Raw genomic sequence first — 57,671 nt, 5'->3', positions numbered from 1 at the left:
CGCCGATACCCACAATAAATCTGCGGCAGCCTTTTTCGATGGCGTCCTTGATCACCTCACCGACACCGTAGGTTGTGGTATAAAGAGGATTTCTTTTTTCGTCCGGCACCTGCGTGATCCCTGCTGCACCAGCCATTTCGATCACTGCGGTCTTTGTGCTTTCGATGATGCCATACTCACAGATCACCGGCTCGCCAAGAGGCCCCGTAACCTTTACGTGCTCTGTTTTTCCGTTCATTCCTGCGACAAGGGCTTCCACGGTTCCCTCTCCACCGTCTGCCAGTGGTCTTACCTGAACTTCTGCGTCCGCATCCACACGATGGATACCTTCAGCAGCTGCAAAACCTGCCTCCATGGATGTCATACTGCCCTTAAAAGAATCGATCGCTGTTACTACCTTCATTTTATTTTCCTCCTGTATGATTTTTATGTAAAGCTGATATCCGTACTCTCCGTTCTATCATTCCGTGTACCGGAAACGTGAAATGTTCATTTACGTGTCAGGCGGATATTTTCTGCGCAGCTCTGCAGCCAAATAACTGTTCTGCTGTTTGGTTATCAGCTGTCCCCGGATGAAAAGAACCTTCTGTGAACTTATTTTTCCCTGGAAATGTCTCTGGCTGATGCCGCAGAGAAGCTTTTTCTCCACAAAAATACTCTTCAATATAAATTAAACCACATTTATAAAAAATGTGGTCTCAATCCCCGAAAATTCCGGGACGCTGTTCTGTTGTATCTGGCACTGGAGCTGGAATGAACCGGCTATTTCACTATTCTCTCACATGAAAGCCAAACTCCTCCTCCAGTGGGATTTCCCTTGCTTCAATCCCCTCGATCTCCACAAAGCTCTGCTGAGAAAGGCGTTCTACCATCTCCCGGATTTCTTCTCTGGTTCCCTGTACTTCCATTTCCACACGATCATCCCAGAGATTCCGTACCCAGCCGGTCAGTCCCATGGACTGTGCAATATAATAGGAGCGGTAACGAAAGCCTACTCCCTGTACTCTTCCTGAAAAATAAAAATGTTTCCGAATCTTTTCCATCTGGCACCTCATATTTTCTGTCTTAACTATTCTGTCTCTGTATCTCCACCCGAAATTCTCCCGCATCCGCCGCAGGAATATCATAACCAGATTATATAATATTTCTTTATAAATTGTAAAGTTATATCCTTCTATCTATTGGAAACTATAATCATCTGCGTTATAATGGTTTTTATCAGAATAAAAAGAAATTTACTTTCTTTTGCAGAAAATATTTTCAACAAAATTTAACATCAGGAGGTAATGATCATGAATGAAAGCATCAAAAACCTGTTAGAACGCAGAAGCATCCGCGCCTACAAAAAAGAGCTTGTTCCGAAAGAAACTCTGGATACGATCCTGGAGGCGGGAGAATATTCCCCCAGCGGCATGGGACAGCAGAGCACTCTTATGGTAGTGACACAGGATCCGGAGCTGGTTGCAAGGCTTTCCAAAATGAACGCAGCTGTTATGGGCAGCACCTCAGATCCGTTCTACGGCGCCCCAACTGTGATCATTGTCTTTTCCGACAGCAAAATGGGCACCTGTGTGGAAAACGGAAGTCTTGTGATGGGAAATCTCATGAATGCCGCACATGCTCTCGGCGTGGACTCCTGCTGGATTCACCGTGCAAGAGAAGTTTTTGACTCCGAGGAAGGAAAAGAGCTGAAGAAGCAGTGGGGTGTTCCGGAGGAATATATCGGCGTGGGCCACTGTGTTCTTGGATACCGTGACTGTGAGTATCCAACAGCCAAACCGCGTAAAGATGGTTTTGTGATCCGTGTGTGATCGGCTTGCAGAATAAAATTTCCACTGCCAAAAACTTTTAATGTAAATAAAGATCTGACAGATTCCTGCATGATACGCATCGCTACGTATCTGAGAATACACAGGGAAACAACCCTCCGGTATCATAAATACCAGAAGCTTTTCCCGTCTTCTCCGGCAGTGATCTGTCAGATTTTATTTTCTCTTATTTCAGTGCTTTATCCTTATATCTAGAAATCTCCTCCAGATATTTTTTCCCAAGGGCACTGATGTTAACACCCTTTCTGGCAACATAACCGATTGTCATGATCTCATCGGAATCCAGCTTCACAGCACAGTAATCGGAACCATTAAGATCCTCACAGATAATACCGGAGCATAAGGTATATCCATTCAGTCCTACCATCAGGTTCAGCATAGTAGCCCTGTCATCGGCTTTGATCAGCCGTTTGTATTCATAGGTGCTCAAAACCTCCTCAGCAAAATAAAAAGAGTTATTTCCTCCCTGTTCAAAGGACAGACACGGATATTCCTTCAGTTCTTCCAGCGTGATCTTCTCACGCTTCGCCAGAGGATGCCCCTTCCACATATAAACGTAGATCCGACAGTTGAGAAGTTCGTGAAACTCCAGACCATACTCGTGAAACATTTTTGTAAGTACCTTACGGTTAAAATCATTTACGTAGAGGATCCCGATCTCACTCTTGAAATTACGGACATCCTCGATGACCTGATGCGTCTTGGTCTCGTGGACCGCAAATTCGTACTCATCCATGCCGAATTGCTTTACCAGCTCCACAAAGGCATTAACTGCAAAGGTATAATGCTGCATGGAAACACTGAATTTTTTGCGTGACTGTTCCTTGGAAATATATTTGGCTTCCATCAGTTCGTACTGTTCCACCACCTGCCTTGCATACCCCAGAAATTCTTCGCCTGCAGGCGTTACGGCGATTCCTCGGTTCGTTCTTCGGAAGATCTCAACACCGGTTTCTGCTTCCAGCTCCCGGATTGCCGTGGAAAGACTGGGCTGAGAAATATAAAGGCTTTTTGCTGCCTCGTTCATAGATCCGGCTTTTGCAATTGCTATGGTATATCTGAGCTGTGCCAGAGTCATCTTTCTGCCTCCCCGTTTCTTGTTCCGGCTTTCTGTTCCTCTTCAGGCAGATCCGGCAACAAGCATCCTTTATCTTTTTATTTAAGGTAGTTCTTATCTACATATCCTTCTTTTCCAAGCTTCGGAACATATACATACCAGTAAGTACTGTCTTTCTTCTCAATGACTTCTACCGTATCTCCGTTATTCAGCTGGGCGATCTCATTGTCCTTGTCATACGCCTTTGTACTGCGCAGAGCCAGATAGCCGCTTTCCACTTTAACAGTCATGGATGGAGTTGTCGTACCTGAGCCTCCGGTAAGATAGTTCCTGTCAACATAACCGGTCTTATCCAGCTGCGGAACATATACATACCAGTACTGATCGTTGCTGGTGTCCTTCACCTGAACCGTGTCACCGGTATTCAGCTGTCCGATCTCATTGCTTTCATTATAGGCTGCCTTATTGCGAAGGGCAAGATAACCAGTTTCTACTTTAACTGTCCACAGACCACTGTTGTAAATATACCGGTTATCCACATATCCGGATTTATCAAGCCCCGGAGCATATACGTACCAGTAAGTAGAATCACTGCTGTCCTTTACAAGAACGACATCTCCGGTATTCAGACGTCCGATCTCGTTACTGTCATTGTAAGCTGCGGTACTTCGAAGAGCCAGATAGCCTTTTTTACCTTTACTGTCCAGGAATCGTTGGAAGCTGTGGCGTTCTCTACTATCTGGATATAGTTTTTGTCCAGATATCCGGATTTATCCAGTCTTGGCACGTATGCATACCAGTAGGTAGCGTCCTTCCGATTTGTAACTTCCACAAGATCTCCTGTATTCAGCTGTCCGATCTCATTGCCTTTGTCAAAAGCCTTCTCACTCCGGAGAGCCAGGTATCCATCTGTGACTTTGACTTTAAAAGTGGTTCCTGCTGCTGCCTTTGCCTCCCGGATCGTCGCCGGAAAAGCTGCTGCCAGTATAAGTGTCAGAAGTACCAGCCTTTTTACTGCCTTTATATGGGACAGAAGAGTTCTTTTTCTCATATTATACGCCTCCTTTTCTTTTTTGGATCTTTCTCTGATCTGCGGCTCTCTCTGTTTTTTATTTACTGAGCAGACCGCACCGGAATTTATGGTAGTATTATATCATATTTTCAGCTGATAGCTGTAAGAATCACATCTCTTATTGCAGTCCAAAATGTTCTTTTCCACAATGCAGGTATTGACACTTTTAATTAGTAGTGTTATATTACATGTAGAACAAGATAAAAGTAATGCCCCCGGGATTTTTCCCGGGGAATTTTATACGCATACGTTCAATATATGACAGTCCGGGAGATCTGTCCTCTGAGAGGACAGATCAATCATCCGGGACGCTGCAGACTATAATATAAGGGAAGGTGAATACCATGGCAGTAAAAAGAGATTATTACGATGTTCTGGGCATTGACCGGAACGCAGATGAAAAAACAATAAAAAAGCCTATCGTAAACTGGCCAAAAAATATCATCCGGATACAAACGCCGGTAATGCAGATGCCGCAGATAAATTTAAAGAAGTAAACGAAGCCTACGATGTCTTAAGTGATCCAAAGAAGAAAAAATGTATGATCAGTTTGGTCATGCCGCATTTGAAGCAGGAGCTGATCCTGGAGCCGGCGCAGGTGCCGGTGGATTCGGCGGATTCCAGGGTGGCGGCAATGGCAGCTATCAGGAATTTCATTTTAACGGTGAAAATATGGACGATATTTTTGGTGATATCTTCGGAAATATGTTCCACGGCAGTCACGGCGAAAGCCGCGGTTTCGGCAGCAATGGCACATATGAGCATTTCACCGGTAACGGTGGCGGCTTTCACAGTGGATTTGGCGGAAGTGGCTTTCACAGTGGCAACGGCTTCGGCGGATTCCATCAACAGGATTTTCCGCAAAAAGGCTCTGATGTGAAGGCCAGCATCAACGTTACCTTTGATGAGGCAGCTTTTGGTGCAGATAAAAGGATCTCTCTGTCCGGTCCGGACGGAAGCTCCGGTGCACCGCAGACACTTCAGATTCATATTCCGGCAGGTATTGATACCGGCAAGAGTATCCGTCTGAAAGGAAAAGGCATGCCCGGAACCGGCGGCGGTGAGCCTGGTGACCTTCTTCTGAAGGTTACCGTAGGAACACGTCCTGGCTATGAACGAAAGGGATCGGATGTTTATACCACCATTTCTATTCCTTACACAACCGCTGTTTTCGGCGGTGAAGCCACCGTTCCCACCCTTTACGGAAATGTTATCTGTAAGATCAGGGAAGGTATGCAGTCCGGTTCCAAGATCCGCCTGAGAGGAAAAGGCATTGTTTCCATGAAGAACCCTTCCGTCCGCGGTGATCAGTATGTAACCATTCAGATCCAAGTTCCTCAGAATCTGAATTATTCCGCAAAAGAGAAACTCCATGAATATGCAAAGGCCTGTGGACTGGAACGGAGTAATGCCACCGGATCACATGTAGCATAAAAGTTAAAATAAAAGAGTATCACAAAGCTCATCACTATCAATGAGTTCCTGTGATACTCTTTTTTGATTTTAAAGTAAGATCTGATATAGCTTATGACAGCGTCATATCTCCATCTTTCACCCATCCGAGCTTACGTACAAACATATTGATCAACGGGCAGAGAACTGCCGGGAGAATAAAAGAGATCAGGAAAAGTCCTGCCCAGTCCATAGCTGTAACAGCTGTCTTGGTTCCTTCTGCAATATCATTCATCCATCCTGTATACACACCGATCTGACCTACAAAACCGCAAGTACCCATTCCTGAGGATACAGCAGTTCCGTTCATCTGAAGCCTGAACAAGCAGGTTGCAATAGGTCCTGTGATAGCAGATGTTACGATCGGAGCGATCCAGATCCTTGGATTTCTGACAATATTCCCCATCTGGAGCATGGAAGTTCCAATTCCCTGAGAGACAAGACCACCCCATTTGTTTTCCCTGAAGGACATGACCGCAAAACCTACCATCTGCGCACAGCAGCCCGCTACTGCAGCGCCGCCTGCCAGTCCGGTAAGTCCCAGAGCCGCGCAGATCGCAGCAGAAGAGATCGGCAGCGTTAGTGCGATTCCAACAAATACAGAAACCAAGATTCCCATAAAGAATGGCTGCAGATCTGTTGCCCACATGATCACGCTTCCTACCTTCATGGCAGCTTTTCCAAGAGCCGGTGCCCACCATGCGGAAAGACCTACGCCCACACCGATGGTTACAAGAGGCGTTACAAGGATATCGATCTTTGTTTCCTTTGAAACTGCCTTACCGATCTCAGCTGCAACAATGGCAACAAACAGTACAGCCAGAGGACCGCCTGCTCCGCCAAGTGCGTTGGAGGCAAATCCAACGGTGATCAGCGAAAACAATACCAGCGGCGGGCAATGCAAGGCGTAACCGATGGCTACTGCCATGGCAGGGCCGCTCATGGCAGATGCCAGAGAACCTACTGTATACTGGGTATCATTGACTGTGGCAACTGCCATAGTCAGAAACGGAATGTGAAACTGTGTGCCAATGGTGTTGATGATCGTACCGATCAGCAGGGAACAGAAAAGTCCCTGTGCCATAGCTCCCAGTGCATCGATACCATATCTCTTCAGAGAGATCTCGATATCCTTCCGTTTTAGAAATGCTTTGAATTTTTCCATTTTTAAACTCTCTCCTTACCCTGATCCGCTTCCTGCCGGATCAGTTCCTTTATTTGCAAAAAGCCTCGCTTACTTTCTCAAGTTCCTCGCGGATGGAAATATGCTGCGGACATACTTCCTCACACTGTCCGCATTTTATACATTCATCTGCACGCTTTCTGCCATGACTGGCTACCAGCCAGTCTTCCTGATGCGCTGCGGCGGCTTTATTTCCGTACAATGTCAGATAATTCATTGCTGTAAAAGAACCGGAAATTCCAATTTCCATCGGACAGACCTTTGCACAGTAGTTACAGGTTGTACATGGGATCAGAGGAATTTTGCTCATAGCCTCTCTTGCCTTATCAAGAGTCTCCTTCTCACTGTCAGTAAGGCCATTGAAATCCTTCATAAAGGAAAGGTTATCCTCCATCTGTGCAACATTGCTCATTCCGGAAAGTACGGTGATCACGCCTTCCAGATTTGCCGCAAAACGGATCGCCCAGGATGCTGTGGATGCTTCCGGCTCTGCTTCCTTCAGAAGCTTTTCCACTGCTTCCGGCGGAGTTGCAAGCATGCCGCCTTTTACAGGTTCCATGATAATGACCGGTTTTCCATGTTTTCTGGCTACCTCGTAGCAGGCTCTTGACTGGATCACCGGATTTTCCCAGTCTGCGTAATTGATCTGCAGCTGTACAAATTCCATTTCCGGATGTGCAGTGAGAAGTGCATCCAGCTCCTCCGGTGTGGAGTGGAACGAAAATCCTGCATGTCTGATCAGACCGGCTTCCTTCTGTTCATGGATCCAGTCCCATAAACCGTACTCATCAAAATATTTTGTTCTGTGCTCTCCAAGATTGTGGAGAAGATAAAAGTCGAAATATCCTGCCTTTGTTCTCTCCAGAGATGTTTTAAACTGTGCAAGAGCTTCATCTCTTGTCTTGCAGTTGATCCAGGCTGCCATCTTGGTGGCTAACTGATATTTTTCTTCTCGGATAACGCTCTACCAGCGCTTCGCGGATAGCATCTTCGCTTCCTGCATAAGCCCATGCTGTATCAAAATATGTAAATCCGGCTTCCATAAATTTGTCCACCATGACTTTGGTCTGCTCCACATCGATCACACCTTCTGATTTCTGCGGAAGTCTCATAAGGCCAAAACCAAGTTTTTTGATCTCTTCACCTAAATATGCCATATCTTTCTCCCTTCTTATTACATACCGGAAAATTCCTCATATCATCTGATATATCACCGGATAAGCAATATTTCTGACACAGATATCTCCCGGACCGTTATATTTTTGCCGCAGAGAAACTGCGTTTCTCCTATTATAACGATATTTTTCCTGGTGGTAAACCTTTTTCTTTTACAAGTGTCAAGACAATGCCTGCATTACGTCTGAATTTTTGCAGAAAACAGAAAAACAGCTGCCACACGTTTATCGCACGGCAACTGTCTTTTGTCCTATCAGTTCATCTTTGTTCTTTACACCTCAGATCAAATATTTTAAACTGATATTATCTATAATCATGCATCGAAAGGAGGAAACTCCCATAGAAAACAAACAGGTTCTGAACCGCCAGACCTCATCAAAAGAACTTCATCTTATTTCCTGCGGCTGGGAAAAATGTACACCGGAACAGTCCTACGGCCCTGGTGTCCGGCGATATTACACCATCCATTTTGTGCTGAGCGGACAGGGATATTTCTATATGAACAACCGGAAATATACCTTGAAAGCCGGACAGTGCTTTTTCATTCCTCCTGTGACCAGCTCTCTCTACAAAGCAGAGCCTTCTGATCCCTGGACTTATATCTGGATCTGTTTCAATGGAGAAAATGCTCCCATACTTTGTGAACACTGTCATCTTACTGAAGAAACTCCGGTCCAGCAGCTAAATTCGGTTCTTCCCTATCAGGAAACCATTCTTGAAATGATGGCTCACCCGCAGCTGACGCCCTCCAGTGAAGCCTATATCCAGAGTGGTCTTTACCGGATCATCGCCATGCTGGAGGAAGAATTTCATGCTTCCTACACGACCATGGAATCCAATGAGAATTTTTACATCACACAGGCTGTTGATTACATCAAAAAAAGTCCGCTGCAGAATATCACTGTGACAGATGTTGCTGACTATCTCCATATCAGCCGCAGCCACCTTTACGGACTTTTTAAAAAACATCTTGGAACCACACCCCAAGCATTCCTGACTTCAGCCAAGATCATCAACGCCCGGGAGCTTCTGACCATCACGGATATCCCTGTCTCCAGCGTGGCGTTCTCCTGCGGATATCAAAATCCATTTGCCTTTTCCCGTGCCTTCAAAAAAGAAACCGGCATGACGCCACGGGAATACCGGGAAAAATATCATCATGCCGAGGATCTTCTGGATTGCTGAACCACTTTTCCTGATTTACGGAACAACTACCTTGGCATTATAGTATTCCACCGTAGCATCCATGGTCGGACCTTCGTTGTCAAACCAGTCATAAGTGATAGTTTCGCCGTTTTCTCCCCATACCTCCGGGCAGTCGATTTCTTCCCAGTCAAGCGGAACAAAATGCTCTTCCTGTTCTGATGCACGCAGCATGATCTGATGCAGCTCCTCAAATTCCTCCGGATTCAAAACTCCAGGTTTTGCGGATACAAACAGTGGTGTACCGCTCTTTGCAAGAACGTCTGCCCACTGACGATTTTTCTCCCATGGGATCATTCCGAAAATACCGACACAGTCTGCATCAATATGGTAAAACGTATTGTGCTGCGGAAGACGGAATGCCAGCGTATTTACGCCCATTCGTCTGGTACGCTCCCAGATACGTCCGCTGGTATCGTCACCGGTCCGATTCAGATGCATCAGGCCTGCGCCGAGATGTCCGATGGTATTGCAGCCGATGATCACTGCGTTGTTGCTCCGGGAAGCATCATAAATCTCCTGATAAAGCATTTTTACGATTTCTGCGCTGGTTTTGGTCTGATCATAAAAATGCCATTTCTCCATGGAATTGTCTCTTAAATTCGCCTCAAATCCCCATTTTCCAAAGAGATCAAAGGTAGAAAAATCATGCTTGATCAGCGTGTATCCCCAATCACAGATTCTCTCGATATCTTTACGGATATATTCCAGTGCATCCGGGTGGGACGGATCGAGACAGTCATTATAGGAAATTCTCCACTCATCCGGGATATTCTCATCTTCATTAAGAAGCAGACGGACCCAGATACCCGGGCGGACACCTTTTTTCTCCAGCTTGTCTGCAAGACCTTTCATATCCGGAAATCTGGCATTGCCTTTTGTCCAGGGTCCACCGTTGTATTCATCCAGGCGGTGATGCTCCTGCCAGCAGTCATCAATGACCATGAACGGAGGATTTTTTACACCTTCGGTCAGTTTCAGGATATAATCGGTATCACTTAAGATCTCCTCTTCGGAGCTGTCACCGTAAGCATAATACCAGTTATTGCTTCCATATACCGGAAACTCTGGGAAGATCGGATCTGTACACATTTTTTCACAGAATTTCTGTGCAGTTTCAAAAGTATCTGCTCCTTCTGCTTCCATGCAGACGATCTGTGCGGCACACAGCTTTCTTCCTTTCAGCTGTACTCCTGTATTTCCGCAGCGAACATCCAGAAACAAAGTAATTCCTTTGGTATCCACCTGCCAGCAGCACATAGCAGAAGGACGGACCTTTACGCCAAAGCAGAGAACCTTCTCAGAAAGCTTCGCCAGAAAATACCATGGCAGATAACGGTTTCCGCTCATTCCATGCCATTCCGCATCACCATAGGTACGTTCCCAGGCATCTCCCAGAAATCTGGCTGATTTCGGGATCTTATAGTTCCATCTCAGCTTCACACATCTCACTGCATCCTCGGATGTGACAAATATATCCTCATGTTCACCTGCGTCCTGAAATTCCACAGTAGTTGCACCGGCAGCTACTGTCGTCTGCCCTCCCTGGCACACAAGTCTCTCCTCTTCTGTTTCCACTGTTACATAATCCGGTACCCCAAGCTTAAAATCTGCATATTTTTTCTGCATCATTCTCTCCTCCTGTACTTTTTCATTTACATTTTGCTTTACCTGCATACTCATGAATACTGTCTTTCTATCGTCTGTTCAACTCAGAAGAATGTACGTAAAAATTTTTTTAATATATTTTGTCTATATGCCTTATTATATTGAATTTTTTGGTTTTTTCTATGCTTTAAAGTTATTATAACATTGCAGAATGTTCAATCTGCATAAGCTTTTCAGTCCTTGTCCGATTCGCTTTTTAACGTAAGAACATAAAGGGCTAAAGATGGAAATTAGTTTTTCATTTTACGGGACACAAATTCTTCACAATTTTTTAGCACTCGCCTCTTGACTTTGCTAACAACAAGTGTTATATTACATATAGAACAAAGGAGAAGATAAAAAAGAACTTCCAGATGTTCAGAATAAAACCAAACGATCACCACTGCGGAATAACCCGAAGTGGTAACTATATACCGGCAACAGTTGGATTTCTTGATCCACCGGAACGGCTTTTCAATTTGAAAGGAGAAATGACTTATGATGTTCCCGAGTGTATTTGGAGAAAACTTATTTGATGACTGGATGGATGATTTTGGATTCAGAGATAATTTCTTTAGCGGAAAGAACCCTCTTTATGGCAAACATGCAAAAAATATCATGAAAACTGATGTACGTGAAACAGATAAAGGCTATGAGCTGGATGTAGATCTTCCAGGATTTAAGAAAGATGAAGTACAGGTACAGCTGAAGGATGGTTATCTTACCATCTCTGCTGCCAAGGGTCTTGACAAAGACGAGGAAGACAAGAAAGGCAATTATATCCGCCGTGAACGTTATGCCGGCAGCACAAGCAGAAGCTTCTATGTTGGTAATGGTGTAAAAAACGAAGATGTCCATGCAAAATTTGAGAACGGTGTTCTGAGACTTTCTATTCCGAAAAAAGCAGCTGAAGAGATTGAAGCTGATAAATATGTATCTATTGAAGGCTGACATCGACTCACTCTCACAGGAGGAGAATCCATAAGGATTCTCCTCCTCTTTTTTATACGCAATAATACATATGACACTCTCTTTCCAATTTACTACGTACTCACAAGTACTTTCACTCTATAGTAATGATCCTATTGTCAAAGTTTTCATGATATTGGATATTTTTTAACAAATACGCTTGATTTTTTGAATATTTTTTATATATTTTGCATTATATTATTTCATTTTTTTGAAATTAATGGTATAATATGCACAGCTAATCGGATATTTGCAATCCGCATTCGGTTAAATAAATCTGTTTCGTAATCCTTCAGGATAATTCTCCTGAACAACCACGTAAAACACGATCACGACAGGAGGTTTTTATTATGGATCAGGACAACATCATAAAAATTTATGCACGCACTGACAACCGCATACAGCTTAAAATGATTCCGGGACACTTCGTAACATCCCAATCCCATATCACACACTACCTGGATCTCACTACTATGAAATCCAGATGCGCTGAAGCACAGCGTATTGCATCCGCTCTCGCAGCAAATTACGAAGCATCCATTCCGGTAGACACCATCGTCTGCATGGACGGACTTGAAGTGATCGGTGCTTATCTCGCCGAAGAACTGACCAAAGCCGGCGTCCTTTCCATGAACGCACACCAGACCATCTACGTCATCACCCCTGAGTTCAACAGCACCGGGCAGATGATCTTCCGCGACAACTATGAACCAATGATCAATGGAAAAAACATCCTCATCCTAAATGGCTCCATCACCACCGGATCCACATTGAACCGAGCTATCGAAAGCGTTCTGTACTATGGCGGTAAGATCCGCGGCGTGGCAGCCATCTACAGCAGTGTAGACAGTGTAGCCACACTCCCTGTCCACTCTATCTTTCAGGCCAGAGACATCCCGGACTATCACTCCTACCGCTCTGACAACTGCCCACTGTGCAAAAACCGCCAGAAGATCGATGCTATTGTCAGCAGTTACGGATATTCTGTATTATAAGATTCAGATCAATCAACGAATCCCCCATGGATAGCAAAACCAGTGGGGGATTCTCTTTATCTTTTCTTATTATAATTGATATTCTCTATACATGGCTTCACGCATTTCTTTATCTGTAACAACCTTCTGAATCTCATTACCACGATTATCAAGTATAAGCCTGTTGATCAGAACACTAAGTCGTTCTTCCCCCTGGGCCATTCCCTGAGCTATTCCCTGAGCCATTCCCTGGGCCATTCCCTGAGCCATTCCCTGAGCCATTCCCTGTTCTCGCCCCAGTGCTTCAGCCTGTTCCTTAGCTTCCGCCATCAGTCTTGCCCTTTTCTCAGATTCCAGTTCCAGAACATGTCCACCCATAATCTCACCTATTCCTTTCCGGACTTTCTCCTCATTTCTGAAAATATGATCAGATATCCGAGTTATCAGTCCAATCAGATCACTGAACAGTTCAGACCTTCCAGATTCAGTGATCTCTACCTCCAGTTTACTCCGGATCACTTCATATTCATTCAGTAATTCCTGAAAAAGTTGTGGATTCTCACTCATCTCATGCCCTCTTTTTTCATATCGCATGATATAAAAAGGAAGCAGCATAAGAAGACTCTTTTCAAATATCTTATCTTTTGTATAATTCTCTACTTTAATGGCAGGCACTCTGTACAAATGACATCCCCCATCCGGAAAAACCACATCCACTTCCAGAAAATCCGGCGTATTCCTACTATTCCTCAGATACAACACACAAGAACGTGGAAACTCCATCCGATACCTCCGTCCCTGCTTTCTGGCAAACTCAACAGCAGTTGCAAAATCATACTCTATCATCCGTACAGCCATTGTCGTGTCATCCGTACTCTGACATTCTATATGATAAATCCTGTTTCCGATCAACAGTCGCGAATCCGTAATAATCTCACCATCCACCCGCTGATACTCATTACGCAGTTGCACAATCTCCACATCAGCCGGGTATGATGTATGAAAAACATCATTGATCAAAGGCACGACCAGAAACGTCATTTTCTCCATCATAGTACGAAAAACATCATCAAAAATCGTATTATCTCTCAAACAATACTCCTTCTGGTATATACAATTATACCATCAACCAAACACTTCAGAAACCCTGTATACAGTTTTTATAAATATTTTTGAAAAAACGCTTCAGACATTGAAGCAAAAAGAAACCAAATAAATGGATAGATCTTATAAGATATACAAATCATACCACACATCCCACCACAACACCACAAAAACCCATCTCCAAATTTCGACACCACCTTCCAGCGTCCAGCAACGCACCGACGCTCACAACCTCCCTAACAAACACATAGAATCTCAAGCGTCCAAACTACAAGCGTCCAGCAACGCACCGACATTCACAACCTCCCTCCAAACCACAAGGAATCTCAAGCTTCCAAACTACAAGCGTCCAGCAACGCGCCGACGCTCACAACCTCCCCGGCAAACCACAAGGAAACTCAGCCTTTCCTCCCAGCCATCCAGCGCAGCGCTGATGGCTCATCCAACTCCCGTCAGACCACTCTATCCCTCCCACCATGACCGCACAGTGTGAGGTTTGCAGCAGAAGTCCGGGTGCTTTGGAGTGAGCCTTGGTCCATACTTAGCGTCTGAGGTGGTTCACGGAGAGGTACCCGGCGGCCACAAGCCGCAGGGTAAGGCCCATCTGTCTGAGCCAGGTACGCATCAGCGTACATGGCGAGTTATGGGCCGGCCGCTCCGTGAGACACCTCAGACGCTTAGTATGACCAGGCGAAACGACGGCACCCGGACTTCTGCTGCAAATCTCACACGTCCGTCCGCGTCATCTTGCCCCCACCAAACACCTGTGCTATAATCAAACTAATTAAAAAACCGAGGTAAACCACACATGAACAAAAAGAAATCGCAGAAATAAAAAACAATTCACCCCTGACCGCTGCTCCATCACCCGCATCTGCGGCTGCTACGTAGACGGTGAAAAAACAAAAAACCGAACTCAAAGAAGCCTTCTTATCCTTATCAGAGGAAGAAACCTTCAAATACTTCGACATCTTCCGAAAAACCCTCACCGGCACCATCGGAAAAAACCTCATCAACATGGAATTTCCTCTGGATCAGGAAACCGAAGGCGGAACCCAAAACTTCCTCATGAAACTCCGCAAAAGCAAACTCACCGACGACACCCTCACCGAAGCCTTCTACGACAGAATCATAGAAAACTACGACTACGGTGAAAACTACTACATCATCCTCATCCACGCAGTCTACGACATCCCCGGCAAATCCTCCGACGGTGCCGAAATGTTCGACGCTTCCGATGAGATCTACGATCACATCCTCTGCAGTATCTGCCCGGTCAAGCTCTCCAAAGCAGGCCTGCATTACAATGCAGAGACAAACAATATTGAAGACCGTATCCGGGACTGGCTGGTAGAAATGCCTGACTGGGGCTTCCTTTTCCCACAGTTCAACGACCGCAGTACCGATATCCACGGACTTCTCTACTACACCAAAAACGCCGAAAATCTCCGCTCCACCATGATGGAAGAAGTCTTCGGCTGCACCACACCACTATCTGCCGGAACCCAGCGTGACTCCTTCAATGCTCTGGTGGAAGAAACCCTTGGTGATGACTGTGCCTACGACACAGTCCTTGAGATCCACGAAAAGCTCAACGATCTCATCGAATCCCAGAAGGACGAACCGGAACCTGTTGTCCTCACCAAATCCGAAGTCAAACGTCTCTTCGAAGAATGCGGCGTAGAAGACGAAAAGCTCCAGAACTTCGATGAACAGTATGAGCTTGCCGCAGGAGAAAAATCAGCTCTGGTAGCATCCAACATCACCAACACCCGGAAATTCGAGATCAAAACCCCTGACGTGGTGATCCATGTAGCACCGGACCGGGCAGAACTGGTAGAAACCCGCATCATCGATGGTCGAAAATGCCTTGTGATCCCCATGGAAAGTGAAATAGAACTCAACGGCATCCGTGTCAGCACACTGAACTCTGTTGAAGATACATCCGCAGAACCGCTTCCTGTTAATGATATTACTGACATTGATAACAGTAACACCGAAGAAGAAATCCCATTTTAAAGGAGACCTTATGAACGATAAAAAAATCCTGTTCTTCGACATAGACGGCACACTGCTTACGCCTCACCCCTTCAAGGTTCCGGAGAGCACCAGCCGCGCCCTCACAAAAGCCCATGAAAACGGTCATCTTCTTTTCATCAACACCGGCCGCACCAAAGTAATGATGCCCTCTGCACTCTCAGAGCTTCATTTCGATGGCTATATATACGGCTGTGGAACCCACATTTACATGGACAACAAATTGCTTTTTTTCCGCACAGTCCCAAATCTTCTGTGCAAGGAAACCGTAGACCTTCTCCGCAAATGCAAGATCGAGGCAATTTTTGAATCCAACACTGAGATCCTGTATGATGGCATATCTCCGGCCCAGTCCGAATTCGGAGTCAAAATGCGAAAAGAAATTCCAATGGTCGACATCACAAAATTCAATCGGGAGGATGCCTGCACTTACTCCTATGACAAATTCCTGGTACATATGCTGCCGGATTCCGATGTCGAAAAATTCCGCAGCTTCTGTAATGATCATTACACCTATTTTGATCACGGAGACGGAATCTGGGAAGTCACACAAAAGGGTACCAGCAAAGCCACAGGCATGGAATTTCTCCTGGACCGCCTTTCCATCCCCAAGGAAAACTGCTATGCATTCGGAGACAGTCCCAACGACCTTCCCATGCTGAAAGCTGCCGGAGTCAGCGTTGCTATGGGAAATGCTTACGGAGGCATCGAAAAACACTGCACATACCAGACAGACTCAGTGGACAAGGACGGGATCCTTCACGCACTAGAGCATCTCGATCTGATCTGATGATCCGTAAAGCAGGCATGAGCATTACAAAAAACGAGCCGTGTACGATAAATCCGTACACGGCTCGTTGTCTTTTCTCTTATCATTCCATTGTAAACATGGTATCTTATTTCTCAGCTTCCAGTGTAGCAGCTGCCTCAGATTCTGTACTATCTGCAGTCTCCTCATCAGCCTTTGCAGAATCTCCCTCTGTCTCCGGTGTCTCGGTCACATCGGTCTGCTCCTCAGCTGCCGGTGTCTCGGTTGCCTCAGCCTCTGCAGAATCTGCTATCGGTGTCTCAGTTACATCCGGGTCCGGTGTCGGAGTTGGAGTCTGGATCGTAAAGCTGTGATTATCTGTGATCTTGATCTTCTTGATCAATTTTTTCTCTTCTTTGATATCAGCTTTCTTCTTCCAGCCATCTGTTGTATCATTATAGAAATCATCCTTCTTGGTGTTTGTCAGAGACTCTTTCTTACTCTCCGTTGCAGTTTTATCATTCTTGGAATCCAGTCTCACAACATACCATACGGAATCTGTCTTTATGATCTCCTCGTTCAGTGCACCCTCGTCCAGCTTTCTTAAAGCGGTACGAACCTCATCCGGATAAGTAGTTCCGTTGGCAGCACTGTCATCACCTTCCTCATAGGTAGGGCATGTTCCGGTTGTTGCGGTCATATCCTCGGAGATCTTATCTCCAAGAGTATTGAAATCTGCAGCCGGATCCTCTTTAACCTTGTCATAGAACTTCTGAAGATTCTCTTTATTCTTCTTGATATCATCATCGGAAAGATCATCTCCGCTGACCTTTGCACTTGCATAGCTGAAGGACATCTGCTGATATTCTTTCTCATCCAGTTTCACGTCCGCTTTGGCTTCAATGGCATCCTTCATCTTCACATCGTATGTTTCAAGCTCGAGGAAAGTCTTCACCATATCTTCATCAACCGCAAGCTCTGCAATTGTCTCATCGGAATTGGCAGCCATAAAGTTCTTGGCAGCTTCCTCAAGAGCCTTCTGCTCATCATCTGTGATTTCAACATCATACTCGGAAGCGTGTTCTTTCTCCAGACACATCTTTTCAACAGTTTCAACAGAAGTTGTTACCGCATTTTCACCGTAAGTCTCATCGGAATCATCATCCATTTTGGTACTCCAGATAGACATATCGCTTCCACCGCCAAGATACATCTTGTACATTGCCTCAGCCTGTGCCTGCTGCATACGTGCTGCCAAACTTACAACGCCAAACGGGATTTCCTGCTTATTGACTGTCACTGCGATCTTTGTACCATCGAGTTTTTTATTTCCGCAGCCTGCCATCATTCCTGCCGCTGTAACGCAGACAAGAGCAGTAACTGCCGCTTTCTTTACTGAATTTCTCATTTCATCCTCCATCTATCCGTCCATAAGAATCACGGTCCGGCTCTTATTCCATAATACTTGATTATAAACGTTTTCACCTTTAAGAGCAAGGAATTTCACGAACTTACACGACATTTCACAAATTATCCACAAGTCTTTCCGGGAAAATATCCGGTATCCACAAACCGGATGTTTTTTCCCGTGGATAACCCTAAGCTTAGCTGATTCTTCCCTTTACTCCAGCGGCTCTGCCAGTTTTGCCAGCTCCCCCGCAAACTTCATCAGCTCTTCGATCAGCCTTCCCTGTGGTGTCAGGATAAATTTCGGCTCATGATCAGCCTTAAACTGCAAACCTCTCCGGTACTGCGCCATAATAGCCGGGATACCTGCGGGATCCAGCTTGGCCTTTTCATAGAGCGTGATCCGGACATCTTTTCCAAGCTGCTTGATCTCCGTCACATATCCCTGATGGGCAAGAGCCTTCAGTCTTGCAATGGCAAGAAGATTCAGCACAGCTTTTGTCGGCTCGCCAAAACGGTCGATCAGCTCCTCCAGCATATCGTCATATTCCTGCTGGCTTTCAATACCGGCAATACGCTTATAAATATCCAGCTTCTGGAACTCGTTGCCGATATAGGAATCCGGGATAAATGCATCAATATTGAGATCAATGGTCGTCTCAAAATCATCCATAGTCCGGATTCCCTTTGCCTCCTTGACAGCCTCACTGAGCATCTTGCAGTAAAGGTCATAACCAACTGCGTTCATATGCCCGTGCTGCTGAGCACCGAGAAGATTTCCTGCTCCACGAAGCTCCAGATCCTTCATAGCTATCTTAAAACCGCTTCCAAGGTCTGAATACTCCCGCATGGCGCTGAGCCGTTTCTCCGCGGTCTCCTGGAGCATCTTGTTTTTGGTATACATCAGGAATGCATAAGCAGTCCTGTTGGAACGTCCTACACGCCCACGGAGCTGATAAAGCTGGGAAAGGCCATATCTGTCCGAATCATGGATGATCATAGTGTTTACGTTGGAAATATCCAGTCCTGTCTCAATAATAGTGGTGGAAACCAGTACATCCACATCTCCATTGATAAAATCATACATTACCTGCTCCAGTTCCCTCTGACTCATCTGTCCATGTGCAAAATCCACTCTGGCCTCCGGCACAAGTCTGGATATCCGAAGGGCTACTTCGGCAATGTCATTGACTCGATTATATACGTAATACACCTGTCCCCCCCGGCGAAGCTCCCTGCGGATGGCTTCCCGAACAGTCTCCTCATCGTACTCCATAACGTATGTCTGGATCGGCACACGATCCATCGGCGGCTCTTCCAGAACGCTCATATCACGGATACCGATGAGACTCATATGAAGAGTTCTCGGAATCGGCGTTGCCGTCAGCGTCAGTACATCCACATCTTTTTTCATCTGCTTGATCTTCTCCTTGTGAGTAACACCAAAGCGCTGCTCCTCATCAATGATCAGAAGTCCAAGATTTTTAAATTCCACATCTTTTGAAAGAACTCTGTGGGTGCCGATCACAATATCTACCTGCCCCTTTTTGATCCCTTCGATGGTCTTTTTCTGCTGGGCAGATGTCCGGAAACGGCAGAGAAGCTCCACCTTCACCGGAAATTCTTTCATACGCTGTACAAAGGTATTGTAATGCTGCTGGGCAAGAATGGTAGTAGGGACCAGATAAACCACCTGCCGGCTTTCCTGTACTGCCTTAAACGCAGCTCTTAAAGCCACCTCCGTCTTTCCGTAACCAACGTCACCACACACAAGACGGTCCATGATCCTAGTGCTTTCCATATCTCTCTTGGTATCCTCAATGGCTGCCAGCTGATCCTCTGTCTCCTCATAGGGAAACATCTCCTCAAATTCCTTCTGCCATACGGTATCCGGTCCGCAGACATACCCCTCTTTCTCCTGGCGGACTGCATAAAGCTCTACCAGCTCTTTTGCGATATTTTTTACCGCACCCTTAACACGGCTCTTGGTCTTATTCCACTCCTGACCGCCAAGCTTGTTCAGCTTAGGCGTTTTTGCATTTTCGGAGGATCCTGAATATTTCTGCAAAGCATCCAGCTGGGTTGCCAGGATATAGAGATTACTGCCGCCCCGGTATTCGATCTTGATGTAATCCTTCACAACACGGTCAACCTCTACCTTTTCGATTCCACGGTAAATACCCAGTCCGTGCTTTTCATGAACAACAAGATCACCAATGGAAAGCTCTGCAAAATCCTGGATCCTGTTTCCGCTGTACTTTTTCTTTTTTTACGCTTTTTCTGCTCTTTGCCGAAAATATCGGTTTCCGTCATCACTGCAAATTTGATTAGCGGATACTGGAAGCCACGTCTTGCGTGACCATAGACAACCATGATCTCCCCGGGACTGATGATACGATCCATGTCCTGGCTGTAAAAAGCATTCAGTCCTTCCTCTGAAAGATCCTTTGCCAGACGCTCCGCCCTGGTCCTGGAACCGGAGAGCAATGCGATCCGGTATCCCTGACTCTTATACTGAAGGAGATCCTTTACCAGAAGTTCAAAGCTGCTGTTATAAGAATCTACAGACTTCACCGTAAGATCAAATTCCTCATTGATCTTCCATCCGGAACGTCTGGGAGAAAGTGCGGATACAGCCACACAATTCCGTCTGTTCAGCTTCTTCTGCAGTTCCTGAAAGCCACATAGCCACTGCTCCGGAAGATTTGCCTCGCCTTTTTCCTCTCTGTGCATACGACTCTGACGGTACTCTTCCTCCACACCCTCGCCGTTTTCTGCCAGGTGGTTCAGTTCATCCAGAAACACCAGTGTTTTTTCTTCCGGAAAATAATCCAGAAAGGATACCATATCTTCTCCGTCCATCTTTTCTGCGGCCGGATAAATCGTAATTTCATCTACATTTTCCAGAGATCTCTGACTTTCCGCATCAAAGCTCCGGATAGAATCCACCTCATCATCCCACAGTTCGATACGCCAAGGATTATCCTCTGTCAGCGGATAGATATCAATGATTCCTCCACGCACAGAAAACTGCCCCGGAAGCTCTACCTGACCGGTGCGTTCATACCCCAGCTCTACCAGCTCTTCCTTCAACTGATCCAGATCGATCACACTGTCACTTTTAAAATGAAGAAGTCTGCTTCTAATCTTTTCCAGCGGCATCAGGAAATCCATACATCCGTCAATGCTGGTAACAACGGTCACTTCTTCCTGTTCCAGAAGTGCCCGGATCACACGCATCCGCTGCCGGATCAGAAGATTTCCGTGTATATCTGCCTGAAAAAACAGAAGATCCTTTGCCGGATAAAAATATACATTTTTGTCATAGAATCGGTAATCCTCATAGATTTCCTTTGCGTTGCGCTCATCATCCGCAAGGATCAGATGATATGGAAAAAGCCCGGAAAGTCCATACATCAGATGGACCTTCTGGGACTCCATGCATCCGGAAACATTAAGAATTCCGCAGTTTGCGCCACAGCGCTTTTTTATTTCCTCAAACTCTGCAAGACCCTGCAGAGGATGCAAAAATGCTTCCATACAAACCTCAATTCTTAGGCTTTTTCCTGTTATATTTATTCATCGCCGCATCTACGCCCTCGGACAGGATCATCTCCACAGCCTCTGCCGCATCATTGATCCCTTCATCCACAAGCTTGCGGTCACTGTCCGAAAAATGACCCAGCACAAAATCTGCCAGATCCCAGTCTTTCGGTTTCGCACCGACACCAACACGGATACGGATAAATTTTTCAGTTCCAAGGCGGCGGATGATATCCTTGATCCCGTTATGTCCGCCCGCACTGCCCTTTTTGCGGATACGAAGCTGCCCAGGCTCCAGATCGATATCATCGTAGATCACGATCAGCTCTGTCTCCGGATCGATCTTGAAATAGCCGGACATCTCCTGGATCGGACCGCCGCTTAAATTCATATAGGAAAGCGGTTTCATCAGAATAGCTTTTTCACCGCCGATGATACCTTTTCCATACATGGCATTAAATTTTACGCCGCCCTGCGGGATATTATGCTTCTCCACAAGACAGTCAACGGTGTCAAAGCCCATATTGTGGCGTGTAGCCTCATACTGCTTTCCCGGATTTCCCAAACCTGCAATTAAATACATAAAAACTCCTCAGCTGTAATTCACCTGTTTCAATGTCAGCCTTCTTATGCCTTAAGGCATACAAATGCTCTGATCGTATCAGTTGAAATATACCATCTCATCAGCAAGTGGCTCACAAACTTCTACATGCTCTGCGTAAAGTACGATTCCCTCTCCCTGATATTCCATTCTCTTCTCAAACGCAACCTTCGCAGTAACATCCACCCACTGGCCTTCTGCGATCTTCGGAGCAAAAGCGCTCTTGCAGATGTAACCAAGGAATGTGGTATCATCTGCACAGCATGTCATGGCTGTTCTTCCGGGAACAAAGAATTTGCTTCCCATTCCACGCGGCTTCAGGGCACGTGCTTTAAAGTGAACGGTTTTTCCGACATAACAGTCCGGATGATCCATGGAATCCACAAACCAGATACCATAATCCTCCGGAAGGATATCGATCACCGGCGCATCAATATCAAATGGCATCTCATCCTCAAAAAGATCACCAAGCTCGCCCTCTTCATCCTCAAAGATAATCTCCGCACGCTGGTTCACCACCTTGATGCTTCTTCTGTAAGAAGGAAGCGGGTCGTTCTCCTGGCAGCGGTTAAAGATAACCATATCCGCATTGCGGACCATGTCCATAAAAAGGGACTTCATATTCGCCATATAGACTTGGAATGTGCTTGCATCCACACAGGTGATATGTTGCTCCACGCCCCAGCCTTCCGGTTTTTCCATTTCTTCGAATTTACTTACCAGCCACATGCCATTATACTCAATGATCACCCGCTCCGGCTGATGCAAGATCTCCATTGCCGCAAGTCGTTCCGGTGTAAGCTCTTCCTCGCTGTCAATGCTCTCCACAACGGTATTGCACTGTTTCAGTGCTTCCTCATCATATTCTTCCTCACCCTCTTCGCAAAGGATCAGCAGTGTTTTTCCATCGATCTGAAAGTAATCCTGCTGCAGGGTAAAGCTCAGGAAAGAGGTCTTGCCGCTTTCCAGAAAACCTGTGATCAGATAAACGGGTACTCTGGTCTCTTCCATAAATCCATCCTATCAGATACTGTACAATTTAATGTACAGTATCTGTTTCCTTTCTGTAACAATCTATATCTGTATTCCGCTTTGGCTTTGCGTCAAAACGAACATTTATTTTATCATATGCTTTATGCGATCCCGAAAAGCTCCTCCAGTGCATGCTCGTCAAGCTTAGAACCGATCACGCACAGACGGCCTGTATATTCCGGTGCACCCTCACGGATCTCAGTTTCTTCCGGAACCATATCAAAATAGATCCATGTTCCGTCTTCTGCTGGAAGCATTCCCTTTGCACGGAGGATGATACCGTATTTATCAGACTCGGAAAGTGCCTCAAGGATCTTCTCAAGTCCCTCACGTGTATATTTTTTAATAGTCTCACGGCCCCAGCTTGTGAAGACCTCATCTGCATGATGATGGTGGTGGTCATGTCCACAGCCACACTCTCCGTCGTGGTGATGGTGATGCTCATGCTCTTCATGATCATGGCCGCAGCCGCACTCTCCGTCATGGTGATGGTGATGCTCATGCTCTTCATGATCATGGCCACAGCCGCACTCTCCGTCGTGGTGATGGTGATGCTCATGCTCTTCATGATCATGGCCGCAGCCACACTCTCCGTCGTGGTGATGATGATGCTCATGCTCCTCCTCAAGCATCTCCTGCTCCAGGGATACCGGATGCTCCATAACCTCTACCAGCTTCTTACCGTCAAGATTCTCGATCGGAGTTGTAATGATAGCAGCATCCTTATTCAGGCTGCGGAGAAGCTCCAGGGACTCCTGAACCTTTTTCTCACTTGCAATATCAGTACGGCTCATGATGATAGCACCTGCATACTGGATCTGATTATCAAAGAACTCACCGAAGTTCTTCATATACATTTTGCATTTTTTTGCATCAACAACAGTTGTATAGCTGTTCAGTTTAATGTCAACCTCGTCCTGAACACCCTGTACAGCCTTGATAACGTCAGAAAGCTTACCAACTCCTGATGGCTCGATCAGGATCCTGTCCGGATCATATTTGGTAACAACCTCTTTCAGAGAGGTTCCGAAATCTCCTACCAGAGAGCAGCAGATACATCCGGAGTTCATCTCACGGATCTGGATCCCTGCCTCTTTCAGGAAGCCGCCGTCAATACCGATCTCACCGAACTCGTTCTCGATCAGCACTACCTGCTCACCCTGAAATCCATCCTTCAGAAGCTTTTTGATCAGAGTTGTTTTTCCGGCGCCAAGGAAACCGGAGATAATATCAATTTTAACCATTTTGTATACACTCCTTTTAACGTAGTTTGACCAGGAAGTATTATACCCCCTGGTTGTATCCTGTTATGCTCATGATGACAGAGAAAAAAATACCTGTTTCTGTATCTGCTGTCATTATATCCATTTTACAAAACAGACATTCCTATTCTGCTTTATATTCAGATTAATAGAGGGATGTGAAAAGCTCACATCCCTGAAAATCGTTCTTCCTATCAGCCGTTGATCATAAAGTTCATAAGCTTGTCGATATCCTCTTTCTCTGCTGCAACGATCTCAAGCTCCGGGATCTCACCAGCGGAAAAGATGTTTGCAAGAGATACATACTGGGAAAGTTTGGATTTCAGGTTCAATCTGTCTCCCTCTCCTGTTACAAGCTCTACTCTACCCTTGCAGCTGTCAATTACCTCAAAAAATTTATCAATATCTGTAATATGTGTTACTTTCATTTTAAAAATCTCCTTTCTTATTAAAGGGCTGTTCTTAACTCTTTCCGTTAGATTATACCCCAGTGTTTTTAAAAAAGCAATCCCTGCCGGGCAAAAACACTTCACAGATATTCTCTACGGATCTATATATATTTCGTCATATTTCTTCAATTTCAACGGTACAGTCTTTTCTTCCTTTGTTCCATTTCATGAGATAAACCTTAAATCCCAGAGAATCTCTGGCAATGGTAAACGGTTCTTCCCTGAGTACTTCGGATCCCATACCCTGCTCGTTCAGCTCTGCCTGCTTTGTCCTGGCTTTTTCTGTAAGAACTCTAAGTTCTTCATCGGCTTCTTTTCCAAAAGAACGATTCCCATATCCGGATGAAGCTTCCCGCAGCTTTTCAGAAAGGCACATCGTTACCTGGATGTGTTTTGTACGGTGAAGCATTCCTGCCAGTTTCCGTGCTACCCATTTAAACCGAAGTTTCCGGTAAATTTCAAGCCACCTGACAAAGGTACGGTCTCCTGCCTGCCTTGCGATCTCTCCCATTACCTCAAATGCCTTTTCCGAGGGAATCCACGGATTTTCCCTGGGAACAATATACTTTTCCGGAACAGCCGGATAACAGCAGTAATTCAATGGCGGAAATTCCACCAGTGCAGAAAGCTTCTCCTCCAGAGCGTTGCAGCTGTCCCCGCCTATATAATCATATTTGTCGCGGAGGATCGCCAGCCGATATTCCAGCTGCCGTAAGTATTCATACCCTTCTACCCAGAAATGACCGATCCGGCTGTAATCGTAGAGATGTTTTTCCAGAGACAGGGTTTCAAAAAACAAAGTCACCACCGAATCATCCTGGTGAACCACAAGGATGTATTCTCTGCCCTGCCGGCTTAAATCTGCCAGGATCTCGCCCTCGTAATCCGGTTTGTATACACCTGTCATACGGGCATTTCCAAAAACAAGAAAGCTTTCTACCGCATCATTCATAAGATACACAAGACGGATTTCGCCGTTTTTTACATAAGAATCCACTCTGTACATATTGTCATCGGACTTTTCCGCAATTGCTTCCGAAAAAGCACTTTCTGAAGCTGCTTTCTGATCCTGCGGATCTTTCTCATCATTCACTGCCACCAGTTCAAACTGATCTTCTCCAAGCAGCTCTGCTAGCTTCTGAAAGGTATCTGGCAGCTCTTCAAAGGCCTTCTCTGAGACATATCTCTCCGGTGCTGTTTTTCCTGCAGTATTATTTCCAGTATCCATCAATTACCTCTTTATTCAGTTTCTCCCCAATAACGATCATGATCTCCTGTCCCAGCTTTGCCGGCCGGATGCAGATCTCATGGCGGGTAGCATTCAGCTCCAGCCATTGTCCATCTTCTTTTCTGAGAAAACCTTTTACGCGAAAAACATCTCCGCAAGATGGATCATTCAGGATCCTTTCTGCAGTTTCATGAAGTTCCTCCTCGCTTTTATGAACGTTCATAAAAAACAGAGAATCAAATCCGCCGCCTTCCGCATAGGATTCCTTCACGTAATCCTCTGCCACATACCCGCAATCCAGGATCTTTTCCAGGTCTGTGTCTGTGAGATCATCCCAGTTTCCGGTGAGAATCTCACTGTCCAGACGGCGCCTGCACTGAATCTGGCCAAGTGCACGGTTGAGATGCTCTTTTGTGCTGCTGATCTCTTCCACCGTGGCTTCCTGGCTCCTGCTCAGTAATACATAGCCTGCATCTGCCACCTCGGAAGCCAGCAGATAATCCGCTTCCGCAGAAAGATCCTCTGCCAGCTTCGCATCCACAATGGCGATCACATTTCCGATCTCATACCATTTATCCAACGGTTCCTCATGGAGGGCGTCAAAGAACTCATCCACATCAAAGATTCCGGATGGTTCTACGATGACACGGTCGTAACCGCACATTCCCATGGCGATCAGCTTTGTCTTAAATCGCCGTCTGTGACAGTCCGCATCACAGCCCCCGGAAACCATCTCCAGCTCACAATTGTCTCCCATTAGATCCTGAAGCAGCATCATATCCACATTCACTGCCCCGAAATCATTTTCCAGGATCCCGATGTTCATGCCTTTTTTCAGAAGATAGGAGGCATATTTTTTTATAAATGTTGTCTTTCCGGATCCGAGAAATCCAGTTATCAGATCGATCTTTATCATATTTCTTCCTTTACCTTATCAACTCTCCGGAGCATACAGTAAAATAAATGCGAATATATGCTTTACTTATGTTCCGGTCATATTTCAATAATCTCCTGCCCGACAAATGTCGGACTGCTATCAGTATATAATCTTTTTTCCGCAAAGAAAAGAGGCGGTCCCGAAAAATCCTCTCAGAACTGCCTCTTTCCGGCTATTTTATCTTTTTATAAACATATATGAAGATTACTTTGTAAACAGATCTACCAGATCCTGACCATCATTATAGCCCTGTTTTTTCAGTTCCTGAACAAACCAGTCATCTACACCGTCTACTGCTTTCTTAAAGGAATCGATATCCATGTCCTTTTTCTCTGTGAAGGTCACACCGTTTTTGTCTGCCCAGCGTGCTTTGATCTCATCATCACTGGAACGGTTGATGTAACGCTCATACTCAACAGCTTTCTGACCACACTCGTCAACAACAGCCTGCTGCTCCGGTGTCAGCGCATCATAAATATCCTGGTTGATGCAGAAGAACAGGCAGTCATAGATTGCATCCCACATGGAGCAATATGGCTGTACCTCCTGTACACTGGCTGCATCGATGGCGGGCAACGGATTCTCCTCGCCCTCTACCGTATTCTGCTGAAGTGCTGTGTAGGTCTCGGACCAGTTCATATTTGTAGCATCTGCCCCCCATCTCTTATAACACTCCATAAGGAGATTAGAGCCGGCTACACGAACCTTCAGATTCTTCATATCATCTACAGATTTTACCTCATGCTTGCTGTTTGTCAACTCACGGAATCCGTTCTCTGCAATACCCATGCAGTGAAGTCCGTAGCCGTTAAGGATCTCCTTCAGCTTGTCTCCGGCCTCTCCGTCAAACTTCGCATCTGCATCATCATAGGAATCATAGATGAACGGCAGGGATACCACATTGAAGCGTGGATCAAATGCAGAATAGATCAGATTGGAATGCATGGAGATCTGTACCGGGTCTCCGTTCATCAATGCCTGGATTCCCTCGGACTGATTTCCGTTTGTCAGCTGATCCGCTGCGTAAATGTTAACCTTGACCTTTCCTCCGGTAGCCTTTTCCATGAGTTCACCGAACTTACGTCCTCCATCAGCCCAGGTACTTGTCTCCGTTGTGGAGCATGCAAAGTTCCAGGTTGTCTCAGGCCAGTTCAGATCACTGTAATCCTCCACGGTATCTACCGAATCCTCTGTAAACAGATCTACAAGATCCTGTGCATCGTCATAGCCTTCACTCTTAAGCTCCTTTACAAACCAGTCGTCGATTCCGTCTACTGCTTTCTTGAAGGAATCGATATCCATATCCTCTTTCTTTGTAAAGGTCACACCGTTGCTCTTCTCCCAGCGGCTCATGATCTCCTCGTCGCCGGAACGGTTGATATAACGCTCATACTCAACAGCCTTCTGGCCTGCCTCATCAACAACCTGCTGCTGTTCCGGTGTCAGGCTGTCATAGATATCCTGGTTGATACAGAAGAACAGACAATCATAGATTGCATCCCACATGGAGCAGTACGGCTGTACCTCCTGTACACTGGCTGCGTCGATCGCAGGCAACGGGTTCTCCTCACCCTCTACCGTATTCTGCTGAAGTGCTGTGTATGTCTCAGACCAGTTCATATTTGTGGCATCTGCCCCCCATCTCTTATAGCATTCCATAAGAAGGTTGGAACCGGCCACACGAACCTTCAGGTTCTTCATGTCGTCTACTGTTTTTACTTCATGCTTGCTGTTTGTCAGCTCACGGAAACCATTCTCTGCGATTCCCATACAATGAAGTCCGTACTCACCAAGGATCTCTTTCAGCTTTTCTCCGGCCTCACCGTCAAATTTTGCATCCGCGTCATCGTAGGAATCATAGATAAACGGCAGGGATACTACATTGAATCTCGGGTCAAATGCAGAATAGATCAGATTGGAATGCATGGAGATCTGTACCGGATCTCCGTTCATCAGTGCCTGGATTCCCTCGGACTGATTTCCGTTTGTCAGCTGATCTGCTGCGTAAATATTAACCTTGACTTTTCCGCCGGTTGCTTTTTCCATAAGCTCACCAAACTTACGTCCTCCGTCAGCCCAGGTACTTGTTTCAGTTGTAGAGCATGCAAAGTTCCATGTCATCTCCGGCCAGTCAAGATCACTGTAATCCGCGATGGTATTAAAGGAATCACTTCCGTCTCCGGAATCCTTGGAACTCTGGCTTTCTGTGTCAGAAGACTGGTCTCCTGTATAGGAACCCTCTTTTGCAAGAGCCTTCGGAAGAGCTGTGGAAACAGCCGGAATATAAGTGATGATCAGAAGAACTGCAACGGATGCAGCGATCATCGGCATAACTGCTCTGGAGATCTGCTGAAGAGTAACCTCCAGACCTTTTTTGATCTTGATACTGATGGCAACGAAAAGATTTACACCTACCGGAGGTGTTACCTGTCCGATCGCAAGGTTAACTGTTGCCATAACACCGAATGCTACCACATCATAGCCCAGAGCCTTACATACCGGAAGCATGATCGGTATAAAAATGTACATCGCAGAGTTTGCATCAATGAAGCATCCTGCGATCAGGAAAATGATGTTTACGATCAGAAGGAAGGTAAACTGATTATGTGCAATGCCGGCAAGAAGCTCAGATGCCGCATTTGCAATACCAAACTTGGTACATACAAAAGAGAACAGGGAAGCACTCGCTACGATCAGCATGATTCCACCGGTTGTCTTTGCAGAATCCACAAGAATGTCAAACAGATCTTTGAGCTTAACCTCACGGTAGATCACCATACCAACAAACAGACCGTAAACAACAGATACGGCTGCAGCCTCAGTTGGTGTAAAGATACCACCGTAAATTCCCCCGAGGATGATAACCGGCATCAGGAATCCCCAGAATGCATCTTTAAATGTATCCCAGCGCTCTTTTGCGGAAGCTTTTTCACGGGATGGCTGAATGTTATGTTTCTTTGCCTCGATCATAACGATGATCACAAGAGCAACACCCATCAGAAGTCCCGGAACGATACCAGCCATAAACATATCTGCAATAGATACACCTGTAATAGAAGCGTATACAACGAATGCGATACTCGGCGGTATGACAATGGCGATGGAACTGGAGGTTGCCATCAATGCCGTGGAAAACGGTGCGGAGAAACCTCCCTGCTCAACCATAGCCGGGATCAGAACTGCTCCAAGTGCCGCAACCGTTGCAGGACCGGAACCGGAGATCGCTCCGAAGAAGCAGGCTACGATAACACATACAATGGCGATACCGCCCTTTTTATGTCCTACGCAGGTATCTACGAAGTTGATCAGTCGTTTGGAAATACCGGCTTTTGCCATAATGTTTCCAGACAGAACAAAGAACGGGATAGCAAGAAGCAGGAATTTACTGATTCCGGAGTACATATTTGTAGCTACGATCGTCAGAGATGTACCGGAATAAAGGATGGCACATACAGATGACAGACCTAAGCAGATCGCAATGGGAAGTCCCAGGATCAGGAAAACAAAGAAGGAGATAAATAAGATTGCACTGATCATTTATTTGTCCTCCTTTTCATCATCTTTTTTCAGGCAGAAGTCGAGGCAGTACTCAATAAAATGAAGGATCATACAGCCTGCTCCGATCGGCACGAAGGACCAGAAGATCCACTCCGGCCAGTTCAATACGAAAGTTCTCTTGCCGTTTGCCAGCTGTGTAAGAACTTTGTCCATTCCATATTTAAATAAAATTGCGGAAAAAACAATGCTCAGGACCGTGATCAGGATCACAGATGGTTTTTCCAGTTTTTTCGGAAGACGGTCCGTAACCAGTGTCAGACTTACCAGTCCTCCTTTTTCACGGCAGGCAAGTGCTGCTGCCAGAAGTGTGATGAGAACAAACACCGCTACAACAAGCTCTTCTGTAAAAGACCATGAGCGATGGATGACCTTACGGGAAAATACATTTCCCACAGTCAGCACAAGGATCAGCAGTGTGGAAATGACCAGTACGATTTTTTCTACTGCTGCAAGTGCGTTCATGAGTTTTTTGTACACTTTCATACTCTTTCCCCTTTTGTATATTTTTCCGGTTTCAGATCCTTACCGCGTGGTTTAAAATGTTTTGGATAAAAAAAATCCGTCCCCTTTCAGGGACGGATATAAAATTCCGCAACCACCCTGTTTCTCCATTGAAACAAGCACGATTCTGCAACGTACCGGCATACGCGACTTCTGTAACGGGAAGCACCCGTGAAAACCTACTTACTTGTCTGAAACTTTCGGCTTTCCTTCTCAGGGATGATATTCAAGGCAGTTCCGACGCTGTATCACACCAGTCACAGCTCTCTGAAGACGGTTCCTCTGTCTTTACTGATTCCCTTCATGGAATTTACTTCTGTTATGTGTTAACTCTTTAATGAGTTAAACCAATTCTAACTCTGTTTGTTTTGATAGTCAAGTTTTTTTCAAAAACTCCTTCAGGCGTTCTTTCCTTCTCCGGCGAAGTACTCCTTCACAAGCTTTACAACCACACCGGAAAGCAGGAATACTGCGATCAGGTTAGGGATCGCCATCAGACCGTTGAAGGTCTCTGCGATACTCCAGAGAAGTCCAAGGTCAACAGTTGCGCCGATGATCGCTACCAGAGAGTACAGTACCATAAAAGGTCTGATAGCTTTTTCCTTAAAAAGGAACTCCGCACATCTGGCTCCGTAAAGTCCCCATCCAATGATAGTGGAAAATGCGAAGCAGCACATGGCAACTGCTGTAAAGATGGAAACCCAGTTTCCGTATGTACTGGTAAAACCGCTGATGGTAAGCTCCGCTCCTGCTGCTGCGCCATAACCAACCGGCACCCCGCTGCAGAGGATGACAAGCGCTGTCAGCGTACAGATCACAATCGTGTCCGTGAATACCTCAAAGATCCCGAAAAATCCCTGTTTTACAGGTTTTCTGGTGTCTGCACAGGCATGTGCGATGGAACCGGTACCAAGACCTGCCTCATTGGAAAAAATACCTCTGGAAACACCTTTTTTCATACTCATGAAAAAGCTTCCTACTACGCCACCTGTCACAGATGCCGGATTAAATGCTCCTCTGATGATAGCGCTGAAAACACCCGGAACATTTTTCCAGTTGATGATAACTACACCGACGGCAAGAATAATATAAAACAATGCCATAAACGGTACCAGCTTTTCTGTAACCTGGCCGATCCTTTTGATTCCGCCAAGTAGGATCATTGCCACAAGGATCGCAAGGATGATCCCCATAACAAGGTTTACCGTAGAAGTATTATCTGCAGCGATCACATTGTAATTGATCAGTGCAGAATCAATAGCTGTTGTAATGGTATTAACCTGGGTTGCATTTCCGGTTCCGAAAACAGTAAGCACACCAAAAGCGGAAAACAGATATGCCAGCCAGTGCCAGTGTTTTTTTAGACCATTCTTAATGTAATACATTGGTCCTCCAACCAGATCTCCGTTGGCATTGGTTTCGCGGAAATGTACCGCAAGTGTTACTTCTGAAAACTTTGTACACATTCCAAGAAGTGCGGAAATCCACATCCAGAATACGGCTCCCGGTCCTCCGATGGCAATAGCACCTGCCACACCTGCAATATTTCCCGTTCCCACGGTAGCAGCTAACGCCGTACAAACAGCCTGAAACGGTGTCAGACTTCCATCGGAAGCTTCTCTTTTCCGAAGCATACGTCCGATAGTGACCCTGATGGCATAGGGAAATTTCCGAATCTGGAGAAAATTCGTGCGGATACTTAAATAAAGACCTACACCAATAATACAGATCATCGCAGGAACGCCCCAGATAAAATTGTTTACGGCAGCATTCACTGATTCAATAACAGATAACATTCTATAATCCTTCCCTTATTTAATTTTGTCTTTTTGGATTGTACGTTTGTCTGTACAAAAAGACGATTCGTTAGATTATATCACATTTTTTGTCGAATGTATAAGAGAAAAGCTTTATAATTTTACTATGATAAAGAAAGGAAGTGAATAAAAGCTACCAATCCTGTTGTTAAATATGTGATACACATGTAGTAAAAATACTTATCTGTGATCAATATCATTTTCCGTATCGTCCAGGAATGTAAATATATATCCCCAGTATTTCTCCAGGATCTTACCTCTGCTTCCATAGATCTCATGCTTTGTTCCGATCATATGGATATAATCACAGCTTGTTTTTCCCTGGCGATTGATCTTTCCGGCAAAATTTTTCAGGGCACGGACAGACACCAGATCTTCAGTCTGGGCCTGAATGAGCAGCATTGGTGCCGTATATTTTTTCCATCCGTAGAGACGCAGATACCAGCTCATTTCCGCAGAAGCCCAGAGCCAGCCGTAGGATGGAGACCAGGTCTGGAGCTCCTTATGTTCTGCACGGAGATTTTTGTATCGCTCGTATCTTGGTTTTGATGTTGCGGAGCTTGTCTCAAAAGAACCGCTGCCATCGTAAGGCTTTCGGCCAGCTACATATTCCTCATCTTTTCCGAAAATGCATTTCTCCAGAGCTATGCCGGTGGCTGCCGGCCACGGAACATTATCTGTAAGAGGACGGATCATCGGAGAAGAAAGGATCACCTTGTGAAACCAGTCCGGCTCCCAAGCTGCAGCAATACCACCGATGGCACCACCCATGGAATGTGCATACAAGTTAAGTGACAGATCCGGATGTGCTTTCTTTATGTAGCGGCATGCTTTCAGAAAATCGCGGATATATCTTCTCCATGTATCGATGTGGACCAGAGACGGGTCTGCGGTAAGACGATAGCTGCGGCCATGACCGCAATGCTCCGGAATATATACATGATAGCCTTCCTTAAGAAAATAATAGGCCACTTCATCATATTTTACTGCTGATTCTGTGAATCCGTGGCTGATGACTACCACACCTTTAGGCATATCAATATCAGACAGATACTGCAGCATATGGATCTTACCTGTGATCCGTTTGCTTTCGTTACGAAACGGATAATCCGCACCCGGTACATAAAGTTCCCTTCTGTGAGACAGAAGATATGGCGTTACGATATTTTTCATGGTTTCTTCGTATTCATTTTCATGTATGATCTGCATATTGGTTAAAAACCTCCCTTGCTTTTACTGTATTGCTTTTTTGCTTCTCCCAAACTCTGCTTTTCAAAACCCTTCCATGTTGTCACAGCTGTTTTCTTACAGGATAACAGAATTCACTCCTCCAGGCAATCCTTTTCAGACCATTTTGCTCTTTAATTTCCATTAAAAAATGCCCGAACATTTTGATATGTACCGGGCATTTCTTCTATTATTTAATAAAATCTCACAATATCTTCCACATCTTTACGTTTCGGTCTTGCAGGCTCTTCGGCTGCTTTTCCGATGGCGATCACTGCCATTACCGTTTCTGTTTCCGGAATGGAAAGGATCTCACGGAGCTTGTCTCCGGCACGAAGTCCCATGATCAGGGTTCCATATCCAAGCTCCTTTGCCTTCAGGATCAGATTCTCGTTCTGAAGTCCCAGATCATAGCAGCCCCAGCCGTTTCCAAGCTCATTATCCGGTGTTCCGTCTTTCTGAAATCCGGCATGGTTATGTACAAAGGTTGTAACGATCAGGGAGGCATTCTCTGCTTTTGCCTGGTTCATTTCCGGCAGACATTCTCTGCTGACCTTCTCCACCATCTCTTCGGACATTACACAGTAATATCTTCCGGTCTGGGAGTTTTTCCAGCTGGGTGCTTCCTGAGCGGCCCGGATCACTGCAAGAAGATCTTCTTTTGTGATCCTGCTCTCCGGGCTGTATTTACGGATGGTCCTTCTCTCTTCGATCAGTTTCTGAAATTCCATATTTTTCCTCCTTACTGTCCGGTGCAGGATCTGCTTCCGGATCCTGCAGTTATTCCGGCATGGATTTTTATGTTCACACTTTTTATGGAGCTATTTTAACACAATGCCGTATTGAAATCAATTTCAAAACTCCGGCATCGTTACTGTTCATTCTGCGACCGTTACTGTTCACTCCGTTCTCAGCAACACGTTTCAAAAAATATTGCCTGGGAACAATAACTGCAATACCACTTATGAAGATTTTTTTGATTTACCACATAAATTCCCACACAGACAAGAAACAGTGCGATGAGACTTCCCATATTAAATGCCTGACGTACCTCTCCCAGAACCAGTGCAGACAGGATCACACTGAACAAAGGATTTACAAAGCCAAAGATCGCTACCCTGGATACATCATTCCAGGCAAGCAGCACTGACCACAGTGTATAGGCCACTGCAGACACCATTGCCAGATAAAAGATGATCCCAATACCGGCGGCATTTACCACTCCGAAATGTCCTCCCATCCCTTTTCCGATCAGGAACAGAATGATCCCGCCCATGGTAAACTGCGTTCCGCTGAGTACCACCGGAGATACCTTTCTGGAAAAAATATTGATCAGCACCGTGGACATTCCGTAAGAAAACTGCGCGATCAGAATAAATCCTTCTCCTGTGAGCCTAAAACCTGCATCCAGAGAATTTCCCATGAGATTGATCACGACCACGCCGGCAAAACCGAGGATACAGCCGAGCATCTTTCGCCCGGTCATTTTTTCCTTGTGAAAAACAAGGCAGGACAGCAGGATCGCAATAAAATTCCCAAGACCTGTGATAATAGCGCCTTTTACACCGGAGGTATGTGCCACACCTATATAAAAGAAGAAATACTGACATACCGTCTGAGCCATACATACCGGCACCGCATATTTCAGAACAGTTCGATCCGGAAGCAGAACCTTGCGCTCACGCAAAGATGCAAAGATCAGTACAAGGATTCCTGCCAGTGCAAAACGCACACCTGCAAAAACGATCTGACTTGCCGTATCTGCAGAATCCATCTGCATCAGACGGTATCCTGTCTTGATCAGCGGGATCGCACTCCCCCAGAGAAGACAGCAGACGCAGGCAAGCGCTGCCACCACCCAGGTTTTTTTAATATTGTTTTTGTTTGTTCCATTTGTTTATTCTCTCTTTCTCAAAACTTCTTCCATCTGACTGATCACAGCTTTTATTTCATTTATTGCACTGATACTTACGTCCCGGAAATCAAGCTTTTTCCCCTTTCCGTATAATTCCGCCTCATAAGCGCTGGCTTTCTCTTCATCTTTATCCTTGTATCGGGCTTTTCCGATCAGCCAGGCACTGGAATCCGCACAGTCCGGATATTCCGTATTTCCCCGGATCAGAAAATCCTCTGAAGCTTCCGTCAATGCTGTTTTCAGTTTTTCTGCTTTATCCAGAAATTCTTCCGTTGTCTGCGGATAATGTTCTTTTATATAGAGGAGATTTTTATGAATACAGGTGGCACTTTTTTCCATTAGTTTCCGTTCTTCCGGATCTTTGAAATTATCATATTCCCCAGGCCGGACTTCCCATCCGCGGATGGATTTGCTTAATTCCATCAGCCAGTATACATGACGGGAAACATCGTCCGGAAACATAAAATACGTAGAAAATTCATGATCGATCATAGGTGCAAGACTTATGATCCCGCCATCTTTATCACAGAGAAATGCTACATTTTCATAATGATAATTCTGGTCTCCCTTCAGGACAGAGATCAGTACCTGCATGGCAAGCTGTTCCGCCATTTCCTGATGCTCCTGCAAAAAATCAGCTTCAAAAATGTCTCTATAATCATAAAACATCTGGCAATAGTTTACATAATTATCTATATCTACCTTTTCATCCGGATATTTCCTGAAAAACTCCAGGAGATTCAAAAGGTATTCCCCTTCTTTATAGGCCATGGGTACTGCCGTTCCGTAGTCAAGATATTTTTCATTTACTGCCTCATACCCTTCACAGATGGCCAGTTCATACCTGGGCGCAGGCATAAAATATTCATTAATGATCGTTGACCAGAACACCTCTGCATAAGCATACAGTGGCGTGGAAAATGGTTTGGATTTCGTCAGTGGCTTGAAAATCATATTTCCAGGAAATATGGGGAAATGTTTTTCCCCGCTTACCACGCCTACAGCTTCAGCCTTAAGATTTCCGATTCGATTTTTGTATTGATAGTGTCTGACTTTATAATACATAGCAGTCATATCGTATTGCCTTCCCCTTCAATGTATAAGACGGCTCCCGGCCGGCAAGACATTCACTTTTCAGCGGACGCTTGACGATGATCTTATCCGGATTTGCTCTGATAGCTGCATCAAAAAGATCCTTTTCCCCGGAACACGGTGGTTCCAGCTTCTGGATCAATTGAAGTTTCTTGTTGATCAGGCTGGATTTCTGTCTTGCCGGAAACATGGGATCCAGATAAATCACGTCTACAGGATCAAGAAGCTTTGACATACCTTCTACACTGTTTCCCTCGATCACCTTCATACGACCGGCAATATCTTTCAGATTCATATTTTTCTTGGCACGGCGAATGGCATCTTTAAGAAGGGCTGCGATCACCGGATTCTGCTCGTACAGCGTCACCTCATAGCCCTGGGCTGCCAGAAGAAAGGCATCCTCACCCATTCCTGCCGTAGCATCGATGGCCTTCCTTCCCTCCTTATCTGACTTCACCGCCTTCACCAGCATCTCATGCTGAAGTCTGCCTCTGGTAACTCTGTGAAGCATCGTCTCCACAAAATCCCCCTGATAGGTCAGCCCGAAACCGGACAGCGAAACGCCCCTGGAATCAAACCGCACCGTCAGAAAATCTCCCGGCTTATCCTGAAGCTGCGCTCCGGTCCTCCTGCAAAAGGCTTCCGCCATATCTCTCTGTCCGCCTTTTCCAAGACAGACTGCGATTTTATCATTCATTTCCTGATTCTCTCTTTCATGACTCTTTTTCATAAGCTCTTTCATTCTACAATTTTACAAAAAAATTGCAATTCATCTCAAAAAAAGATGTCCGCAGACGTACCAAAATACGCTGCGGACATCCAATGTCTGATCCATAGTCAGGCGGTTACTTAATGCTTGCTGTCCTAAAACAGAAGATGAAGTCCCATTGCAATGATCCACATATATGCACAGGTCTTTGGGATCATCAGTAATCCGACCTTGGGCTTTGTTTTGCTGAATAAGGTTACCGGAAGATAGCATCCAAAGGAAATGATGATCGCAGCAACCATTCTTGTCATGTGATACCCATTCGCATTTCCGGAGATCGCATACAGAATGATCACACCGATACCGGTAACTGCAAAAACTGCATTTCTCAGGATGGATAATTTCATATTTCCATCATCTGTACACCAGTTATTCTGAGGAAGGAAGCATACCACGATCCTGATGATCGCAGAGATCCAGATCATTGCTTCCACTGCTGCCGGTGCATTCAGCTCCGGGAAGGTAAGCTTCCATACATACAGTAAAATAATATAAAATACAGTCATCGTGATCGAGGATACCTGTAATCCGATTCCCAGCTGTTTCCTGATCCTCTCGCTGCTTCCATGGACAGCTCTGATGATCCTTGGCACCAGATGGAAAGCATCTCCGCCACAAAGTGTCAATGTCAGTACTCCGTAAAGGATAAACAAAGGATTACCCTTCGAAAATACAAAGAAAAGAATTCCTGCGATCAGATCGAATATCAAATATCCTGCGTCAAATATTGCCTCCATTATGTCCGGCATGTTTTTCTTACTATTTTCTCTCATGCTTCCTGCTCCTTTACGATCAATTGTTTATAACAAAAATAATTTCTGGTAAATACCACCCCCGCCAGGGCCAGTGCACAGCCGAGACCGGAATAGAAAAAAGCAACGAAGATATCAGGGAATATTCCCGCTGCCCTGAAACCAATTCCTCCGCTCATCATACATGTCATGATCAGATATGCTTTCAGATCAAAAAAATGCCAGAACGGACGGTGGCTCTCATATCCCAGGATCCTTTTTGTATGCTTTTTGCTCATCTTATAAAACATCATGCCAAACATAAAAAATACAACGACCGAAAACAGATACAGATACCACTTCCGATCGATCACCCGGTATGATAATATCCCAAGTCTGGCAACATTAAATCCGGTAATCAGCCATACAATACCCGCGATCAGCAAAAGAGTCCTTTTCTTTACATGAAATCTCTTTTTCATCATCTCACCTCATATATTTATCCGCATTTTCGCAGATCTTATGAAACACCTCTTTACAAATACGCTTCTCTTCCACTGTCAGGCCGTCCAAAGCGATTTTTGCAAATTCCTTCTGTGCTTTTATTCCATCTTCAATAATCCGGTCTGCCTTATTTAATAAAACGATCTCGATATGCTTCTTATTGTCCGCACTCTGGATCCTTTCGATCAGACCTCTGCTCTCCAGATTTTTCAGAGAAGAGGACACGTGGGATTTCGTCGACTTACGGACTTTAACGATCTCAGCCGCAGTATTATGCTGTGGATTGTTGTGTAAAAACATAAGGATATCATATTCCATATGCGTCAGCTGATATTTCTCACATACACTCCCTGTGACTTTTTCATAACAGCTTGTTATCGTTTTATGCTGATCCCAGAAAAACATAGCCTTCCTCCATATCTTTTCGTTCTATTTAGAACGATTGTATGGCATTGTTCTCTATTTGTCAACTATAAAATATCTTCTTTCACCATTTATATATCTGCCACAAATAAAAGCTGCCGCTTTGCGATCTATCAACCGCTAAAGCGACAGCTTTCTTCTCAGCCGTATATTTATTTTGAATTTCTCTTTCCTTTTCTGACTTTGATCCTGCGGATCATCCTTCGGATCAGAAATACCACAAGCACAATGATCACGATAAAGATCAGACAAATACCTGCGATCATTGCCGAAAACTTATTCGGCTGCTTCACCAGATCAATGATATTTCTGCTGTTCTCCACAACCTTACGTCCATGTGTCGTCTCATAATATTCCGGCACATTGGCAATTCCGTCGCCGTCTGTATCCTCAAAGGACTGCATATATCTTGCGATCGCATCCCAGGCCTTTAATTCCCTGTCATCCTCCATGATCGCCTGATCTTCCAGATTTTCAATAGGATTCCCATCCCTGTCCTTCGGTTCAAGAGACAGCAGTCCATAGGACATTTTCATCACAGAACCAAGCATCTGGCCGGTATACAGATCTGTCACAACATGATACAGCTTGTCATCCTGGATCTCGATCCGCTCTCCGTCTGCCCTGGTGAGATAACAATCTGTCACCTTATTCAGGATCATCCGATGTGGATTGTATGCAAAATTCAATCCACTGCAATATAACCTTGCCGTTGTCATAAAATCCGATACAGAAGCGTCCACCTCCGCTGCCAGCTTCAGCTCTTTTCCGGTCAGGTATGCACTGATCAGCGGATATCCGGCAACACCGTCCTTTCCGATTCCCAGTGAAAAGGAATTAAAAACATCCTCTACTGTGATATCGCCCTTTGTGTATGTATCCCGCACGGTTCCGCTTGGAACAACGGCTACATCAACCGGATCACCATCATAATACTCGGAATTCTCCACTGCATATATGTATGCATCGGACATGATATCACCAAGATTCAACTCTTCGTGCTTCGTGCCCATTTCTTCCAGACTGTTGAATTCAACATCATTTTCAGCAAGAACCTCTTCCCTTGTATAGCCGAAATCGGCAAGATAATTCTTATCCACCGTATCCATCAGGGCATCGATCTGTTCCTGTGTCGCCTGGTCCGGTTTTACATCCTCAGAAACAGGGATCAGCTCATAGGATGTCAGCTCCCACCGTCCGTCCTGTTTCTGTGTCATGGAAAGTGATCCCAGATTTCTTCCGTATTCGCCGCAGGATACGATATATGTGTTCCCATGCTGAATTGCCTCTTTCAGCTCTGTGTGCGTATGTCCGCTGATGATCAAGTCGATATCCGGCACCTCTTTTGCAAGGATCTCATCCTCCGATTTGTTCTCATCCTCCCAGGTTCCTCCATGGGACACACAAGCGATCATATCCACTTTTTCATTTTTTCGGATCTCTTCTACCGTCTGTTTTACGGCCTCAACCGGATCCTTGAACTTTAATTCACAGGTCGGTGCACATTCCAGGGCATCCTTACCGAACACACCGACTACTGCAGCCTTTACATCTCCTTTTTGAACTACTACATAATCCTTCACACCGTAGGCTTCAAATGCCGACCGGATCTGCTTCTGACCATCGCTTAATCCATCCTGCTCCATGTTGTCCCAGTCCACGTTGCACACTACCAGTGCCGGCACTGTCTCACCGGAAGCCTTCGCAGCCTCCAGCATATTTGCCAGTCCCTTTGAACGATAATCATATTCATGATTCCCCAGAGTCGTCACATCATACCCCAGATATCCCAGCATCCGAAGCTCTGCCGCCTCCGTTTCGTATACGGTCTGAATCAGGGTTCCCATGGAAAAATCGCCGCCATCCAGCACCAGGGTGTCCGGATCTTCCTGCTTCTTTTCATCGATCAGAGTTTTGATCCTTGCAAATCCGCCAACTTCTTTTTGCTCTCCATCTACGATGGTTGAAAAGCTGTTCAAATGCGAATGTGTATCATGGCTGAACAAAACATCGATCTGTTTTGCCTCGGCTGCTTCCACCGGGACATTCCATGCAAGAGGAAGCAGCAATGCAGCAATAAGCATGATCGCCAGCAGCTTTGCTGAAATTTTCTTTCGTGTTTTCATAACACTCTCCTTTTGTATATAGTTTTCTTATGCCTTTTTACAAAACCATCAATAATGTTCCCACACCGATCAAAATACATCCCATCATCGATTTTGCTGTGAATTTCTCATGCAAAAAAACAAATGCCAGTACCAGTGTGATCACAACACTCAGCTTGTCTATCGGCACAACCTTGGATGCATCGCCTATCTGCAGAGCACGATAATAGCATAACCACGAAGCACCCGTTGCCAGACCTGAAAGGATCAGAAACAGCCAGCTTTTTTTGCTGATCGCTGCGATCCCGCCCTGGGTATTTGTGAGGAAAACCATTCCCCACGCCATAACCAGCACCACCATCGTTCGAATCGCTGTTGCAAGATTCGAATTAACACCGACAATACCTATCTTGGCCAGTATGGAGGTCAGCGCCGCAAATACAGCAGACAGCAAGGCAAACACAAACCACATAGTAACTCCCCCACTTAAATATAAGATTTTTCTTAACTATCCCAATACAAGTCCATCATATCATTTCCCCTCTGATATGTCACTATTTACAATTTCCTCCGCCGTATATTCCTCTATTTCTGTCTTTGTCACCTGTTTGATATGCTTTTTCTTCAGGCGCAGATATACGAATTCCCGAAAGATAGTATAGAACACGGAAAGCAGCGGAATGAAAACAAGCATACCTACAATTCCCATAAGGTTTCCGCCGATCGTAACTGCTGCAAGAACCCAGATCGACGGGAGTCCTACGGATTCACCCACAACATGAGGATAGATCAGATTTCCCTCGATCTGCTGCAGCACCAGAAATACTATAATAAATAAAATTGCCTGTTTCGGATTTACCATAAAGATCAAAAAGCTTCCCACCGCACACCCGATGAAGGCCCCGAAAATCGGAATCAATGCGGTAAACGCAATCAAAACTCCGATCAAAAGTGCATATGGAATCCTCAAAATACTCAGTATCACAACAAACATACAGCCGAGGATCACAGCTTCCAGACACTGACCTGCAAGAAAATTTGCAAATGTCCGATAAGTCAGAGAACAGACTTTAAGAAAAGCATCTGCCTTTTTCTTTGGGAGAAAGGCAAAAAATACTTTTCGGATCTGCACATGCAGCTTCTCCTTCTGAAAAAGGACATAGCAGGCAAATGAAAAAGCAATAAAAAAGGTTGCCAATCCACTGACTATGGAACCCACTGCTGACATTGTGGTATTCATCATATTTCCTGCACCGTTTCCAAGAAGGCTTATCCCCCACTTGATCGCCTGATCCGGATTAAACTGTACCTGATCTACCAGCTTCATGATTTCCTGGTTATTATGGGAGAATTCCCGGATCCAGCTTTGCATCTGCGGAATAAAATCAGCGATACTCATCATCAGAGTTCCCATTGTCCGCGTAAGCTGCGGGATCACACCAAACATCACCAGTACGATCACGCCAACCGCAAATACGATCGTAAGGAACAGACTTATCGGTCTTGCCAGTTTTGCACCTATCTTATTTTCTTTTTTACCCTTCCAAAAATTTTCTTTTCCAAAAAGCTCATTGGCACGTTGGTCACAAATGCGATCGCTCCGCCAAGTACAAAAGGAAATGCGATCCCCCATATTGCTTTCAGCACATCGAGCACCACATCAAACTTCCACAGGGCGACCACAAGAAATGCTGTAAACACAATAAGCTCTCGGATTTTTTTTACAGATATTTTACTTATATCCACTATCATTCTCCTCTTTTTCTTAATTTCATGCGTATCCATTTAAGCAGCTGAATGATCGGAAGACTTGCAAACGCATACAGATATACACAGCCAAGCTGCATCAGATCCAACGTCTCTACTTTAAACAGGAGATGAAATCCTGGAACCGTCAGTACAGCGGTAATGAGTACTGCCCCAAGTACAAATGCTCCCTGAAGCCATTTATTATTAAAGAAACGTTTTGTAAAGATAACCGGATGATCCGATTTGCAGTTGAATCCATGGAACAGACGTGCCAGACAAAGTGTTCCGAAGGCATAAGTACTGCCAAGCAGTGCACCATTCTGATGATATCCTGTCAAAAATCCTATCATCGTCATCATACCGATCACCAGTCCTTCCAGACCGATTTTACCAAGAAAATCCTTTGTCAGTATTGACTCGTCTGCTGATCTTGGTTTCTCATTCATCACCTCACTGCTGTGCGGCTCCACGCCTAACGCGATCGCCGGAAGACTGTCTGTCAAAAGATTGATAAACAGCAGATGTACCGGTGCAAAAGGAACCGGAAGTCCTGCAAGGGATGCACAAAGAACTGCCAGGATCGCACCAAAGTTTCCGGACAGAAGAAACTGGATCGCATACTTGATATTCTGATATAAATTTCGTCCGTTTTCCACTGCTTTTACAATTGTTGCAAAATTATCATCTGTAAGCACCATTGCTGCGGCATCCTTTGCGACCTCGGTTCCGGTCACTCCCATTGCAACACCAATATCTGCCTGCTTCAATGCCGGAGCATCATTCACACCGTCTCCGGTCATTGCCACGATCATCCCCTTCTCCTGCCATGCACGGACAATACGGATCTTGTGCTCCGGTGACACTCTTGCATACACAGAAATATTCGGGACAAACTCCTTCAGCTGCTCATCACTCATATTTTCAATATCAGCACCTTCGCAGGCCTCTGACAGATCATGTAGGATCCCGATCCTTTTTGCGATTGCCGCTGCTGTGATCTTATGATCTCCCGTGATCATGACCGGCCGAATCCCCGCTTTTATACATTCTGCAACTGCAGCCTTTGATTCTTCCCTCGGCGGATCCATCATAGCGATCAGGCCAAGAAATACCAGATGGTTCTCATCTTCTGTCGTCAATACATGCTTCTCCGGAATTTCACGATAGGTAAATGCCAGTACCCGTAACCCTTCCATTGAAAATTCCTGATTCTGGCGCCGGATCTTTTCTTTATCTGCTTCTGTGATTTCCCGAACTCCGTCCTTTGTCCAGATCCTGTCTGTCAGCTCCAGAAGCCGGTCAACCGCACCTTTTACGATCATCCGGTTTTCATCATCAATTCTGTGAAGTGTTGACATCATCTTACGGTCACTGTCAAAGGGAAGTTCTCCTTCCCTTGGATAAAGCTTTCTTACACCAGCAGCCTCGATTCCGTACCGGCTGCCCAGATTGATCAATGCCGTTTCCGTCGGATCTCCGATCTCCACTCCATTTTCATTTGTTGAATCATTACATAAAATGCTGTAGTCCAAAAGACATCTCTGCGCCGGATCTGTTACATCAATTGCATCTGCTGTGATTCTTTTTCCATCAATATAATAATCTTCTACTGTCATTTTATTCTGTGTGAGTGTTCCGGTCTTATCCGAACAGATAACAGATACGCTTCCAAGACCTTCCACAGCCTGAAGCTTACGAATGATCGCGTGCTCCTTTGCCATCTTCTGTGTTCCGAAAGAAAGGACGATCGTCACGATGGAGCTTAAAGCTTCCGGAATCGCTGCGACTGCAAGTGCTACTGCAAACATAAATGCACTGCTGATCTTCTCACCGCGGAATACACTGATCGCAAACAGAATTCCGCAAAATATCAGGATCAGAATGGAAAGCTTCTTTCCAAAATCATCCAGATTCGCCTGAAGTGGCGTCTGTTTTTCCGAAGTCGATTTCAGAAGTCCCGCAATCTTTCCAACCTCTGTCTGCATTCCTACATTCGTTACAACCGCTCTGCCACGCCCATATGTGACAAAGCTTCCGGAAAACAGCATATTTGTCCGATCACCAAGCGGTGCTTCCTCCAAAATAGTGTCCATACTCTTTTCAACCGCAAGACTTTCTCCGGTAAGGGCACTTTCATCGACCTTAAGGCTTGCATTTTCAATCAATCTTCCATCGGCCGGGATCATATCACCTGCTTCAAGAAGGATCACATCTCCTACAACCAGTTCTCTTGCCGGGAGCTGTACCACCACACCATCACGTAATACCTTTGCCTCCGGTCCGGAAAGCTTCTTTAAGCTCTGCAGGGACTGCTCAGCCTTTACTGTCTGCACAGTTCCCAAAATCGCATTGATCGTAATAACGATCACGATAACTGCTGCACTTTCCACATCTCCAAGCATACCGGATATCACTGCCGATGCGATCAGGATTAGCACCAGAAAATCCTTATACTGTTCAAAGAAGATCTGCAAAATACTTTTTTCTTTCCTTCTGCAAGCTCATTCCATCCGCACTTCTCTCTGGACCGTCTGACCTGTTCATCGGTAAGCCCTGATTCCCTGCTTTCCACACGCTCGAGAACTTCTTCTGCTGTCTGCTGATAAATTTCTTTCATTACCTTTGCCTCCTTTTTTGCAAATATTCACCAACTGTAATTTTTTTATGCAATAAAGGATTTTTTTGATAAAAGGATATAAAAAAAGAAACCCTTATTGCACAACAAAAAATGCAATAAAAGTCTCACCATTTCCCTGCAGCGCCGGATGTTTCCACCGTACTGACGACACTGCAAACGCAGATTTCCAAACGTAGGTTACTCCCCTTTATCAGTTTTAATAGTATAACAGGATCGGTACCTCTGTCAAGATACTTTATAAATCACACCTTTCAAATATGATACTCCGGTAACAGAAAAACTCCCATTTTTTGAATGGAAGTTTTTCTGTTACCCTGAAAGTATTATAGGCCTGCAGCCGTTTTATTACCTTTTAAGATTTATTACTCTGATCAGCCACAATATTTCCCTGTACAACTCTTCCCTGATCTTTTCCTTTTCTCAGTCCTCGAACTACCTGCACATTTCCAAGAATCAGATAATCCATTTCCCTCTTAGTGACTTTCGCAAAATTTTTCTTTGAAACAAAATAGAAGGTAACTCCCATCAACACCCACACGATCAGTGCTGCAAAGGACTGTGGAGCCATGAATGCTGGAGAACCGGGCACGATCAGGAGCAGCAATATTACAACAGAGATCACGCAGCCGCCCATTGCTACTGCCGGATGGATTTTATTTGTATCTGTATCATCGCCATATTTTTTCAGAAGAATATAAGCACCTGCACAGGTAAAGAAATATCCGAACGCAGTACCTACGGAACACATATCTACAACCCAGCCGATCACTTCTCTGCCGAAAAATGGGCAGATACAGCAGATGATCATGGTAAACCCAACACATATGGACGGAGTTTTATGCTCCGGATGAACCTTTTCAAAAGCTGACGGAAGCATTTTTGCTCTTGCCATACCAAATAAAAGACGGCTGGATGTCATAAAGAATCCGTTCATACCGGTAAAAATCCCCATACACACTGCCAGTGCCACAAAGCACACACCAACTTTTCCCATTGCAAGATCAAGAACTGCACCTGTATGCCATTTTACAAGAGTTCCATTCCCATCTGTCATAGTCAGAACCTGCTGCCAGGGAACAACACAATCTGTCACCAGTGCCATTGCACCATAGATCAAAGCACCTACGATCAATGCTGAAATGATCAGCATTTTGCACTTCTGTGGTGGAAAATCATATTCTTCTGCCGCCTGTGGAATACAGTCAAATCCTACATAAAGGAACGGAGCCAATGCCAGGATAGATACAAAACCGCTTCCAAGAGACTTGCCTTCGGCTCCGTATGCCGGCTGCAAGTTTGAAGCATCAAAATGTCCTGTTGCGATCACACCAATGACTGATACAACAACCGCTGCACACATGATAAGGACCATCGCAAGCTGAAGATTTCCTACAGATTTCGCACCTTTGTAATTCATGATCCCGAAAAGTATGATAAAAAACAGGGATAATCCGACTTCACCCATATATACATCATATCCTGCAATTGTATACAGGTAACCTCTGTTAAAGACTCCAGGAAAAATATAGGATGCCAATACCGGAAGTGCCGTTGCATTCAAAGCTACAATAGACAGATATCCAAGCGACAGCATCCATCCGCATATGTACGAAGCAGTTCTTCCAAAGCCTTTATATGCATAGGCAAATTCACCACCCGCTACCGGGAATTTTGCGATCATATAAGAATAGCTGTAGCCTACCACGATCATTAAAAGACCGCCTGCCAGAAATCCCAGAAACAGCGGGAGCGGTCCACCTGCACGTTCTGTCCAGAGACCACCCTGTATAAAACATCCCCATCCAATGATGGAACCGACTGCAACTGCCCAGATCGAACCAGGTCCCATGGATTTTTTAATTTTGTTCTTTTATTTCTTTCACCCATATATATCCTCCTGCTTCATCAATCATATCATTCATCATCATCTTCTCTGGTTTCTTCACTGATCGTATATGCCTCACTGATATCGGAAACAAAAATTTTTCCATCACCATAATGTCCATACTGCCCACTCTTTGCACTGTTAATGATAATATCTACAACCTCATCTTTTTCTTTGTCCCCAACAGTAATATACAGCATATTTTTTGCCATTTCCTGATAAAGGACATCCCCTACCTGAATTCCTTTTTCCTTACCTCTTCCTGAAATTGCCCATTTTGAAAAAGCAAAATATCCTTCCTGCTCCAGTGCTTTGATGACGTCCATCACTTTCTCAGGTCTTACGATTGCTGTGATCAGTTTCATAATCCTTCATCTCCCATCCATAAATACAAAAAGAGCCCAGATACCAAAGTATCCGGACTCCATCGTCTCTCTCTATATTATCATTATTTTTTCAATATTCAATCAAAATCTTTCACTTTCCGGCCAGATATCGATACATCTCATCCAGCATCTCGTCTGTGATCTCTACCGGATTGTTATAAAGGTTCGGGTGTCTGCTGATGTGAACCAGCTCCGCAATCTGATCATCATCAAGCTCCAGATCCTTCAGATCACACCGCAATCCCATTTTTTCTTTAATTCAAGAACTGCATCCGCCATCTCTTCTGCATCTTTGAATCCAATCCTTCTGGCAAATTCCTCTACACGTTCACCACCTTCGCCTTTTGCATTGATTCTTATAAAATAATCCAGGGTCAGGCCACACGCCTCGCCATGCGGGATGTGATAAATATTGGTCAATGGAAATGAACACGCATGAGACGAAGTGGTTTTCGGTAAAGTAAACGCCAATCCTGCGATCAAAGATGCTTCGCACATTTTCTCCCTTGCTTCCTCATCATCGGGCTTCCTGTATGCTCTGTAAACATATTTAAATACCAGTTCTGCTGCATGCATCGCAAGTACATCACAGATCGGCTGATGACCTTTGCTCCAATAGCCTTCGATCGCATGGGAAAGAACATCAATTCCTGTTCCTGCCGTAACCTGCGGTGGCATTGTATAAGTAAGTTCCGGATCAATGATAGCTGCTGCCGGATAAAATCCCTCTGATACGATCGGCGCTTTTTTCCATTTGCATGATCCGAAAGAACTGATACACAGGTCACTTCACTTCCTGTTCCTGCAGTCGTAGGAACTGCGATCAGTGGAAGATGTTTCTCCGGCATTGCTACTCCGGTTCCATGATACTTACGGATGGAATCCGAAGTCAGAGCTACACTGGCAGCTGCTTTGGCACAATCCATGGGACTGCCTCCACCCAATGCTACCACAAATCCGATATTTTTCTGCCGGATCACTTCCGCACAGGCATCTACCTCTACAACGTCCGGGTTTGGAGAAACATCTCCAAAAGAAGCAACGATCATTCCTTCTGACTCTTTTATGACCTTTTCGGCAAGACCGCTTTTAAAGAAAAACGGTCCTGCCACCAGAAGGCCTCTTTCGCAGCCAAGCTCTCTGGCTATTTCTTTGATTTCTTTTACTCTGCCTTTGCCGAAATGAATTTTTACCGGCTGTAGATAATCCCAGTTCATAGGCTACCTCCTGCTTTATCAGTCACAAAATTTTTCATCGACCATTGTAAGCACTTCATCAAGGATCGGGAGATACTCTTCCAGCTCCTCTTTCGTGATGATCAGTGGCGGACAGATTTCAATAAAGTTCTCACGTCCGAAGGTTGCAAAGCCACGTTTCTTTAATTCTGCAAATATCCACGGCATTACCGGTCCGGGTACGCCGTATTCCTGCATCGGTTCTCTGGTTTCTTTATTCTTGACTACTTCAAGTGCACCGAACAAACCGATACATCTTGCTTCACCAATACATTTATGCTTCTTTACCATCTCATCCATAAACGGAGCAACGATCTCGTGCATCTCAGCTACATGGCCCTCGATGTCGTGTTCTTTATAATATTTCATTGCTGCTACACCAGCCGCACATGCAAGTGTATGTCCACTGTAAGTAAGTCCGCACTGAAGAACATTTTCCTCAAAATACTCCGCAACCTTTTTACTTACAATACATCCGCCCAGCTGTACATAACCACAGGTAACACCTTTTGCAAATGTAATGATATCCGGTTTCATGTCGAAATTCATAAATGCAAACATTTTTCCTGTACGGTAAAATCCTGCCATAACCTCATCACAGATCAAAAGGATTCCATATTTGTCACAAAGTGCACGAACACCTTCCATATATCCGTCTGGAGGAAGAATGACACCGTTTGCACCTACTATAGACTCCATCAGGATTGCTGCCACATTTCCGGGGCCTTCATATCTGAGCTGCAGATCCAGCGCATCCAGATATTTTTTCGTTACCTCTGCATCATCAACTCCTTTTGTATATCCGTCACGATACATCTGAGGGTTCATAAAGTGTACGAATCCATTTGCACCACCGATCTCTGCTGCATATCTTCTCCAGTCACCGGAAGCATTGGATGCTCCAAGTGTAGCTCCATGATAGCTTCTGTAGCAGGAAAAGATCTTGGTTCTTCCGGTTACCATACGTGCCATTTTTATAGCATTCTCATTGGATTCTGCTCCACCATTTGTGAAGAAAACTCTCTTGTATGTATCTGCTCCTGCTGCTTCTACAAGCATTTTTGCCAGCATGCTCTTAGGCTCGGATGCATATGCCGGTGCCATGAAGCACATCTTATCAGCCTGTTCCTTGATCGCTTCAACGATCTCCGGAAGCTCATGTCCGAGGTTGGAACACACCAGAAGTGAAGCCATATCTGCATATTTTTTTCCATCATAATCGTAAAAATAAATTCCCTCGGCTCTTTCTACCGGCAAAGTATCTGCTCCTGATCTTGCCCATGACTGCATCACATAATCTTTGTGCATCTGTGCTACTTCTTTTCCTGTTAAACTCATAATAACTTCCTCCTCTTTATCTGTAATTCAGTTTTAAATATTGTTCATTTTTGCGGTAAACAAACTTATTATTTGTTGTAGAATAAGAAAAGCGCCCGGCCCACATTCATTTGTGAACCAGACGCCTTTGTCTTATCTGAGTCATATATTACTCTCGACACTGGCTGTCTGCAATAGACATCTATCCAATTATTTTTGTGCTGCAGCACAATCGTTATTATTCTGCTGCCGCATTTTCCTTTTACATTTCATTCATCTGATATAACAGGAAACCCAGCCTCAGCTGAAAACGCACATCAAAATCAGAAAGATTTTTTCCAAGTATCTCAGCAGCCTTTCCAAGCTTATAATTAATTGTATTTCGATGTACGATCAATTCCTGTGACGCACTTTTGACACTGCAGTCGTTAGCCAGGTAGCACTGAAGTACTCTGACCAGATCTGAGTGGTTCATCTCATCATATTCATACAATGGAGCTACTGTATCTGCCAGATATTCTTTTATTGCTTCCTTATCTGTAAGTGTGAGCAGTACCCTGTAAATCCCAAGATCTTTGTAAAAAATAATCTTTCCGCCATCTGTGCTTTGCTCGCCCGGAACCTGACAGACACATAATAGATCAGACATTTTTTCCGCAAACTGATAGCTCTTATAAATCTGCCTGATCCCGGAAATCTGCTTACTTACACTTACAAAAATCTGTTCCTTCTGACATACCATCCTGCATAGTATCTGAAAAATCCTCTCTGTAGTTTTTCTGCATGCTTCATCAGAATAATCACACAAAACCAGAAGAATCTGCTTATCCTGGGCACAACACAAAATCCCATTATAATTACAGCGGATATGACTGCTCAGTTTAGATAAAATCTGCTCTAGCCTTGTTCCTGTTACACGATCATTGTCTTCCAGAACACACACATTCACAACCGTATATGCACTGTCTGTAAAATACCCTTTTCTCATCAGTGCCGAAACATACAATTCTTCCTGGGACGGACATAAAAAGGCATTGTTCAGTGCCGTCGCAACCTCAATTGCGTTCTGCTGCTCTTTTGTTATTGCAAAACATATGATCCGCATGATTTCAGCCATTCGAACCCTCCACGGTACTTCAAATACCGGGAATCCCTTTTCATTTGCAAAATCAATAACATCCTGTCCGATCTCACTGATATAAGGCCCTGTATTGATCACGATCCCACTGGCTTTGTTTCGCCATACTTCCTTTACCAGACGAAGAAGAGTCAGATTTTCATTCAATCCTAATCCAGTTGTAAAAGTAAGCTCCTGTCCCTGCAGAAATGCAGAAATCGTGTCGCTGTCTACCATATGCGTCCATGACACTTCATGATCCAGTCCTGTCTCACCTGCTACCAGCTTCATCTCCAGATGCTGTACCTGTTTTATGATCTCACGCAATGTTACTGCCATATTTATACACCTTTCTCCACCGCAGCTTCCTGTGATCAACTGCATCAGACGATCAAAGATACTCCAGATATCAGAAGCAGTATATAAGTCAGATTCAGAAATACCTTCTGAGATACTTTACATACCAGCTTTTTACCTAACCATGTAGCTATAAGTAATGGCAGGATACTGATACAGATCAGTCGAATATCTGCCGTTCCAACCAGGCCGCTCCTGAACTGGGTAACCATCAGAAAAAATTCAGCACCACCCATACAGGGGCCACTGTCGCACGAAATTCTTCTTTTTCTTTCAGTACCTGTGTTGCATAGATCACAAGTAAAGCCCCTCCTGATACAAACATACCATGAATTATCCCTGCCAGGATCAGAACTATCCACAAAATGAGATCCGGAAGTTTTTTCTCTGTATGAATGCACAGATTCTTTAATGCAACTACGACGATTATGATTCCATATATTGTCAGAAGAATATTTTCAGATTTCACGATCCGGCAGATCTGTATCCCTGCAAACATTCCAACCAACATGACCGCAGACATCTTAAGCAATTCTTTCCAGTTTATATGTCGATATCCGGTCACTGCGATCATCAGTCCGGACAGCCAGGCCATAACATTCAGGACCACCTTTGCATGATCCAGCCCAAGCAAATAAACGGAAGGCGGCATCGCCAATACCGTACCGGCAAACCCTGTGATAGCCTGAATAACATTAGAAACAAACAATACAAGCAAAAATAACAATTCTTTCATAAAGCATTCTTCCTTTTCTGTATTATCTGTTTACCGCACACTCTTTATCACTGCTGATAAAATAAAAAGACGCTTTGCAATAATGACTGCAAAACGTCTTTGTTTTTCTACACTCTCGATTTTAGTACGCTAAAAAGCAAAAGTCAACAGTTGCCTTTCTCCATTACCTTGACACATTCTTTTGTATTATTATTTTTTGCTATTTTTCTTAATGACAGCTATGGCTTCCACATCCATGTTCGCCACATGTATGTCCTTCCCCGTGGCTGTGCTCGTGATGAGAACACTTAACATCCGGATTATAATCGAGTGTCTCATTGATAAACGCTTCTACTGCTTCATCCGCATCTCCGGAAACTCCTCCGAAAAGCTTAATACCGGCTGCCGCTAACGCTGTCTGTGCGCCGCCTCCGATTCCGCCACAGATCAAAACATCTGCATTCAATGCTTTAAGAACTCCTGCCAATGCGCCATGTCCGCTTCCATTCGTATCTACTACTTCTGAATGTACTACTTTTCCTTCCTCTACATCGTAAATCTTAAATGTCTCTGTGTGTCCAAAGTGCTGGAAAATCTGTCCATTTTCATACGTTACTGCTATTCTCATGATACCTTCTCCTTTTTCCGCTGCATATTTTTGGTAAATTTCCTGTTTGTAACATCCTCCAAGTCCACAATTACTGCTCTGACCATCACAGATTTTGAAATCTCCACCTTCAATTTTAAGCGGATATCCATCAATGAGTGCATCTGCTATTTTCTTCCTGGCAATCTCATAAATTCGTTGAACGGTTGTTCTTGCGACTTGCATAGATGCTGCGCACTGCTCCTGACTATAACCTTTCTTGTCCAAAAGACGGATGGTTTCATATTCATCTACCGTCAGAACAATAGGTGTTTTTTCTCAGTATCATCTGCCGGAAAGAATTCTAAAACATTGGGGAAATGGCAAACTTTTCTGCATTTTACGGGTCTCGGCATAAACTGCTCCTTTCTTACTTTTCTTATATAATAGTTCTATAAAAGACATATGTCAATAATGTTTTTGACATATGCCCATATAACTCAGCTAATAGTATTATATACAGCATAAACTTCTCCTCACGACACATATATTTCGATGTTTTTCCGCAAATCAATTATTGATAATGGAATAGAAAAAACAGTCTGTCATAACAGAAATTAATCCCATCAAAACAGACTGTTCTTTTTCCTTTACAAATATTACATTAATGAGGTTCCTGCCTCATGCTCATAGAATCTCTTTATTATCACCTGCACCGGTTTCTCACATATTTCATAGCTGTCGTCCTTCCATGCCTCGGAAGCAGAAGGCAGCTTTGGTGCCCACTCCCATAAAGCAAAGCCACGAAGCCATGGTCGTTTCTTACAGGCCTCAAACATTGCGCGATACCATTCACACTGTTCTTCCAGGCGAAGTTCTCCCTGCAATTAAATGTCAAAAGGCAGTGCGAAAAAATAATTGCAATTATTCAAACTCTTTATGACCCAAACATCACTTAACTTATTTTATTTAAGTTTCGGTCGAGTATGGGGCATATTTATATATCAATTACACTATTTATTTTGACCTACTGAATGGTTGTTGCCAAACTGTTGCCATGGGAATATTATAACTTGATGATACCTGAATGACAAGTTAATTTTCATTTTTTGCAACTACAAATTCTCTCCTCCCTCAATATCGTCGCTTTCAAACATATTCCTGTGGTATGATTCATTTTCATCATCTTCAAAATCATCAAAATCAAACAAAACCGATCTATTTCCAATCAATGCCAATAATTCCTTACGCTCTTTTCTTTTCTTTATGTCTTCCATTTCTTCATACAGCTCGTCTACATAATCTATCAACCAATTATTGACTTTTCCCTCACATAAATCAGCTAAATAATCATTTACTAGTGCATCATCCATTTCCAAAGATTCCATATCATTCAGTAATCTAAAAGCACCAGACTCTCGCTTATTCTTATACATATAGAGCAGTAGCTCTTTTATTGAATTTTGTTCAATAACCATCTGCTCATAAAAAGATCTTCTTTGAGTTGATAAAAAGACTCTTGCAGCATTTGAATACGAGTCAATCTCATCTGCTGGGATTTCTTTTCTTGTTTCATAACCTCTTGCATTTCAGATTGAATACGAACCATTTCCTTTTCATAATCAATATCTAAATCATGGTCAATAAACTCAATATATTTGCTTGGTGTAAGTGCCCAACCTTTACTTTCAATTTCATTAATGCACACACTACGGTAAAGTTCTGGCATCTCATAGGCTGCTCCATCAGTTCCCTCACATTGCCATGTGTGATAAATATCTGCTGCCTTCTCAATTTGTTCTGTATCCAACCGAACTTTCTTTTTGCTCTCACCCTTAACAGCATTTTCTGTCCATTGGCGTAAATCCATAAAGAGTATCTCATGCTCGCGGTTTCGGAGATTTCTTCCATGGTATTTTCCGCCTTTTTTATTCTGATTCAGAATCCACAGAGTAACACTGATATCTGTAGTAATAAACAATTCTCTTGGCAGAACAACGATAGCCTCAATTTTATCATTCTGAATCAGTTCCTTACGTATTTCCAATGTATCGCTATCATTCAATGCACCATTCGCAAGAAGGAATCCCGCTACTCCATCAGTTTTCTTCAAATGTGAAAGTATATGCAAAATCCAGGCATAATTTGCGTTACTTTCAGGTGGTGTTTGATAGTCAGACCAACGACCGTCATTTTTCAAATTGTCATTATACCAGCCTTTCAGATTAAAAGGTGGATTTGCCATAATATAGTTAAAGTGCAATCCCTTGTGTAAATCATGTGTAAATGATGAATCTGCTTCTTCTCCTAGATTATGGCTTATTCCACGCAAAGCCAAATTCATTTTCGCAAGGCGATATGTAGCCGGTTCTTTTTCCTGACCATATACATTGATACCATTTAAGTTTCCCTGCTTTGACTTTACAAGTTCAGCACTCTGAATAAACATTCCTCCTGAACCACAGCAAGGATCATATAAGGTGCCATCATAAGGCTCAATCATCGTTGCAATAAGTTGAACTACGTCATGAGGTGTATAAAATTCTCCTTCCTCCTTTGTAGCATTTACTGCGAACTCCTTAAGAAAGTATTCGTATACACGACCAATAAGGTCTTTTTCCTCTCCAAATGTCTTATGACTGATTTTGTTCACTTCATCAACAATTTTCTTTATATCATTAGCTGCTAAATTGCGTGCTGTAAATGTTCCTTTAACAAAACAGCCTTTCAACTGTGGATCTTCTTCCTCAAGCCTTTGCAAAGCTGTATCTAGTGCAACATTAAGCTGTGGTGCCGGTGTACTGATAATAGTCGACCATCTTGCTTCTGGTGGTAAATTATATGTACCATCTGCAAAAGTAGCATCATCAAAGAATGCTGCTCTAATGTTCTCATCTTCCGGATCTAATCCCTGCTCTTTAAGTGTCTGTTTTAGATTTTCAATTCCATCCTCATACTTTTCGCCGATAAACCTCAAGAACACTAGCGTAAGCATCATATCTCTTTTTTCAAAGAATGAGCCGGAATTACGTGCCGCACGCAAATAATCTCTACAATTAAATAAAATATTATCTATGTTCAATGCCTTTTCAGTTGTTTTCTTCTTAGCCATATTACTTTTCTTCCCTTTCCTCGTCTGGAACAAATTCCATGATATCCTGTATCTCACAATGCAATACTTTACATACTTTTTCCAAAACTTGTGTACTTACATGTTCATTCTTCCCTAGTTTCGCCAGTGCATTTGTTGTAATTCCTGCCTGATCTCTAAGGTCAACTTTCATCATATTTTCATCTATTAATTTCTTCCATAATTTGTTGTATCTGATTGCCATTATTATCCCTTTCGTATCATTACAACTATTTATCATTTCTTTTTCATTATATCATCAAATCTAGTTTACTTCAATTTGAAATTGATTTTTTCAATTTATCAAATATATGTAAAGCGTAAAGGACAGATATTATTAGTCAATAAAATACCTGTCCATCTTTTCAATAATTCTTCTTACCCACTCCTATTCCAATGTTTTTCATTGTTGTAATAATTCACATTCTGTTCCTCAACAAGCTTCTTATCCGTCGCATCCACAACGTTCATATAATTATCATACAATTCCGAACTATACATTTTCACATTAAGCTCTTTTAACACCATGTATAACTCTAGACGAGGATCATCAGGCTTATGACCAGATAACACCTATGCTCTTCGCCTAGCTTACCCAATATTCCAAGTTAAAACAGGGTGAACTCTCACAGGATGAGTATGACAATTGGAGATATAACTACCCTAATATTGAACCGACAACCGGCTTTGTAAGAAATGCCATTTCTACTGATTTGGATGCAGAACTCCAGGATGCACTATCAGAAGAAATGAAAAAAAGTGGTCTGCTTTAATTCCTTTTCCAATGGCAACAGACCATACAAGTGACGGATAGATAAAAAGAAGACCTCACCGAAATTCCTCTCCAGTTTGGAAAAGAAAATCAGTTAGGTCTTCTTTCATATTGTAATATACATTATTTTTTGCTTAACACTTTTGCGTTAGATTGTGCTGCCAAATTGTTGCCAAAACTTAACTTTTTTGTTTGGAACGGTTGTAAATAATGGCTTATTTTTCACAAAAGG

General features: G+C 44.3%; 48 protein-coding genes, 6 pseudogenes and 1 other annotated feature (1 of these 55 cut by a window edge). Of the genes and pseudogenes, 8 read left to right on the top strand and 46 right to left on the bottom strand.

Translation table 11 applies throughout. The features are described 5' to 3' along the window. Nucleotides 1–403, bottom strand: partial view of a glycerate kinase family protein gene (locus CK1_RS06770; protein WP_015525530.1) — the 5' portion only. The gene continues 728 nt to the left of window position 1, outside the view; 403 of the gene's 1,131 nt are visible here — the first part of the coding sequence; the start codon lies at nucleotides 401–403; the stop codon falls past the left edge of the window. A gap of 201 nt (nucleotides 404–604) precedes the next feature. Here CK1_RS06770 and CK1_RS06765 point away from each other — a divergent pair, with 201 nt between their 5' ends. Then, on the top strand, nucleotides 605–757 hold the full coding sequence (locus tag CK1_RS06765; RefSeq protein ID WP_255363779.1) for a helix-turn-helix domain-containing protein: 153 nt from the start codon (nucleotides 605–607) through the stop codon (nucleotides 755–757). A 13-nt stretch (nucleotides 758–770) separates the two neighbouring features. Here the strand turns inward: CK1_RS06765 and CK1_RS06760 are convergent, their stop codons facing one another. After that, complete coding sequence (locus CK1_RS06760; protein ID WP_015525529.1) at nucleotides 771–1,043, bottom strand: acylphosphatase; 273 nt, start codon at nucleotides 1,041–1,043, stop codon at nucleotides 771–773. A 249-nt stretch (nucleotides 1,044–1,292) separates the two neighbouring features. On the opposite strand from CK1_RS06760, the gene CK1_RS06755 reads away from it, so the two are divergent. Next, the gene (locus CK1_RS06755) at nucleotides 1,293–1,811 is read left to right on the top strand and encodes a nitroreductase family protein (RefSeq protein ID WP_015525528.1); all 519 of its coding nucleotides are present in this window, start codon (nucleotides 1,293–1,295) and stop codon (nucleotides 1,809–1,811) included. Between the two features lie 184 nt (nucleotides 1,812–1,995). Here CK1_RS06755 and CK1_RS06750 read toward each other — a convergent pair whose 3' ends face one another. From CK1_RS06750 to CK1_RS06740, 3 genes are all read right to left on the bottom strand, one after another. Further along, entirely contained in the window at nucleotides 1,996–2,907 is a 912-nt protein-coding gene (locus tag CK1_RS06750) for a LysR family transcriptional regulator (protein WP_015525527.1), read from the bottom strand. A 77-nt stretch (nucleotides 2,908–2,984) separates the two neighbouring features. Next, on the bottom strand, nucleotides 2,985–3,425 hold the full coding sequence (locus CK1_RS06745; RefSeq protein ID WP_306288818.1) for an SH3 domain-containing protein: 441 nt from the start codon (nucleotides 3,423–3,425) through the stop codon (nucleotides 2,985–2,987). Nucleotides 3,426–3,511: 86 nt separating this feature from the next. Then, nucleotides 3,512–3,937 (bottom strand): SH3 domain-containing protein, encoded by a 426-nt coding sequence (locus CK1_RS06740; protein WP_015525526.1) that lies wholly within the window; start codon nucleotides 3,935–3,937, stop codon nucleotides 3,512–3,514. Nucleotides 3,938–4,302: 365 nt separating this feature from the next. Here CK1_RS06740 and CK1_RS18805 point away from each other — a divergent pair. Next, nucleotides 4,303–5,392, top strand: a pseudogene (locus CK1_RS18805) (DnaJ C-terminal domain-containing protein). 91 nt (nucleotides 5,393–5,483) lie between these two features. Here the strand turns inward: CK1_RS18805 and CK1_RS06730 are convergent. Further along, nucleotides 5,484–6,575, bottom strand: a complete 1,092-nt coding sequence (locus CK1_RS06730; protein ID WP_015525523.1) for a PTS sugar transporter subunit IIC — start codon at nucleotides 6,573–6,575, stop codon at nucleotides 5,484–5,486. A 49-nt stretch (nucleotides 6,576–6,624) separates the two neighbouring features. Continuing rightward, nucleotides 6,625–7,750, bottom strand: a pseudogene (locus CK1_RS06725) (aldo/keto reductase). Between the two features lie 334 nt (nucleotides 7,751–8,084). On the opposite strand from CK1_RS06725, the gene CK1_RS06720 reads away from it, so the two are divergent. Beyond that, nucleotides 8,085–8,954, top strand: coding sequence for an AraC family transcriptional regulator (locus tag CK1_RS06720; protein WP_015525520.1), 870 nt, complete (start codon nucleotides 8,085–8,087; stop codon nucleotides 8,952–8,954). Nucleotides 8,955–8,969: 15 nt separating this feature from the next. On the opposite strand, the gene CK1_RS06715 is transcribed toward CK1_RS06720, so the two are convergent. After that, entirely contained in the window at nucleotides 8,970–10,604 is a 1,635-nt protein-coding gene (locus CK1_RS06715; protein ID WP_161209176.1) for a glycoside hydrolase family 36 protein, read from the bottom strand. Nucleotides 10,605–11,117: 513 nt separating this feature from the next. On the opposite strand from CK1_RS06715, the gene CK1_RS06710 reads away from it, so the two are divergent. Together CK1_RS06710 and CK1_RS06705 are read left to right on the top strand one after the other, a co-directional pair. Further along, nucleotides 11,118–11,570: an Hsp20/alpha crystallin family protein gene (locus CK1_RS06710; protein WP_015525518.1), complete on the top strand. Its 453-nt coding sequence runs from the start codon at nucleotides 11,118–11,120 to the stop codon at nucleotides 11,568–11,570. 368 nt (nucleotides 11,571–11,938) lie between these two features. Beyond that, nucleotides 11,939–12,583 carry a type I phosphoribosyltransferase gene (locus tag CK1_RS06705; protein WP_015525517.1) on the top strand — a complete coding sequence of 215 codons (645 nt, stop codon included), beginning with the start codon at nucleotides 11,939–11,941 and terminating at the stop codon, nucleotides 12,581–12,583. 69 nt (nucleotides 12,584–12,652) lie between these two features. Here the strand turns inward: CK1_RS06705 and CK1_RS06700 are convergent, their stop codons facing one another. Further along, nucleotides 12,653–13,654 (bottom strand): FliH/SctL family protein, encoded by a 1,002-nt coding sequence (locus tag CK1_RS06700; protein ID WP_092073574.1) that lies wholly within the window; start codon nucleotides 13,652–13,654, stop codon nucleotides 12,653–12,655. A gap of 906 nt (nucleotides 13,655–14,560) precedes the next feature. On the opposite strand from CK1_RS06700, the gene CK1_RS06695 reads away from it, so the two are divergent. Both CK1_RS06695 and CK1_RS06690 read left to right on the top strand, forming a co-directional pair. Next, nucleotides 14,561–15,685, top strand: coding sequence for a DUF4317 domain-containing protein (locus CK1_RS06695; protein ID WP_502685095.1), 1,125 nt, complete (start codon nucleotides 14,561–14,563; stop codon nucleotides 15,683–15,685). A 10-nt stretch (nucleotides 15,686–15,695) separates the two neighbouring features. Continuing rightward, complete coding sequence (locus tag CK1_RS06690; protein ID WP_015525514.1) at nucleotides 15,696–16,493, top strand: Cof-type HAD-IIB family hydrolase; 798 nt, start codon at nucleotides 15,696–15,698, stop codon at nucleotides 16,491–16,493. A 106-nt stretch (nucleotides 16,494–16,599) separates the two neighbouring features. Here the strand turns inward: CK1_RS06690 and CK1_RS06685 are convergent, their stop codons facing one another. The 37 genes and pseudogenes from CK1_RS06685 to CK1_RS06515 form a co-directional block, all read right to left on the bottom strand. After that, entirely contained in the window at nucleotides 16,600–17,859 is a 1,260-nt protein-coding gene (locus tag CK1_RS06685; protein WP_015525513.1) for a hypothetical protein, read from the bottom strand. 213 nt (nucleotides 17,860–18,072) lie between these two features. Then, nucleotides 18,073–21,398 (bottom strand): annotated as a pseudogene (mfd, locus tag CK1_RS06680) (transcription-repair coupling factor). Between the two features lie 7 nt (nucleotides 21,399–21,405). Beyond that, nucleotides 21,406–21,984, bottom strand: a complete 579-nt coding sequence (pth, locus tag CK1_RS06675; RefSeq protein ID WP_015525511.1) for an aminoacyl-tRNA hydrolase — start codon at nucleotides 21,982–21,984, stop codon at nucleotides 21,406–21,408. A gap of 78 nt (nucleotides 21,985–22,062) precedes the next feature. After that, on the bottom strand, nucleotides 22,063–23,013 hold the full coding sequence (locus CK1_RS06670) for a TIGR03943 family putative permease subunit (protein WP_015525510.1): 951 nt from the start codon (nucleotides 23,011–23,013) through the stop codon (nucleotides 22,063–22,065). Between the two features lie 122 nt (nucleotides 23,014–23,135). Next, nucleotides 23,136–24,278 (bottom strand): CobW family GTP-binding protein, encoded by a 1,143-nt coding sequence (locus CK1_RS06665; RefSeq protein WP_015525509.1) that lies wholly within the window; start codon nucleotides 24,276–24,278, stop codon nucleotides 23,136–23,138. 212 nt (nucleotides 24,279–24,490) lie between these two features. Continuing rightward, nucleotides 24,491–24,724, bottom strand: coding sequence for a hypothetical protein (locus CK1_RS06660; RefSeq protein ID WP_015525508.1), 234 nt, complete (start codon nucleotides 24,722–24,724; stop codon nucleotides 24,491–24,493). 136 nt (nucleotides 24,725–24,860) lie between these two features. Next, nucleotides 24,861–25,973, bottom strand: a complete 1,113-nt coding sequence (locus tag CK1_RS06655) for a DUF3878 family protein (RefSeq protein WP_015525507.1) — start codon at nucleotides 25,971–25,973, stop codon at nucleotides 24,861–24,863. After that, the gene (locus tag CK1_RS06650) at nucleotides 25,957–26,889 is read right to left on the bottom strand and encodes a GTP-binding protein (protein ID WP_015525506.1); all 933 of its coding nucleotides are present in this window, start codon (nucleotides 26,887–26,889) and stop codon (nucleotides 25,957–25,959) included. Before CK1_RS06650 ends, CK1_RS06655 begins: the two co-directional genes overlap by 17 nt. Nucleotides 26,890–27,114: 225 nt before the next feature. Continuing rightward, nucleotides 27,115–30,447, bottom strand: coding sequence for a TRAP transporter large permease subunit (locus tag CK1_RS06645; protein ID WP_015525505.1), 3,333 nt, complete (start codon nucleotides 30,445–30,447; stop codon nucleotides 27,115–27,117). Next, nucleotides 30,448–30,951: a TRAP transporter small permease gene (locus CK1_RS06640; RefSeq protein WP_015525504.1), complete on the bottom strand. Its 504-nt coding sequence runs from the start codon at nucleotides 30,949–30,951 to the stop codon at nucleotides 30,448–30,450. It lies immediately after the preceding gene. A gap of 85 nt (nucleotides 30,952–31,036) precedes the next feature. Further along, nucleotides 31,037–31,283, bottom strand: a binding site (T-box leader). An 84-nt stretch (nucleotides 31,284–31,367) separates the two neighbouring features. Further along, nucleotides 31,368–32,765 (bottom strand): alanine/glycine:cation symporter family protein, encoded by a 1,398-nt coding sequence (locus CK1_RS06635; RefSeq protein WP_015525503.1) that lies wholly within the window; start codon nucleotides 32,763–32,765, stop codon nucleotides 31,368–31,370. A gap of 201 nt (nucleotides 32,766–32,966) precedes the next feature. Next, entirely contained in the window at nucleotides 32,967–33,995 is a 1,029-nt protein-coding gene (locus CK1_RS06630) for an alpha/beta fold hydrolase (RefSeq protein ID WP_015525502.1), read from the bottom strand. A gap of 212 nt (nucleotides 33,996–34,207) precedes the next feature. Then, nucleotides 34,208–34,744 carry a nitroreductase family protein gene (locus tag CK1_RS06625; RefSeq protein ID WP_015525501.1) on the bottom strand — a complete coding sequence of 179 codons (537 nt, stop codon included), beginning with the start codon at nucleotides 34,742–34,744 and terminating at the stop codon, nucleotides 34,208–34,210. Nucleotides 34,745–34,923: 179 nt separating this feature from the next. Next, complete coding sequence (locus tag CK1_RS06620; protein ID WP_306288817.1) at nucleotides 34,924–35,868, bottom strand: DMT family transporter; 945 nt, start codon at nucleotides 35,866–35,868, stop codon at nucleotides 34,924–34,926. Nucleotides 35,869–35,910: 42 nt separating this feature from the next. Further along, a complete protein-coding gene (locus CK1_RS06615) occupies nucleotides 35,911–37,002 on the bottom strand; it encodes a hypothetical protein (protein WP_015525500.1) in 1,092 nt (363 codons plus the stop codon). Continuing rightward, the gene (locus CK1_RS06610) at nucleotides 36,983–37,717 is read right to left on the bottom strand and encodes a class I SAM-dependent methyltransferase (RefSeq protein WP_173741110.1); all 735 of its coding nucleotides are present in this window, start codon (nucleotides 37,715–37,717) and stop codon (nucleotides 36,983–36,985) included. The genes CK1_RS06615 and CK1_RS06610 overlap by 20 nt, the downstream gene beginning before the upstream one ends. Before the next feature lie 167 nt (nucleotides 37,718–37,884). Then, nucleotides 37,885–38,562 (bottom strand): hypothetical protein, encoded by a 678-nt coding sequence (locus CK1_RS06605; RefSeq protein ID WP_015525498.1) that lies wholly within the window; start codon nucleotides 38,560–38,562, stop codon nucleotides 37,885–37,887. Beyond that, nucleotides 38,559–39,005, bottom strand: a complete 447-nt coding sequence (locus CK1_RS06600; protein ID WP_502685094.1) for a hypothetical protein — start codon at nucleotides 39,003–39,005, stop codon at nucleotides 38,559–38,561. Before CK1_RS06600 ends, CK1_RS06605 begins: the two co-directional genes overlap by 4 nt. 1 nt (nucleotide 39,006) lies before the next feature. Beyond that, entirely contained in the window at nucleotides 39,007–39,429 is a 423-nt protein-coding gene (locus tag CK1_RS06595; protein ID WP_015525496.1) for a MarR family winged helix-turn-helix transcriptional regulator, read from the bottom strand. Nucleotides 39,430–39,599: 170 nt separating this feature from the next. Continuing rightward, nucleotides 39,600–41,573, bottom strand: a complete 1,974-nt coding sequence (locus tag CK1_RS06590; protein ID WP_015525495.1) for a bifunctional metallophosphatase/5'-nucleotidase — start codon at nucleotides 41,571–41,573, stop codon at nucleotides 39,600–39,602. A 37-nt stretch (nucleotides 41,574–41,610) separates the two neighbouring features. Continuing rightward, nucleotides 41,611–42,024: an EamA family transporter gene (locus CK1_RS06585; RefSeq protein ID WP_015525494.1), complete on the bottom strand. Its 414-nt coding sequence runs from the start codon at nucleotides 42,022–42,024 to the stop codon at nucleotides 41,611–41,613. Nucleotides 42,025–42,084: 60 nt separating this feature from the next. Continuing rightward, nucleotides 42,085–43,014 (bottom strand): AI-2E family transporter, encoded by a 930-nt coding sequence (locus CK1_RS06580; RefSeq protein WP_353611131.1) that lies wholly within the window; start codon nucleotides 43,012–43,014, stop codon nucleotides 42,085–42,087. A 56-nt stretch (nucleotides 43,015–43,070) separates the two neighbouring features. Continuing rightward, nucleotides 43,071–43,298 carry a hypothetical protein gene (locus CK1_RS18070; protein WP_353611130.1) on the bottom strand — a complete coding sequence of 76 codons (228 nt, stop codon included), beginning with the start codon at nucleotides 43,296–43,298 and terminating at the stop codon, nucleotides 43,071–43,073. 2 nt (nucleotides 43,299–43,300) lie between these two features. Further along, nucleotides 43,301–45,918 (bottom strand): annotated as a pseudogene (locus CK1_RS06575) (cation-translocating P-type ATPase). Between the two features lie 373 nt (nucleotides 45,919–46,291). After that, nucleotides 46,292–47,788, bottom strand: coding sequence for an APC family permease (locus tag CK1_RS06570; protein ID WP_015525490.1), 1,497 nt, complete (start codon nucleotides 47,786–47,788; stop codon nucleotides 46,292–46,294). 65 nt (nucleotides 47,789–47,853) lie between these two features. Continuing rightward, on the bottom strand, nucleotides 47,854–48,189 hold the full coding sequence (locus CK1_RS06565) for a P-II family nitrogen regulator (protein ID WP_015525489.1): 336 nt from the start codon (nucleotides 48,187–48,189) through the stop codon (nucleotides 47,854–47,856). A 112-nt stretch (nucleotides 48,190–48,301) separates the two neighbouring features. Further along, nucleotides 48,302–48,451, bottom strand: coding sequence for a hypothetical protein (locus CK1_RS06560; RefSeq protein WP_306288816.1), 150 nt, complete (start codon nucleotides 48,449–48,451; stop codon nucleotides 48,302–48,304). After that, nucleotides 48,436–48,888: a dehydroquinate synthase/iron-containing alcohol dehydrogenase family protein gene (locus CK1_RS18800; RefSeq protein WP_502685093.1), complete on the bottom strand. Its 453-nt coding sequence runs from the start codon at nucleotides 48,886–48,888 to the stop codon at nucleotides 48,436–48,438. The genes CK1_RS06560 and CK1_RS18800 overlap by 16 nt, the downstream gene beginning before the upstream one ends. A gap of 101 nt (nucleotides 48,889–48,989) precedes the next feature. Beyond that, nucleotides 48,990–49,427, bottom strand: a pseudogene (locus CK1_RS18795) (iron-containing alcohol dehydrogenase); the annotation flags it as partial. An 18-nt stretch (nucleotides 49,428–49,445) separates the two neighbouring features. Beyond that, on the bottom strand, nucleotides 49,446–50,783 hold the full coding sequence (locus tag CK1_RS06550) for an aminotransferase class III-fold pyridoxal phosphate-dependent enzyme (RefSeq protein WP_015525486.1): 1,338 nt from the start codon (nucleotides 50,781–50,783) through the stop codon (nucleotides 49,446–49,448). Nucleotides 50,784–51,024: 241 nt separating this feature from the next. After that, on the bottom strand, nucleotides 51,025–52,218 hold the full coding sequence (locus tag CK1_RS06545) for a PucR family transcriptional regulator (protein WP_182433985.1): 1,194 nt from the start codon (nucleotides 52,216–52,218) through the stop codon (nucleotides 51,025–51,027). Between the two features lie 229 nt (nucleotides 52,219–52,447). Continuing rightward, on the bottom strand, nucleotides 52,448–52,972 hold the full coding sequence (locus tag CK1_RS06540; RefSeq protein ID WP_015525483.1) for a sulfite exporter TauE/SafE family protein: 525 nt from the start codon (nucleotides 52,970–52,972) through the stop codon (nucleotides 52,448–52,450). Nucleotides 52,973–53,180: 208 nt separating this feature from the next. Next, nucleotides 53,181–53,953 (bottom strand): annotated as a pseudogene (locus tag CK1_RS06535) (NifB/NifX family molybdenum-iron cluster-binding protein). A 243-nt stretch (nucleotides 53,954–54,196) separates the two neighbouring features. After that, nucleotides 54,197–54,424 carry a glycoside hydrolase family 113 gene (locus CK1_RS06530; protein WP_306288815.1) on the bottom strand — a complete coding sequence of 76 codons (228 nt, stop codon included), beginning with the start codon at nucleotides 54,422–54,424 and terminating at the stop codon, nucleotides 54,197–54,199. A gap of 228 nt (nucleotides 54,425–54,652) precedes the next feature. Further along, the gene (locus CK1_RS06525) at nucleotides 54,653–54,973 is read right to left on the bottom strand and encodes a hypothetical protein (RefSeq protein ID WP_306288814.1); all 321 of its coding nucleotides are present in this window, start codon (nucleotides 54,971–54,973) and stop codon (nucleotides 54,653–54,655) included. A gap of 17 nt (nucleotides 54,974–54,990) precedes the next feature. Next, nucleotides 54,991–56,649, bottom strand: coding sequence for a class I SAM-dependent DNA methyltransferase (locus tag CK1_RS06520; RefSeq protein ID WP_015525479.1), 1,659 nt, complete (start codon nucleotides 56,647–56,649; stop codon nucleotides 54,991–54,993). Nucleotide 56,650: 1 nt separating this feature from the next. After that, nucleotides 56,651–56,872 (bottom strand): helix-turn-helix domain-containing protein, encoded by a 222-nt coding sequence (locus CK1_RS06515; RefSeq protein ID WP_015525478.1) that lies wholly within the window; start codon nucleotides 56,870–56,872, stop codon nucleotides 56,651–56,653. Nucleotides 56,873–57,671: the final 799 nt, after the last annotated feature.

The organism is Ruminococcus sp. SR1/5 (genome assembly GCF_000209835.1).
In the GTDB taxonomy this organism is placed as follows: Bacteria; Bacillota; Clostridia; order Lachnospirales; family Lachnospiraceae; genus Blautia_A; species Blautia_A fusiformis.
The sequence above is the reverse complement of the archived record's forward strand: the minus strand, read 5'-3'. Positions and strand labels throughout refer to the sequence as shown.

Coding starts and splice junctions, on each gene's coding strand:
- CK1_RS06760 (WP_015525529.1), bottom strand. CDS start 1,043: ATGGAAAAGATTCGGAAACATTTTTATTTTTCAGGAAGAGTACAGGGA.
- CK1_RS06755 (WP_015525528.1), top strand. CDS start 1,293: ATGAATGAAAGCATCAAAAACCTGTTAGAACGCAGAAGCATCCGCGCC.
- CK1_RS06750 (WP_015525527.1), bottom strand. CDS start 2,907: ATGACTCTGGCACAGCTCAGATATACCATAGCAATTGCAAAAGCCGGA.
- CK1_RS06740 (WP_015525526.1), bottom strand. CDS start 3,937: ATGAGAAAAAGAACTCTTCTGTCCCATATAAAGGCAGTAAAAAGGCTG.
- CK1_RS06730 (WP_015525523.1), bottom strand. CDS start 6,575: ATGGAAAAATTCAAAGCATTTCTAAAACGGAAGGATATCGAGATCTCT.
- CK1_RS06720 (WP_015525520.1), top strand. CDS start 8,085: ATGCATCGAAAGGAGGAAACTCCCATAGAAAACAAACAGGTTCTGAAC.
- CK1_RS06715 (WP_161209176.1), bottom strand. CDS start 10,604: ATGATGCAGAAAAAATATGCAGATTTTAAGCTTGGGGTACCGGATTAT.
- CK1_RS06710 (WP_015525518.1), top strand. CDS start 11,118: ATGATGTTCCCGAGTGTATTTGGAGAAAACTTATTTGATGACTGGATG.
- CK1_RS06705 (WP_015525517.1), top strand. CDS start 11,939: ATGGATCAGGACAACATCATAAAAATTTATGCACGCACTGACAACCGC.
- CK1_RS06690 (WP_015525514.1), top strand. CDS start 15,696: ATGAACGATAAAAAAATCCTGTTCTTCGACATAGACGGCACACTGCTT.
- CK1_RS06685 (WP_015525513.1), bottom strand. CDS start 17,859: ATGAGAAATTCAGTAAAGAAAGCGGCAGTTACTGCTCTTGTCTGCGTT.
- pth (WP_015525511.1), bottom strand. CDS start 21,984: ATGTATTTAATTGCAGGTTTGGGAAATCCGGGAAAGCAGTATGAGGCT.
- CK1_RS06670 (WP_015525510.1), bottom strand. CDS start 23,013: ATGGAAGAGACCAGAGTACCCGTTTATCTGATCACAGGTTTTCTGGAA.
- CK1_RS06665 (WP_015525509.1), bottom strand. CDS start 24,278: ATGGTTAAAATTGATATTATCTCCGGTTTCCTTGGCGCCGGAAAAACA.
- CK1_RS06660 (WP_015525508.1), bottom strand. CDS start 24,724: ATGAAAGTAACACATATTACAGATATTGATAAATTTTTTGAGGTAATT.
- CK1_RS06655 (WP_015525507.1), bottom strand. CDS start 25,973: ATGGATACTGGAAATAATACTGCAGGAAAAACAGCACCGGAGAGATAT.
- CK1_RS06650 (WP_015525506.1), bottom strand. CDS start 26,889: ATGATAAAGATCGATCTGATAACTGGATTTCTCGGATCCGGAAAGACA.
- CK1_RS06645 (WP_015525505.1), bottom strand. CDS start 30,447: ATGATCAGTGCAATCTTATTTATCTCCTTCTTTGTTTTCCTGATCCTG.
- CK1_RS06640 (WP_015525504.1), bottom strand. CDS start 30,951: ATGAAAGTGTACAAAAAACTCATGAACGCACTTGCAGCAGTAGAAAAA.
- CK1_RS06635 (WP_015525503.1), bottom strand. CDS start 32,765: ATGTTATCTGTTATTGAATCAGTGAATGCTGCCGTAAACAATTTTATC.
- CK1_RS06630 (WP_015525502.1), bottom strand. CDS start 33,995: ATGCAGATCATACATGAAAATGAATACGAAGAAACCATGAAAAATATC.
- CK1_RS06625 (WP_015525501.1), bottom strand. CDS start 34,744: ATGGAATTTCAGAAACTGATCGAAGAGAGAAGGACCATCCGTAAATAC.
- CK1_RS06615 (WP_015525500.1), bottom strand. CDS start 37,002: ATGACTGCTATGTATTATAAAGTCAGACACTATCAATACAAAAATCGA.
- CK1_RS06610 (WP_173741110.1), bottom strand. CDS start 37,717: ATGAATGATAAAATCGCAGTCTGTCTTGGAAAAGGCGGACAGAGAGAT.
- CK1_RS06605 (WP_015525498.1), bottom strand. CDS start 38,562: ATGAGAGAAAATAGTAAGAAAAACATGCCGGACATAATGGAGGCAATA.
- CK1_RS06600 (WP_502685094.1), bottom strand. CDS start 39,005: ATGATGAAAAAGAGATTTCATGTAAAGAAAAGGACTCTTTTGCTGATC.
- CK1_RS06595 (WP_015525496.1), bottom strand. CDS start 39,429: ATGTTTTTCTGGGATCAGCATAAAACGATAACAAGCTGTTATGAAAAA.
- CK1_RS06590 (WP_015525495.1), bottom strand. CDS start 41,573: ATGAAAACACGAAAGAAAATTTCAGCAAAGCTGCTGGCGATCATGCTT.
- CK1_RS06585 (WP_015525494.1), bottom strand. CDS start 42,024: ATGTGGTTTGTGTTTGCCTTGCTGTCTGCTGTATTTGCGGCGCTGACC.
- CK1_RS06570 (WP_015525490.1), bottom strand. CDS start 47,788: ATGGGACCTGGTTCGATCTGGGCAGTTGCAGTCGGTTCCATCATTGGA.
- CK1_RS06565 (WP_015525489.1), bottom strand. CDS start 48,189: ATGAAACTGATCACAGCAATCGTAAGACCTGAGAAAGTGATGGACGTC.
- CK1_RS18800 (WP_502685093.1), bottom strand. CDS start 48,888: ATGCCACCGCAGGTTACGGCAGGAACAGGAATTGATGTTCTTTCCCAT.
- CK1_RS06550 (WP_015525486.1), bottom strand. CDS start 50,783: ATGAGTTTAACAGGAAAAGAAGTAGCACAGATGCACAAAGATTATGTG.
- CK1_RS06545 (WP_182433985.1), bottom strand. CDS start 52,218: ATGGCAGTAACATTGCGTGAGATCATAAAACAGGTACAGCATCTGGAG.
- CK1_RS06540 (WP_015525483.1), bottom strand. CDS start 52,972: ATGAAAGAATTGTTATTTTTGCTTGTATTGTTTGTTTCTAATGTTATT.
- CK1_RS06525 (WP_306288814.1), bottom strand. CDS start 54,973: ATGTATAAGAATAAGCGAGAGTCTGGTGCTTTTAGATTACTGAATGAT.
- CK1_RS06520 (WP_015525479.1), bottom strand. CDS start 56,649: ATGGCTAAGAAGAAAACAACTGAAAAGGCATTGAACATAGATAATATT.
- CK1_RS06515 (WP_015525478.1), bottom strand. CDS start 56,872: ATGGCAATCAGATACAACAAATTATGGAAGAAATTAATAGATGAAAAT.